The 57,671-nt window shown below is 35.7% G+C and carries 58 protein-coding genes and 1 pseudogene (2 of these 59 cut by a window edge); 43 read left to right on the forward strand and 16 right to left on the reverse strand.

All coding sequences use genetic code 11. The features are described from left to right. The 3 genes from MOO47_RS07020 to MOO47_RS07030 all read right to left on the reverse strand — a co-directional run. Window positions 1-469, reverse strand: partial view of a DUF5067 domain-containing protein gene (locus MOO47_RS07020; protein ID WP_249512742.1) — the 5' portion only. 467 nt of this gene lie to the left of the window's left edge; the window shows 469 of its 936 coding nt (coding positions 1-469); it begins with the start codon at window positions 467-469; its stop codon lies beyond the left edge, outside the window. Between the two features lie 72 nt (window positions 470-541). Beyond that, window positions 542-1,174 carry a DUF948 domain-containing protein gene (locus tag MOO47_RS07025; RefSeq protein ID WP_249512743.1) on the reverse strand — a complete coding sequence of 211 codons (633 nt, stop codon included), beginning with the start codon at window positions 1,172-1,174 and terminating at the stop codon, window positions 542-544. 54 nt (window positions 1,175-1,228) lie between these two features. After that, entirely contained in the window at window positions 1,229-1,903 is a 675-nt protein-coding gene (locus MOO47_RS07030; RefSeq protein WP_249512744.1) for a helix-turn-helix domain-containing protein, read from the reverse strand. A gap of 143 nt (window positions 1,904-2,046) precedes the next feature. Here MOO47_RS07030 and MOO47_RS07035 point away from each other — a divergent pair, with 143 nt between their 5' ends. After that, on the forward strand, window positions 2,047-2,373 hold the full coding sequence (locus MOO47_RS07035; RefSeq protein WP_249513564.1) for a helix-turn-helix transcriptional regulator: 327 nt from the start codon (window positions 2,047-2,049) through the stop codon (window positions 2,371-2,373). Here MOO47_RS07035 and MOO47_RS07040 read toward each other — a convergent pair. Next, the gene (locus MOO47_RS07040; protein ID WP_249512745.1) at window positions 2,370-3,071 is read right to left on the reverse strand and encodes a hypothetical protein; all 702 of its coding nucleotides are present in this window, start codon (window positions 3,069-3,071) and stop codon (window positions 2,370-2,372) included. The two genes, MOO47_RS07035 and MOO47_RS07040, sit on opposite strands and share 4 nt — an antisense overlap. 170 nt (window positions 3,072-3,241) lie before the next feature. On the opposite strand from MOO47_RS07040, the gene MOO47_RS07045 reads away from it, so the two are divergent. Beyond that, window positions 3,242-4,642, forward strand: coding sequence for an MFS transporter (locus MOO47_RS07045; RefSeq protein WP_249512746.1), 1,401 nt, complete (start codon window positions 3,242-3,244; stop codon window positions 4,640-4,642). A gap of 50 nt (window positions 4,643-4,692) precedes the next feature. Here MOO47_RS07045 and MOO47_RS07050 read toward each other — a convergent pair whose 3' ends face one another. Beyond that, window positions 4,693-5,109, reverse strand: coding sequence for a MerR family transcriptional regulator (locus tag MOO47_RS07050; protein WP_249513565.1), 417 nt, complete (start codon window positions 5,107-5,109; stop codon window positions 4,693-4,695). A gap of 118 nt (window positions 5,110-5,227) precedes the next feature. Here MOO47_RS07050 and MOO47_RS07055 point away from each other — a divergent pair, with 118 nt between their 5' ends. Together MOO47_RS07055 and MOO47_RS07060 are read left to right on the forward strand one after the other, a co-directional pair. Continuing rightward, entirely contained in the window at window positions 5,228-6,073 is an 846-nt protein-coding gene (locus MOO47_RS07055) for an aldo/keto reductase (protein ID WP_249513566.1), read from the forward strand. 375 nt (window positions 6,074-6,448) lie between these two features. Continuing rightward, window positions 6,449-6,922 carry an S-ribosylhomocysteine lyase gene (locus MOO47_RS07060; protein ID WP_249512747.1) on the forward strand — a complete coding sequence of 158 codons (474 nt, stop codon included), beginning with the start codon at window positions 6,449-6,451 and terminating at the stop codon, window positions 6,920-6,922. 81 nt (window positions 6,923-7,003) lie between these two features. Here MOO47_RS07060 and MOO47_RS07065 read toward each other — a convergent pair whose 3' ends face one another. After that, on the reverse strand, window positions 7,004-7,669 hold the full coding sequence (locus MOO47_RS07065; protein WP_249512748.1) for a helix-turn-helix domain-containing protein: 666 nt from the start codon (window positions 7,667-7,669) through the stop codon (window positions 7,004-7,006). 99 nt (window positions 7,670-7,768) lie between these two features. Between MOO47_RS07065 and MOO47_RS07070 the strand changes: the two genes are divergently transcribed. Beyond that, window positions 7,769-8,047: an XRE family transcriptional regulator gene (locus MOO47_RS07070; RefSeq protein WP_249512749.1), complete on the forward strand. Its 279-nt coding sequence runs from the start codon at window positions 7,769-7,771 to the stop codon at window positions 8,045-8,047. A gap of 44 nt (window positions 8,048-8,091) precedes the next feature. Here the strand turns inward: MOO47_RS07070 and MOO47_RS07075 are convergent, their stop codons facing one another. Together MOO47_RS07075 and MOO47_RS07080 are read right to left on the reverse strand one after the other, a co-directional pair. Continuing rightward, window positions 8,092-8,283 (reverse strand): PspC domain-containing protein, encoded by a 192-nt coding sequence (locus tag MOO47_RS07075; protein ID WP_249512750.1) that lies wholly within the window; start codon window positions 8,281-8,283, stop codon window positions 8,092-8,094. A 135-nt stretch (window positions 8,284-8,418) separates the two neighbouring features. Next, entirely contained in the window at window positions 8,419-8,889 is a 471-nt protein-coding gene (locus MOO47_RS07080) for a YbaK/EbsC family protein (RefSeq protein WP_249512751.1), read from the reverse strand. 78 nt (window positions 8,890-8,967) lie between these two features. Between MOO47_RS07080 and MOO47_RS07085 the strand changes: the two genes are divergently transcribed. The 7 genes from MOO47_RS07085 to MOO47_RS07115 all read left to right on the forward strand — a co-directional run bounded on the left by MOO47_RS07085 (window position 8,968) and on the right by MOO47_RS07115 (window position 14,438). Next, the gene (locus MOO47_RS07085; protein ID WP_249512752.1) at window positions 8,968-9,132 is read left to right on the forward strand and encodes a hypothetical protein; all 165 of its coding nucleotides are present in this window, start codon (window positions 8,968-8,970) and stop codon (window positions 9,130-9,132) included. A gap of 4 nt (window positions 9,133-9,136) precedes the next feature. Further along, window positions 9,137-10,000 carry a 50S ribosomal protein L11 methyltransferase gene (locus MOO47_RS07090; protein WP_249512753.1) on the forward strand — a complete coding sequence of 288 codons (864 nt, stop codon included), beginning with the start codon at window positions 9,137-9,139 and terminating at the stop codon, window positions 9,998-10,000. A gap of 4 nt (window positions 10,001-10,004) precedes the next feature. Beyond that, a complete protein-coding gene (locus MOO47_RS07095) occupies window positions 10,005-10,748 on the forward strand; it encodes a 16S rRNA (uracil(1498)-N(3))-methyltransferase (protein WP_249512754.1) in 744 nt (247 codons plus the stop codon). Window positions 10,749-10,883: 135 nt separating this feature from the next. Further along, window positions 10,884-11,105 carry a hypothetical protein gene (locus MOO47_RS07100; RefSeq protein ID WP_249512755.1) on the forward strand — a complete coding sequence of 74 codons (222 nt, stop codon included), beginning with the start codon at window positions 10,884-10,886 and terminating at the stop codon, window positions 11,103-11,105. Between the two features lie 34 nt (window positions 11,106-11,139). Further along, entirely contained in the window at window positions 11,140-13,353 is a 2,214-nt protein-coding gene (locus MOO47_RS07105) for a RelA/SpoT family protein (RefSeq protein WP_249513567.1), read from the forward strand. A gap of 7 nt (window positions 13,354-13,360) precedes the next feature. Next, window positions 13,361-13,798 (forward strand): D-aminoacyl-tRNA deacylase, encoded by a 438-nt coding sequence (gene dtd / locus MOO47_RS07110; protein WP_249512756.1) that lies wholly within the window; start codon window positions 13,361-13,363, stop codon window positions 13,796-13,798. A 7-nt stretch (window positions 13,799-13,805) separates the two neighbouring features. Beyond that, the gene (locus MOO47_RS07115; protein ID WP_249512757.1) at window positions 13,806-14,438 is read left to right on the forward strand and encodes an HAD-IA family hydrolase; all 633 of its coding nucleotides are present in this window, start codon (window positions 13,806-13,808) and stop codon (window positions 14,436-14,438) included. Window positions 14,439-14,463: 25 nt separating this feature from the next. Here MOO47_RS07115 and MOO47_RS07120 read toward each other — a convergent pair whose 3' ends face one another. Further along, complete coding sequence (locus MOO47_RS07120; RefSeq protein WP_249512758.1) at window positions 14,464-15,789, reverse strand: N-acetylmuramoyl-L-alanine amidase; 1,326 nt, start codon at window positions 15,787-15,789, stop codon at window positions 14,464-14,466. Window positions 15,790-16,143: 354 nt separating this feature from the next. Between MOO47_RS07120 and hisS the strand changes: the two genes are divergently transcribed. From hisS to MOO47_RS07145, 5 genes are all read left to right on the forward strand, one after another. Beyond that, complete coding sequence (hisS, locus tag MOO47_RS07125) at window positions 16,144-17,424, forward strand: histidine--tRNA ligase (RefSeq protein WP_249512759.1); 1,281 nt, start codon at window positions 16,144-16,146, stop codon at window positions 17,422-17,424. Window positions 17,425-17,432: 8 nt separating this feature from the next. Then, complete coding sequence (aspS, locus tag MOO47_RS07130) at window positions 17,433-19,190, forward strand: aspartate--tRNA ligase (protein WP_249512760.1); 1,758 nt, start codon at window positions 17,433-17,435, stop codon at window positions 19,188-19,190. Window positions 19,191-19,249: 59 nt separating this feature from the next. Continuing rightward, complete coding sequence (gene msrB / locus MOO47_RS07135; RefSeq protein ID WP_249512761.1) at window positions 19,250-19,675, forward strand: peptide-methionine (R)-S-oxide reductase MsrB; 426 nt, start codon at window positions 19,250-19,252, stop codon at window positions 19,673-19,675. Between the two features lie 72 nt (window positions 19,676-19,747). Continuing rightward, window positions 19,748-20,626 carry a YitT family protein gene (locus tag MOO47_RS07140; RefSeq protein WP_249512762.1) on the forward strand — a complete coding sequence of 293 codons (879 nt, stop codon included), beginning with the start codon at window positions 19,748-19,750 and terminating at the stop codon, window positions 20,624-20,626. 15 nt (window positions 20,627-20,641) lie between these two features. Then, a complete protein-coding gene (locus MOO47_RS07145) occupies window positions 20,642-21,544 on the forward strand; it encodes a deoxyribonuclease IV (RefSeq protein ID WP_249512763.1) in 903 nt (300 codons plus the stop codon). On the opposite strand, the gene MOO47_RS07150 is transcribed toward MOO47_RS07145, so the two are convergent. Then, the gene (locus MOO47_RS07150) at window positions 21,545-22,351 is read right to left on the reverse strand and encodes a pyruvate, water dikinase regulatory protein (protein WP_249512764.1); all 807 of its coding nucleotides are present in this window, start codon (window positions 22,349-22,351) and stop codon (window positions 21,545-21,547) included. Window positions 22,352-22,511: 160 nt separating this feature from the next. Here MOO47_RS07150 and rpsU point away from each other — a divergent pair, with 160 nt between their 5' ends. The 15 genes and pseudogenes from rpsU (at window position 22,512) to MOO47_RS07225 (ending at window position 36,030) form a co-directional block, all read left to right on the forward strand. After that, window positions 22,512-22,700 (forward strand): 30S ribosomal protein S21, encoded by a 189-nt coding sequence (gene rpsU, locus MOO47_RS07155; protein WP_249512765.1) that lies wholly within the window; start codon window positions 22,512-22,514, stop codon window positions 22,698-22,700. Window positions 22,701-22,717: 17 nt separating this feature from the next. Beyond that, window positions 22,718-23,167 (forward strand): GatB/YqeY domain-containing protein, encoded by a 450-nt coding sequence (locus MOO47_RS07160; RefSeq protein WP_249512766.1) that lies wholly within the window; start codon window positions 22,718-22,720, stop codon window positions 23,165-23,167. Window positions 23,168-23,250: 83 nt separating this feature from the next. Beyond that, on the forward strand, window positions 23,251-24,213 hold the full coding sequence (locus MOO47_RS07165; protein ID WP_249512767.1) for a PhoH family protein: 963 nt from the start codon (window positions 23,251-23,253) through the stop codon (window positions 24,211-24,213). Continuing rightward, the gene (ybeY, locus tag MOO47_RS07170; RefSeq protein WP_249512768.1) at window positions 24,210-24,674 is read left to right on the forward strand and encodes an rRNA maturation RNase YbeY; all 465 of its coding nucleotides are present in this window, start codon (window positions 24,210-24,212) and stop codon (window positions 24,672-24,674) included. The genes MOO47_RS07165 and ybeY overlap by 4 nt, the downstream gene beginning before the upstream one ends. Window positions 24,675-24,683: 9 nt before the next feature. Beyond that, complete coding sequence (locus MOO47_RS07175) at window positions 24,684-25,097, forward strand: cytidine deaminase (protein ID WP_249513568.1); 414 nt, start codon at window positions 24,684-24,686, stop codon at window positions 25,095-25,097. Continuing rightward, the gene (gene era / locus MOO47_RS07180; protein WP_249512769.1) at window positions 25,081-25,986 is read left to right on the forward strand and encodes a GTPase Era; all 906 of its coding nucleotides are present in this window, start codon (window positions 25,081-25,083) and stop codon (window positions 25,984-25,986) included. The genes MOO47_RS07175 and era overlap by 17 nt, the downstream gene beginning before the upstream one ends. After that, window positions 25,987-26,745 (forward strand): DNA repair protein RecO, encoded by a 759-nt coding sequence (gene recO / locus MOO47_RS07185; RefSeq protein WP_249512770.1) that lies wholly within the window; start codon window positions 25,987-25,989, stop codon window positions 26,743-26,745. Between the two features lie 246 nt (window positions 26,746-26,991). Continuing rightward, window positions 26,992-27,888, forward strand: coding sequence for a glycine--tRNA ligase subunit alpha (gene glyQ, locus MOO47_RS07190; RefSeq protein ID WP_396022069.1), 897 nt, complete (start codon window positions 26,992-26,994; stop codon window positions 27,886-27,888). After that, entirely contained in the window at window positions 27,881-29,956 is a 2,076-nt protein-coding gene (gene glyS, locus MOO47_RS07195) for a glycine--tRNA ligase subunit beta (protein ID WP_249512772.1), read from the forward strand. The genes glyQ and glyS overlap by 8 nt, the downstream gene beginning before the upstream one ends. Before the next feature lie 101 nt (window positions 29,957-30,057). After that, on the forward strand, window positions 30,058-31,896 hold the full coding sequence (gene dnaG / locus MOO47_RS07200; protein ID WP_249512773.1) for a DNA primase: 1,839 nt from the start codon (window positions 30,058-30,060) through the stop codon (window positions 31,894-31,896). Window positions 31,897-31,928: 32 nt separating this feature from the next. Further along, window positions 31,929-33,056: an RNA polymerase sigma factor RpoD gene (rpoD, locus tag MOO47_RS07205; RefSeq protein ID WP_249512774.1), complete on the forward strand. Its 1,128-nt coding sequence runs from the start codon at window positions 31,929-31,931 to the stop codon at window positions 33,054-33,056. A 53-nt stretch (window positions 33,057-33,109) separates the two neighbouring features. Beyond that, window positions 33,110-33,793 carry a tRNA (adenine(22)-N(1))-methyltransferase gene (locus tag MOO47_RS07210; RefSeq protein WP_249512775.1) on the forward strand — a complete coding sequence of 228 codons (684 nt, stop codon included), beginning with the start codon at window positions 33,110-33,112 and terminating at the stop codon, window positions 33,791-33,793. Beyond that, entirely contained in the window at window positions 33,793-34,590 is a 798-nt protein-coding gene (locus tag MOO47_RS07215) for a Nif3-like dinuclear metal center hexameric protein (RefSeq protein ID WP_317617089.1), read from the forward strand. Before MOO47_RS07210 ends, MOO47_RS07215 begins: the two co-directional genes overlap by 1 nt. A 10-nt stretch (window positions 34,591-34,600) precedes the next feature. After that, a complete protein-coding gene (gene pepT, locus MOO47_RS07220; protein WP_249512776.1) occupies window positions 34,601-35,839 on the forward strand; it encodes a peptidase T in 1,239 nt (412 codons plus the stop codon). Between the two features lie 2 nt (window positions 35,840-35,841). After that, window positions 35,842-36,030: pseudogene (locus tag MOO47_RS07225) on the forward strand (2-hydroxymuconate tautomerase). Between the two features lie 99 nt (window positions 36,031-36,129). Here MOO47_RS07225 and MOO47_RS07230 read toward each other — a convergent pair. After that, a complete protein-coding gene (locus MOO47_RS07230; RefSeq protein ID WP_249512778.1) occupies window positions 36,130-36,312 on the reverse strand; it encodes an LBP_cg2779 family protein in 183 nt (60 codons plus the stop codon). A 15-nt stretch (window positions 36,313-36,327) separates the two neighbouring features. Continuing rightward, a complete protein-coding gene (gene lepB, locus MOO47_RS07235; protein ID WP_249512779.1) occupies window positions 36,328-36,984 on the reverse strand; it encodes a signal peptidase I in 657 nt (218 codons plus the stop codon). A gap of 171 nt (window positions 36,985-37,155) precedes the next feature. On the opposite strand from lepB, the gene MOO47_RS07240 reads away from it, so the two are divergent. From MOO47_RS07240 to MOO47_RS07250, 3 genes are read left to right on the forward strand one after another with little or no spacing between them, the layout of a single operon-like run. Further along, window positions 37,156-37,932, forward strand: coding sequence for a hypothetical protein (locus MOO47_RS07240; protein WP_249512780.1), 777 nt, complete (start codon window positions 37,156-37,158; stop codon window positions 37,930-37,932). Window positions 37,933-37,935: 3 nt separating this feature from the next. Continuing rightward, window positions 37,936-38,889, forward strand: coding sequence for a hypothetical protein (locus tag MOO47_RS07245; RefSeq protein ID WP_249512781.1), 954 nt, complete (start codon window positions 37,936-37,938; stop codon window positions 38,887-38,889). 2 nt (window positions 38,890-38,891) lie between these two features. Continuing rightward, window positions 38,892-40,241: an RsmB/NOP family class I SAM-dependent RNA methyltransferase gene (locus MOO47_RS07250; protein ID WP_249512782.1), complete on the forward strand. Its 1,350-nt coding sequence runs from the start codon at window positions 38,892-38,894 to the stop codon at window positions 40,239-40,241. A 17-nt stretch (window positions 40,242-40,258) separates the two neighbouring features. Here the strand turns inward: MOO47_RS07250 and fni are convergent, their stop codons facing one another. Genes fni through mvk form a run of 4 tightly spaced genes read right to left on the reverse strand, consistent with a single transcriptional unit; the run spans window position 40,259 to window position 44,366 of the window. Continuing rightward, entirely contained in the window at window positions 40,259-41,320 is a 1,062-nt protein-coding gene (fni, locus tag MOO47_RS07255; protein ID WP_249512783.1) for a type 2 isopentenyl-diphosphate Delta-isomerase, read from the reverse strand. Window positions 41,321-41,332: 12 nt separating this feature from the next. Beyond that, window positions 41,333-42,409: a phosphomevalonate kinase gene (locus tag MOO47_RS07260; protein ID WP_249513570.1), complete on the reverse strand. Its 1,077-nt coding sequence runs from the start codon at window positions 42,407-42,409 to the stop codon at window positions 41,333-41,335. Between the two features lie 55 nt (window positions 42,410-42,464). Further along, window positions 42,465-43,427 (reverse strand): diphosphomevalonate decarboxylase, encoded by a 963-nt coding sequence (mvaD, locus tag MOO47_RS07265; RefSeq protein WP_249512784.1) that lies wholly within the window; start codon window positions 43,425-43,427, stop codon window positions 42,465-42,467. 9 nt (window positions 43,428-43,436) lie between these two features. After that, window positions 43,437-44,366, reverse strand: a complete 930-nt coding sequence (mvk, locus tag MOO47_RS07270; protein WP_249512785.1) for a mevalonate kinase — start codon at window positions 44,364-44,366, stop codon at window positions 43,437-43,439. Window positions 44,367-44,446: 80 nt separating this feature from the next. Here mvk and MOO47_RS07275 point away from each other — a divergent pair, with 80 nt between their 5' ends. From MOO47_RS07275 to MOO47_RS07310, 8 genes are all read left to right on the forward strand, one after another. Beyond that, on the forward strand, window positions 44,447-47,923 hold the full coding sequence (locus tag MOO47_RS07275; protein ID WP_249512786.1) for a PD-(D/E)XK nuclease family protein: 3,477 nt from the start codon (window positions 44,447-44,449) through the stop codon (window positions 47,921-47,923). After that, entirely contained in the window at window positions 47,916-51,581 is a 3,666-nt protein-coding gene (gene addA, locus MOO47_RS07280; protein WP_249512787.1) for a helicase-exonuclease AddAB subunit AddA, read from the forward strand. Before MOO47_RS07275 ends, addA begins: the two co-directional genes overlap by 8 nt. Before the next feature lie 4 nt (window positions 51,582-51,585). Then, the gene (locus tag MOO47_RS07285; RefSeq protein ID WP_249512788.1) at window positions 51,586-54,366 is read left to right on the forward strand and encodes a helicase C-terminal domain-containing protein; all 2,781 of its coding nucleotides are present in this window, start codon (window positions 51,586-51,588) and stop codon (window positions 54,364-54,366) included. Between the two features lie 53 nt (window positions 54,367-54,419). Next, the gene (locus MOO47_RS07290; RefSeq protein ID WP_249512789.1) at window positions 54,420-54,908 is read left to right on the forward strand and encodes a hypothetical protein; all 489 of its coding nucleotides are present in this window, start codon (window positions 54,420-54,422) and stop codon (window positions 54,906-54,908) included. 31 nt (window positions 54,909-54,939) lie between these two features. After that, window positions 54,940-56,235: an asparagine--tRNA ligase gene (gene asnS, locus MOO47_RS07295; RefSeq protein ID WP_249512790.1), complete on the forward strand. Its 1,296-nt coding sequence runs from the start codon at window positions 54,940-54,942 to the stop codon at window positions 56,233-56,235. Between the two features lie 78 nt (window positions 56,236-56,313). Next, complete coding sequence (locus MOO47_RS07300; protein WP_249512791.1) at window positions 56,314-56,937, forward strand: DnaD domain-containing protein; 624 nt, start codon at window positions 56,314-56,316, stop codon at window positions 56,935-56,937. After that, complete coding sequence (locus MOO47_RS07305) at window positions 56,937-57,587, forward strand: endonuclease III domain-containing protein (protein ID WP_249512792.1); 651 nt, start codon at window positions 56,937-56,939, stop codon at window positions 57,585-57,587. The genes MOO47_RS07300 and MOO47_RS07305 overlap by 1 nt, the downstream gene beginning before the upstream one ends. Further along, on the forward strand, window positions 57,574-57,671 hold the 5' portion of the coding sequence (locus tag MOO47_RS07310) for a GAF domain-containing protein (protein WP_249512793.1). 352 nt of this gene lie beyond the right edge of the window; 98 of the gene's 450 nt are visible here — the first part of the coding sequence; the start codon lies at window positions 57,574-57,576; its stop codon lies off the right edge, out of view. Before MOO47_RS07305 ends, MOO47_RS07310 begins: the two co-directional genes overlap by 14 nt.

Here is a 57,671-nt window from a genome sequence, read left to right on the forward strand (position 1 = left end):
TTGCATCAAGATTTTTAACAGAATTGTCAAATTTATCATATCTATGCGACTTTTTGCTTATTTTTAATGATTCTCTCGCTTTAAATTCCTTGTTTATCCAGCTTGATTCCTCATTAACAAAATTGTTAAAATGGTCACTTTCAATATCTTTTGCAAATTTGTTAGATGCTTGAGCCATAGCAACTAATTTTTGGGACTGGTTTTTATTAATTGAATTGTCTTTAACGTGTTTGATCATTTTGTCGTTAAACTTAATAATTTTGGAAGCCTGTGGCTTCATCAAATTTTGATCAGCTTGAATACTATCAGAATATTTGTCAAACAAAACAGCAGTCATATCCATTTCTTTGAACAGATAGTTGGTTAATTCTGGCTTGCTAACTTGGGTATCTTGGCTACTATTGCTACAACCAAACAGTAGCAATGTACTAAAAAATCCGATTGACGTGATTTTTAATTTTGTATTCACAATAACTTCCCCCAAAAAATTCAGCTTTTATAGTCATCAGGTTTTGGACTAATTATTAATCAAGCTTTCTTTTTATCTGTAATAAGTCGCGTCTCTCAAATCATCCATTGATGAATCAACAGATTGTCCAAAGTTATCTATTTTTTTGGAAAAACTGTTATAACTGCCAGATGGATTAACTACTGTATTGCGAAAATTTCTCACCTTTTTAAATGAGGAATTATAAATTTCAAAATTATACTTTCCGGTATTATTTTTTTGAAGTTTTGTTCGTTCGGCAGATAGTTGCTCAAATTGCTTATCTATTTTTTTGAAATCTGAAGAATAGGTAGATTCAATATCGTCTATGCTATCTGCAGGATCATAATCATCACCAGATGATAAGTAAATATCATCGTTCCATGAGTTTGTTTCCTCATCACTGATTGATTTAAGTTTGTCGGACAATTGATAATATTTTAAATTGTATTGAATCCTTTTCTCAACAAACACATTATTTTTATGATTGTAATCCACATAAATACCAACGAAAATAACTAGCAAAATGGCTGTGACTATAGCAGAAATGCTACTGCCTATTTTTCCAACACTGCTACTTGTTTTTTTGCTTCTTTTAAAACCAACTAACCATACAATCGCGAAGCCTATTAAAACGATAAATGCTAGTGCTGCAAGGATTCCCGATATTACCATTGCTATTCTCATCTTAATTCCCCCAAAAAATTCAGCTTTTATAGTCGTCGGATTTTGGACTGATTATTAATTGAATTTTCTTTTTATTTCCACCAGCTTTCCGGCTATTTCTATGTTAATATCAGAACTTTGCGAAAAAATGCGCGGTGGATATTCCGGGTTGGACGCTGTAAGTACGATTGAATCGTTATTTTTTGTAACGTGTTTTAACGTTCCCTCCTCACCATCGACGATAACAGCACATATATCACCGTTGTTAAAAAAACTTGTTTGCTTTATTAGAGCTAAATCACCCTCATAAATACCATCACCAATCATTGATTTTCCACTAACTTTTAGCCAATAATAGTTAAAAGTTCTGTCAATATCAGACGGTGTTACAGAGGCATATCCATCAAAATCCAATTGAGCTATACCATTTGGCCCGGCTTTAATACTTCCAACAATCGGTATTGCCACAAGACTGTCAAAATCTAAATACGTCTTTTCATCTGGAATATATCCAGCAATTTTAAGTATTTCATTTTCAGATATTCTTAGCCCTTTTGCGAACCTTGTTAGGGTTTCTCGTTTTGGTATGTTTCTTTCGCCGTTTTCCACTAGAGACCAGTAGGACGGGGAGATAGCCCCCAAACCGTTAAAGGCTGATTGTTGGGAAGCTTGTCTTAAAGAGAACCCTTTGTCCTTACGTATTTGTTTTAATTTTATTCCAAATTCTTTTGCGCTTATATTTTTATCCATTTTGACCAGCCTTTACGCCCAGTATATCAGCAACCGGTAATTTATTTAACTTTTTGTTTAACTTTTTTGTAAAAAATGTTTACAAAAGTTAAACATGATGCTATAGTATATTTATCAGCTAGAAAGGAGGATATAAATTGGGAATGGTTGTAAAAAGTACTGCTGACATAAAAAAAAGATTAGCAGAAAATGGATTTGTTCAGAAAGATTTAGCAAAAAGAGTTGATATAACTAGTCCATATCTATCTTCTATCGTTAACAAAAAAAGGGGAGTAGGTATAGGAACGGCTGTTAGAATATCCTATGCTTTAAATGCTGATTTACTTGATATTTTTTTACCACTTATTTTTATAGAAATTTGCTGCTTGAATAATAGGCGATCAATTTCCAAGTTTATACGTCACAATAGTGCCAGTTACGTAAAGTTTAATCTTCTTGTCTCGGAGTATTCATGGCCACTTGTAATTTAAGCAACGACTTTAGCATGTAGACCAAAAATAACAGCAATCATAATTGCTAATTCGTAATCGGTACATAATGTGCCTTGTCTGAATGACCAAAGTTTGTCATCCACTGGCGGCCAAGCTCGACCGGTTCGTTTAATGAAAAATTTTTTAGTAATCGCTAGTTGTTTTGGATCCGGCCAAATATACATTAGCCACTCAAAAGGTGTTATTTTTTGTTTATCCAGCACAGTGAAAGTTTGAATGCGCTGTTGTACCATATCCGGCAATTGACTGTTGGGACACAATAATTGATGGTCGCTAGTCATTTGCCAATTAGTAACTGATTGCCATAAGCGTTGCTGTTCGGCGGATTGCGGTTTAAAATCAGGTCCTCTTTGTTGTAGAAAGTAATCAATGACTGCCACCATGACCATTTGTTCATAAAGTTGTTGCTCAGAACTACTTTTGAACTGCCGAATAACTGGATCAATTGGCAACCAAGGGTGTTGACACTTCTTTTCAAAACTCTTTTGGATATCATTAATTTGTTCTTGTTCAGGAAAGATATATGTCATCAATGTGAACGGTTGTAAGTTAAATTTAGTGAAATATTGCTTTCTCGCTTGTAAGACATCAGGAAATCCTTGAGTAGGTGTCTGAATATGCCCTGCTTCATCTAAGAACCAGCCGTAGATTGCCTTGTGTAGTTGTGTTGAATTCATTAAAAAATCTCCCTACTTTTAATAGTCTTTAACTACTGAAGATTTTATAATTTTTGAACATATTTGCCAAATTTTTTCTGGTAATTTGACTTAATTTTAATGTAGAAACAACACTTCCAACTTAGTGTTAGAATAAAAAGGTATCTAATTACTGAAGTGAGGTTTTATCAATGCAACAAAGAGTTCCTTGGTCAACGAAACTGGCGATTCTATCAGCTGGTTTGTTATCTTTCGTGGGTATTTTAGTCGAAACTTCAATGAATGTCACTTTCCCGAATTTGATGAGAGAATTTCATGTTAATTTAGCAACCATCCAATGGGTAACGACAGGATATTTACTATTAGTAACGTTAGTTATGAGTACAACTTCTTATTTGATTAAACGTTTTACTGCGCGAAAATTATTTATTACAGCAACATTGATGTGCTTGATTGGCACCTTGGTTTGTGCCAGTGCACATAATTTTGTGTTACTAATGATCGGTCGCTTACTAGAAGCAGTGGCTACTGGTTTATCAACACCGACTTTATTTCATATTATTATGTCCAAAGTTCCGACAAATAAAATGGGAACTTACACGGGCTTTGCAACAATGGTGACCTCTTTTGCACCTGCTTTAGGACCAACTTATGGCGGGATTGTGAATAACTACGTTTCTTGGCGGTGGATTTTTATCGGAGTATTGCCGTTGATCGTGCTGATTATGATTACGGGTGGTTTAACAATTAATGTTAAAGTACAATCTATGCAACAAAAATTTGATTGGCTTGGTTTGCTGAGTTTAGCACCAACGCTGATTATTTTAGTTATGAGCTTTGATCAGGCAGGAGCACACGGTTTTTGGAGCTGGGAGTTTGGTTTGTTTTTAGTGATCACCTTGATTTGTGCAGGGTTGTTTAGTTGGCATTTAAAAGTTGGCAAAAATCAATTGCTTAATTTTAAAATTTTACAAAATCCTATTATTGCTAATCGGGCGGTTAACTTTTTTATTTTGCAATTTATGAATATTGGGATTTCGTTTGTGATTCCAATTTTATCTGAACAGGTTTTAGGCACTAATTCAATGGTTGCCGGCTTAATTTTGTTGCCTGGTTCTTTGTTAGGGGCACTGGTTGCACCAATTGCTGGTAATTTATATGATCATTATGACGCTTTTGTACCATTGTCAATTTCAAATTGTTCTTTGATTATTGGTAGTTTATTGTTTGCAATTTGGACGCATCAGTTAAATCTAATTTTAATTGTTTTCTTTTATTGTTTCATGCGTGGTGGCTTTAACTTAGGTTACGGCAATACAATGTCAGATGCTAGCAAATATGTAGACGTGATGACCAAGCCGGATGTTAATTCACTATTTAATACTTTGCAACAATATGCTGGATCTTTAGGGACCGGCATTTTGTCAGCAATTATTTCGACAAAACAATTAGTAGCGCCAACAGGACAGTTTAAACTCTTTACAACAAAAGGCTGTCAGTTAGATTTTTGGCTCTTAGTTTTGTTGTCGCTGATTGCGTTAATGACAACATTAATTAGTCAACATTACCGCAAAAAACAAGCATTTAATTAAAAAATAATCTAATTTTTAAAGTTAATTGGACTTTATAAATTAGATCATTTTTATTTGGTTTTATTGGGACAAACTTTGATATTAGGCCAAGTATCAGGATTAAGAACGTCGGCTGAATCACTATTTAACTCAGCTTCGTATAATTGCTTTTTACGTTCTAAAAATCGAATTCGATTTTGAGCATCTTTTAACTGTTGTTGAGCGTGTTGATATTGCACTTCTATTAATTGATAACGTTCAGGAATGGTCTTTTTGCCTTGCAAGCATAAATCTACATAGTGTTTAACATTTTCAATGCTCATACCAGTTAAGCGCAAGTTATGGCAACCTTGCAACCAATTCAGAGCACTTTGATCAAAAATTCGATGATTGTTTTTGTCACGTTGCACGCTTGGAACTAAGCCTTGATCAGTATAATAACGAATCGTGTGTTCGCTCATATTTAATTGTGTGGCAGCTTCTTTCACAGTCAACAAAATAAGAATCTCCCCTAAAAAATTAGTTTTAAAGCTCGACTTCGAGTAACCCGAAGGAACTAGACTAAGTATACATTGAGGATATATGGAGGTAAAGATAATGTCAGAAATAGCAACTATGACGTTAAATAACGGCGTCAAGATGCCCCAGGAGGGTTTTGGAGTTTTTCAAATTGATGATTTAGCAACTTGTAAACTAGCAGTTCAAGATGCTTTAGATGTTGGTTATCGTTTAATAGATACCGCACAAGGTTATTTTAATGAAGAAGCGGTGGGCGCAGGGATTGCAGCTAGTGCAGTTGATCGTCAAGATATCTTTTTAACAACGAAAGTGTGGATATCTAATTACGGTTATGAAAAAACTACAAAATCTATTGAAGAATCGTTGAAAAAATTACAGACGGATTACTTAGACTTGGTTTTAATCCACCAACCATTTAGTGATTATTATGGTGCTTATCAAGTTTTAGAAGATTTATATGATGAGGGTAAAATCCGAGCAATTGGCGTTTCAAACTTTTTACCGGATCGCTTTGTGGATTTAGCTGAATTTACGCGCATTACTCCAGCAGTTAATCAGTTAGAAACGCATGTTTTTTTCCAGCAGCAAGAAGATCGCAAATATCTGGATCAATATCAGACCCAAATAGAGTCTTGGGGACCCTTGGCGCAAGGAAAAAATGGTTTATTTACACAACCGGTACTAACACAGATCGGTGCTAAGCACGCTAAAACGGCATCCCAAGTGGCTTTACGTTATTTGACCCAACAAGGCGTGATAATTATTCCAAAATCTGTTCATAAAAAAAGAATGCAAGAAAATTTTGATATTTGGGATTTTACTCTAACAAATGATGAATTAGTACAAATTAAGCAGTTGGATACACATAAATCCGAAGTAATTGACTATCGTGATCCAGAAAGCGTCCGTTTGTTTGCAAATTACGTAAAATAGGATAAGAAAGTTTGGCTATTGCCAGACTTTTTTTATTTTGTACATAATGAATGTGACTAACTAATAGAATAGAGTAATTGGCGTGAGCGTAATTATGTTTTGCGGTTCAGTCTTACCTATAATCTAGGAAGTAGGGTTATTTCTTGTATTTTTATCAATGCATTAAGTTAGTGGTATACTTGTCGTCAAAACTTTGTGTGCATTTTCAGTTTCGAATAAAGTTAATTTTTTATGCTTAAAAATGCCACCCTTTAATTCTGGACAAAAATTGATCTAAATTACAGGTTTTTTTATAAATAAATCTATCAATTAAATATTTTAAAAAAGCTGATGAGCGAAGTATAATAATATTATCTGTTGAAAAGAGGTTATTTTATGGCAAAAGTAGAAAGCTTTACTTTAGATCATACTAAAGTAAAAGCACCATATGTGCGTTTGATTAGTGAGGAACAAGGTAAGAATGGTGATGTAATCAGCAATTATGATCTTAGATTAGTTCAGCCAAACGAAAATGCAATACCTACAGCGGGATTACACACAATTGAGCATTTATTAGCGGGATTATTGCGTGACCGCTTGGATGGCGTCATTGACTGTTCACCATTTGGTTGTAGAACCGGTTTCCATTTAATTACTTGGGGTCAACATTCCACAACCGAAATCGGCCAAGCTTTGAAGTCATCATTAAAGGCAATTGCTGATGACATAACTTGGGATGATGTTCAAGGAACTGATATTTATAGTTGTGGTAATTATCGTGATCACTCACTGTTTTCTGCTAAAGAATGGTGTCGCAACATTTTAGATGCTGGAATTAGTGACCATCCTTTTGAACGACACGTTATTTGAAATTTAAGGCAATAAAAATTCTATATAAAACAGATGTGAATGGTTAATAAATTTCGACTCACATATGCTTTAATAGAATTTTTACATACTAGTGATGTTAACAACCACTTTACCGATTATTCGCAGATTATTAACTTCGTTATAGTGATAGCTTAACGGCAAAAACTGGGCATCACTGGAATCTGGACTAAAGGTTACAGTCTGTTGTTTAACATTATTCATAAATCGTTTCACAGCCAAGTCGTTTTCATCTTGAAAGACCACAATATCACCATTATGCAAATCTGAAAAGTTATTAACTCGCAAAATAGCTATTAATGAACCATTTTCCAATACATTATTCATGGATTCACCGTTAACTCGTGTGAAAAAAATATTGGGGTTATCAGAATATTTACCTAAAATTTCTTTAGGCAATTGTAACCGCTTGGTGTCTTCTGTGGTAAAGGGATCGACCGACTCAGGGAAACCTGCAGAGATGCCAGTGGCAAAGTAATTGTATGACATCGTGGGCGTAATAGTTTTGACATCGGTATTGTATTGACAGATGTCAAATAAATCTTGCGGAGTAACTCCTAAAGCGCGGGCGTAGATTCGAATATCCATTTCTGTCAGTGAACGATTTTGATTTTCGTGATTAGAGATAGTATTCTGGTTGAACCCAGTTAATTTACTGAGATTGACCTGCTTGAGTCCCTTTTGAATTCGCAACTTACGAATCACGGGTCCGAGAATGTTTCTATTCATTTCATCACCTTCTGAGATGAATATATCACGTAAATAAATAAATTTCAACCTTTGTTAAAATCATATTGACAAAATACATCTCTACATGAGATATTATATATGAATAGGGGGCAATTTGAATTGGAAAACGTTGATAAAAGTATTTTGAAAAAAGAAATGCTACGTCCCAAAACTAATTTACGGCAAGAACGGCTAATTCGCGAATACAGTACCAGTTATATGGCTAAACTAATTGGTTTAAGCAATCGCCGTCAATATGAGCAAAAAGAACGAGGTCGAGCGCCATTTCACGATTATGAGATGATGATCATCTCGCAAAAATTTCTGATGTCAATCAACTATTTATTTTTTGACGATATGGAACCCTTAGATTCATAATAAACAAAAAAGTCTCACCTGACTAGTAAGATTTGTTAGCATGATTAATTGTATGGATTTTTCATCAAAAGTAATAAGACAAAATAAGCAAGTATAAAGATAACATGGAAACAGATGGTAGCTAAAACCCAAATTATCCTTAAGACATTAGCATTCCAATCGAAGTAATCAGCTAAACCGCCTAGAACACCACCAAAAACGCGATTAGTTGCTGAACGATAAATATTAATATGCATCTAACCACTCCTATTTTTTTACTAGTTTATCATTTTTATAACAAAAGAACATTTATTTTACTTAATTGTTGTATAATTAATATCCTTGGCAGGGGCACAATTGACGTCTAACTTTTAAATTAAAGTTAGGCGTTTTTATTCGGGATTATTGATGGCAAAACTACCAAATTGTCCATCAACCAATTGCGCCACAGTAATAGCATCAATTTCCACGGAATGACCTATTTTACCAGCAGAGACAATGATGTTTTGGTCAATAAGTGCTTGCTTATCAAAATAAATGGGATAATTGTGTTGCTCGCGAATACCAATTGGGCTATTAGCACCATGTTCAAATCCGGATGTAGCTTGCAAATTTTTAAGAGGTACCATAGCCACTTTTTTATTGCCAGAAATTTTGGCTAACATTTTATAACTTAAGTGTTTGCTTAGTGGCAAAACGCCAACTAATGGACCAGTATTATTACCTGTTAAAACCAATGTTTTGTAAACACGTTCTTTATCAATTTTGTTTTTTGTAAAGGGTGTGAAAGATTGATATGAGATGTTTTGCTTGTCCAGGATTTTTTCCACAAGTGTTTTAGCTAATTTTTTCTTTTTTGACATAATATAATGATATTCTCCTCTGCTACTCTTTATCTATAATATAATAGATTACATAATAATTTTTAATTGAGGTTATTGATGTTTAAAATCAACAGGAAAAAGAAAATTGATTTACATGAACAAGATTTTGCTAAAATAGCTGCGCGGGTCCGGCAAGATGATCAACAAATGCAATTAGTGCAAAAACGTTTTGCACCGTTAAGTAAGAACGGTAGCCAGAATAAAAATAAAAAGGAAAGATAATATTATGACAGAAAAACGTTGGAGTCAGCTACAAATTATTACGGCGCCCCAAAATTTTGAGATTATTACCAATGCTTTGATTATTCAAGAAATCAATGGCATTGAAAATCTACCACAAGATACTGGATTGGCTATTTATTTGCCGGAAAAAAGTTTAACAGCAGCTTGGTTTGACCAACTAACCCAACTTTTAACAGAGTGGGGATTATCTTCCAATCAATATAATTTTAAAGTTACCACTGATGTTGATATGCATTGGGGTTCTAGTTGGCAGCCTTACTATCAAGTAGTTCCTATAACACATTTTATGGCTATTGTTCCTTCTTGGCAACGCGACCAAGTTAAATCAAACTACGATATTTTGATTAATCCTGAGGAGTCGTTTGGCACAGGTGAACATCCGACTACTAAGTTGTGTTTGCAGGCGCTGGAACAAATTGTTGATCGGCAACAAAAAATGATTGATGTAGGTACAGGAACCGGTGTTTTGGCGATTGCGGGCTATAAATTAGGCATTCCTAAAATTTATGGTTACGACTTAGAAGAATCTGCAGTTCAAGTGGCTCGAGCTAATTTTGCTTTAAATAGTTCTAATACAACAGCTTTTGTCGTTCAGCAGAATTCCTTGTTAGATGGGATTGATCAAAAAGCTGATTTAATCGTCGCTAATATGTTAATTAAACCGATCAAGGCTTTAATTCCCCAATTGGCAACTCACTTAATAGCTAAAGGGCAAGTGATTATTTCTGGTATTTTGCCAACGCAAGTAGCACAAGTTAGTGCTTTACTTTTAAAACAACAAATTAAAGTGCAACAAACTACTTGTACTGCTGACTGGGCTTGTTTAATTGCCCAAAAAGAGGTGTAAATCAATGCAACAGCTTTTTGTTAAACAGTCTTTAGCTGATCAGCAGCAATTGACTTTACAAGATGAAACTTATCAGCATTTGATTAAGGTTTTGCACATGCGAGTTAATGATCACTTTCAGATAGTGGATGCTAATCAAATGACTTTTATAGCACAAATTATGCAAATTAATTCAACTAGTTTTACAGCCCAATTAACTGAGCAAGTCAGTTTAAGTACGGAATTACCAGTAAAAGTCAGCATTGCTTGTGCCTTATCCAAAAAGGATAAAATTGAAATGATTGCTCAAAAGGCGACAGAATTGGGTGTTAGTGAATTAATCTTTTTTGAATCGCGCTACTCTATTATGAAATGGAAAAAAGAGCAACAAGTCAAAAAAGTGGCGCGTTTACAGCAAATTGTAACCGCTGCTGCACAACAATCTAAGCGGTTATATGTTCCAAAAGTAAAATACTATAATAATTTTGCAGATTTATTAAATTATGAAGCCGATTATCGGCTGGTCGCTTATGAAGAATCAGCTAAAAACGGCGAAAGTGCCCAATTAAAGCAAGTTTTTCGTAAAATTCAACATCAACAATCAATTTTATGTTTATTCGGTCCAGAAGGTGGTTTTCATGTTGAAGAAATTGCCCAATTAGTGCAGAATAGCTATATTAAGTGTGCCCTAGGTCCACGAATTTTAAGAGCTGAAACAGCACCTTTGTACTTTTTGAGTGCGCTCTCTTACCAAATCGAATTAAATTAAGGAATATTAACTTTGAAAAATATTATTAAAACATGTTGGAATTCAAACTATTGTAAAATTATTTTAGCTACCTTATTTTCCACTCTGACTTTACCATTAATTTTCAATGCATTGTCAATCGCCACTATTTGGCGTGTGGGAATCTTATTTTTATTAGTCAATTTGATCGTATCAGCTATTTTTGGAACGTGGATTAAGCATACCAAACAACCTAAATGGACTTTCCTAATTTTACCATTATCCTTTTTGTTGTTAATTTTAGTGCGCTATCCGAAACATATCTACGTTTACTTATTTCTGCTTTTATATCTGTTAGTGGAATATTTAGCTTTCTTGTTAGCAGATAGCAAGAAATAACTAGCTAAACTTTTTAGGGAAGAGGGTGCGCATTATTTCTAAGGAGAAAGTTTATACAGCACAAGAAGTTTTTGATTTATGTGCAACTTATATGAACCAACGACACGTTGATTACATCAAAAAAGCGTATGAAATGGCAGCTTATGTTCAGCATGATCAAAAACGAGCTTCTGGAGAAGCTTATATTGTTCATCCGACACAAGTAGCAGCTATTTTAGCGCAACTAAAGATGGATCCAGATACTGTATCGGCGGGCTTTTTACATGACGTGGTGGAAGATACCAAGGTTACTTCGGCTGATGTACGAGAACTATTTGGTGATGATGTCGCTAATATTGTGGAAGGTGTTACTAAAATTTCCAAATACAAATACGACTCACATCAACAATTACTAGCTGCTAATCATCGTAAAATGTTATTAGCTACAGCTAAAGATATGCGCGTAATCATGGTTAAATTAGCTGATCGCTTGCATAATATGCGTACGTTGAATTTTTTGCGTCCAGAAAAACAGCGGCGAATTGCTAATGAAACTTTAGAAATTTATGCCCCATTAGCTGATCGTTTGGGGATTAGTACTATTAAGTGGGAGCTGGAAGACTTATCTTTACGTTATTTAAATCCTCAACAATATTATCGTATTGTACATTTAATGAATTCTAAACGCACTCAGCGTGAGACGTATGTCAAAAATGCGATTGCACAAGTACGTGAAAATATTGCTCAACTAAATTTGGATTATGACATTAGTGGACGTGCTAAGCATATTTATTCCATCTATAAGAAAATGCAAGATAAGCATAAAAAATTTGCTGAGCTTTATGATTTGATCGCTATTCGAATTATGGTGCGTTCAGTTCGGGATTGTTACAGCGTTTTGGGCAATATTCATGCCAAATGGAAGCCAATGCCCGGACGATTTAAAGATTATATTGCAGTGCCTAAAGTCAATGGATACCAATCTTTGCATACGACGGTCATTGGACCTCAGGGGCGCCCTCTAGAAGTGCAAATCCGTACTTATGAAATGCATGAAATTGCTGAATATGGGGTAGCAGCGCACTGGGCTTATAAAGAAGGACACCAAAGCAAAGTTAGTTTAGACAACAATGATCATCAAATTGATGTTTTCCGTGAAATTATGGAAATTCAGGAAGACTCAGTTAATGATGCTGATTTTATGCAAAGTGTTAAAGGCGATATTTTCAGTGATCGTGTCTATGTTTTCACTCCACGAGGCGAAGTATTTGAATTGCCAAAAGGTTCAGTACCATTAGATTTTGCTTATCAAATCCATACGGAAGTTGGCAACCACACTACGGGTGTGAAAGTCAATGGCAAAATGGTGCCACTGGATTATAAATTGCGTAATGGCGACATTGTTGAACTATTAACGCAATCTAATGCTACTCCAAGTCGTGATTGGGATAGTTTAGTTTATACTTCCCGGGCACGTAATAAGATTCGGCGCTATTTCAAAAGTGTCGATCGTAAGCATAACATTGAGACAGGACGAGCAAAATTAGAACGTGAATTATTAGATCGCAATTTGGCACCAAAACATTATTTGAATAAAAAAGTTCTGCAAATAGCTTTAGATCGCTATAATTTTACCACTGAAGATGAATTGATGGCAGCAGTCGGTTATGGAGAACTTTCACCCATTGGAATAGTCAATCGCTTGACCGATGCTGAGCGAAAAAAAACTGAGCAGCGGCAACAAATGGAACTGGAGCAACAAATAATGACGGAAAATACTTCGCCAACTGATAGTTCTGTAGAATTAGAGCAATCTAAAGAAACTGATGATCGTGAAATTCGGATTCAAGGTATCGATAATTTGCTTATTCATATGGGCAAATGTTGTACACCCATTCCGGGGGATCCAATTGTTGGATATATAACTAAAGGGCGTGGTGTTACCATTCATCGTAAAAATTGCCCTAACATTGATAATGAGGAAATTAGTCGCTTAATTGAAGCTAATTGGGGTAATGTGCACAATCATCAGTATATCGTGAAGTTAGAAATTTTTGGTTATAATCGCAATGGTCTTTTAACAGATGTTTTGCAACTGGTCAATAAGCATACTGACTTATTGTCAGGGGTCAATGGGCGTATTGATCAAGATCGGATGGCACATATTTCTTTGTCGGTGCGGGTACGTAATTTAAACCATTTGAAAGATATTATGACGAAAATAAATAATATTCCAGATGTTTATGATATCCAGCGTGTAATTAATTGAGGTTCTTATGAAAGTTTTATTGCAACGAGTTCAACAAGCACAAGTCATGATTGACGACAGCATATATTCGCAAATTGGTGTTGGTCTTTTGTTGTTTGTAGGTTTTGGTCAAAATGATGGTATTTCACAAATTGATTATTTAGTGCATAAAATAGTCAATAGTCGTATTTTTACTGATGATACAGGCAAGTTGAATAAATCTGTTCAAGACATTAACGGTGAGATTTTATCAGTTTCCCAATTTACACTATATGCTGATACGAAAAAGGGCAACCGTCCTAGTTTTACGAAAGCTCTAGCACCTGGTCGAGCAACTATTTTGTATGATGACTTTAATCAAAAATTAAAAAACACAGGCTTAAGGGTTCAAACCGGTATTTTTGGTGCCGATATGCAAATTGGGTTAGTCAATGATGGACCATTAACTTTAATGTTGGAGAGGTAGTTATCGCGTGGTTTTGAAAAATGCAATTTGGGATTATGATGGAACTTTAGCGGACACTTATGCTGGTATTTTAAAAAGCTTAATATCTACTTTAAATCACTTTGGACAAGTTAATCTGCAAGAAGAAGCTTTATATCGAGAAATTAAATTGTTTTCAGTGACGCAAGTTTTGCAACATTGTGCTAAAAAGCAACAGATTGATTTTTTACAGGTGCAAGATTTTTATCGTCGATTGGATCATCAGGCGCAAGAAAATGTGGTTCTATATCCGCAAGCAATCCAAGTTTTGCAAGCTGTTGTGTCAAGTGGGGGCAGTAATTATTTATTAACACATCGCGATGAGCAAGCCAAACAATTATTACAAAAACAAGGTATTGCGCCACTGTTTAAACGAGTAATTACTGCAGCTGATGAATTTGCTCGCAAACCAGATCCTGCGGCAATTAATTATTTAGTGTTGAAAGATAATTTGAATTTAGCACAAACGGCGATGATTGGTGATCGTTCCTTAGATATTTTGGCGGGGAAAAATGCCCAAGTCCAAACAATTTATTTTGATGTTGATCATTTGCATGACAGTGCACAAGCAGACTTTGTGGTCGAACAGTTAAAGCAAATTGAGTTGTTATTCAACAAATAAAAAACTTCGCTTCGAGCGAAGTTTTTTATTTGAAGTATTCTACTAGACCTTTAAAAATACTATCAGCTAGCTGCTCTTGATATTGTGAGCTACTGATTTTTTTGAAGTCATGTTTGCTACTCAAATAGCCACCTTCAATCAAAATAGCTGGTTGTTCATTTTCACGTGTCACTTCATAATTACCAAAATGTGTTCCGCGGTTAGGTAAGCTAATTTGAGTGAGCTTTTGATTGATACAATCAGCTAGCCGTTTATCTTTATCAGGATAATAATAATAAGTGGTGGTTCCTGAAGCTTGTTTATTATTGCTAGAATCAAAGTGCAAGCTAATGAAAGCATCGGCGTTGAGTTTATTGGCTGTTCGCGCGCGAGTGGCTAAACGGGTATCACTATCGCTGTCACGTGTCATTACTACATTAGCCCCAGCTTGTTGTAATTTTTGCTGTAATAATTGTGCTGTTTTGAGAGTATAAGTTTTTTCATATTTTTTATTGGCACTTATTGCCCCTGTATCACGCCCACCGTGCCCTGGATCAATTACAATAGTGGCTTCAGAAAGTTGCGTAGCGGCTGTCTTGATAGCATGCTCAGTATCAGAAATAGAAACCATGCCACTGTCAATGTAACCTTCTAGACCAGAATTTAGCCGAATTTTGTAAAATTTACCGCTCTTACCTAAATAAGGCAGTGTTGTTTGATCGGTAACATGTGCGATAACTTTACCGGAATCATTAGGTAAGCGGAGAATTTTTGTGTTATTTTGCAAAGTTGTGACCGATTTAATGTCTACTTCAGTTTGTTTAGCGTTATCTTTTTGATTCTTAATATTACCAGGGACTTTATCCGTAATAATCATTTCAGAGTTAGGAATCCAACCAACCGTATTATTGTATAAAATTTGACTCCAGTCATTTTGTGAATAGACAATATTGACTTTTTGTGATTGAGATAATGTACCTAAGACTTCTGAATCTTGTTCGGGATATTTTTGAACGTTTGTATTCGGGGCTTTGATTACACCGACTGAATTACTGTTAGTATTGGCATCATCGTTATCAATTAGCCAACTTGCCACCCAACCAATTTTATCTTGTGCTAGCCGGACTTGGTACCACTGATCTTTTTCACTGAGAATAGTCAGTGTTTCCCCGCGCTTGATTTGAGTCATGGTATCGTATGATAATCCTGGACCCATGCGCACATTCAAAAAATTAGCTTGCACAGTTACTTTATTAGCTTGTGCTGCTGTGTAAGTGGCACCTGCTGAAATCAACAAGAGGATTGAAATAGCCAATACCTTCCAATAACTATGATTAGTGTGGTGCAAAAAAATGTTAAGCCATTTATTCATTTTGAACATCCTACGTCTAATGTTATTTATATATTATAATAATGCTGCTAAAATAGCTATTATATTTTGTTTTTGGACTTGACATTTAGCTTGATGATGGTAGCTTAATACTCAGCATCAAGTTAGCTATTTGAATTAATCCGATTCACAGAGAGAATAAGTAGCTGAAATTATTCATCGGATGAAGTGACGGTAATTTTGTTGGGATACAACCCCGTTTGACAGGCGATAACTGGAGCAATATTTCAAGGTGGTACCGTGTCAAAAGCATCCTTACAATAAGTGAGGATGCTTTTTAGTTGTGATATTATAATAAATTGATTAGTCGATTGATAAATTAGGGAGGTATTTAAGGTGCGCTATCAAAAACCTAAGGGTACATTGGATATTTTGCCGGGTGAATCACAAAAATGGCAATATGTAGAAAATGTAGCTCAGCAAATTTTTAGTAAATATCAATATCAAGAAATCAGAACACCAATTTTTGAACAGTATGAGGTGTTTGCACGTTCGTCTGGAGATACATCTGATATTGTTTCCAAAGAAATGTATGACTTTGAGGATAAAGGTGGGCGACGCTTAGCTTTGCGTCCAGAAGGTACGGCTGGTGTAGTTCGTTCTTATGTGGAAAATAAATTGTTTGGTCCTGAGCATAATAATCCATATAAAGTCTGGTACCATGGTCCCATGTTTCGCTACGAACGCCCTCAATCTGGCCGACAACGTCAGTTTCATCAAATTGGTGTGGAAGCTTTAGGCAGTGATGCGCCCGAAATGGATGTGGAAACGATCAGTATGGCACTGAATTTTTTGAATGAACTGGGCTTAAAAGATTATAAAGTTGTATTAAACACTTTAGGCGACGTTCAAACAAGAAAAAATTATCATCAAGCTTTACTAGATTATCTGACACCATTGAAAGAACAATTAAGTGCTGATTCCCAAATTCGCTTAATGAAAAATCCTTTGCGGATCTTGGATAGTAAAGAAGCACAAGATCAAAAATTAGTCGCTGATGCCCCGTCAATCTTGGATTACTTAACTGACGCAGCAAAAAAGCATTTTCAAGTGGTGACTAACTTATTGGATCAAATTGGTGTTGCCTATGAGATTGATGCTAATATGGTACGTGGTTTGGATTATTACAATCATACAATTTTTGAAATTATGGTTACTAGTCCAGCTTTTGATAATCGCGAAATGACTGTTATTGCTGGGGGACGTTACAACGGTTTAGTGGCTCAGCTAGGTGGACCAGATATTTCTGGGGTTGGTTTTGGTCTAGGATTGGAACGTTTGATGTTATTGCTAGAACAAGCTAACAACAATTTACCCGAATTTTTGGGACCTGATATTTATTTGGTTGATGTCAACGATGCTGATTCTGCTGCAGTGTCCAAGTTATTGACACAATTGCGGCAAGCAGGCATTTCAGCAGAGCGAGATTACTTGCATAAGAAAGTTAAAGGGCAGTTTAAACAAGCTAACCGCCTGCATGCTAAATTTACCCTCACGATTGGCGACGAAGAGTTAGCTACTAAAAAAGCGCAATTAAAACGCATGGCTGATGGTAGTGAATTTACGGTGGATTTAACAGATTTAAGTGGCATTTTGCAGCAAATTAAGAAAGGATGAATCATTTTATGCAGCGAACAAATTATTGTGGTTTAATCAACGAAAAATATCTGGGTCAAACAGTTACTTTAGCTGGCTGGGTGCAAAAAAAACGTAATTTAGGTAATTTGATTTTTGTGGATTTACGCGATCGTGCAGGTATTGTGCAATTAGTCTTTAACAAAGATAAGAGTGAGCCAGTTTTTGCAGTGGCCGAAAAACTGCATTCTGAATATGTTATTAGTGTAGTAGGTCAAGTGGTGGCACGCGATCAACAAGCTATCAATGATAAAATGAAAACTGGGCGCATCGAGGTTGAAGTTAATCAAATTAATTTATTAAATCAAGCCAAAACTTTGCCATTTAGTATTGTTGATGATGTGGATACGTCTGAAGAAACTAAATTAAAATATCGATATTTAGATTTACGTCGTCCTGAAATGCAACAAGCATTAAAAATTCGTTCCAAAATAACAATGGCTGCACATAACTATTTTGATGAACATGATTTTATTAATATCGAAACGCCTGACTTAGGTAAATCTACACCTGAAGGTGCGCGTGATTATTTAGTGCCTTCACGTGTCTATCCAGGCAGTTTCTACGCTTTACCGCAATCACCGCAACTGTTTAAGCAGTTATTAATGGGTGCTGGATTTGATCGTTATTATCAAATTGCGCGTTGCTTTAGAGACGAAGACTTACGTGGTGATCGGCAACCAGAATTTACACAAATTGATATGGAAACTAGTTTTTTAAGTGCAGAACAAATTCAAGAATTAACTGAAGGCTTGATTGCTAAGGTTATGCACGATGTTAAAGGTATTGATGTAAAATTACCATTCCCACGTTTGACTTGGAATGAAGCCATGGAACGCTTTGGCTCAGATAAACCTGATACTCGTTTTGGCATGGAGTTACAGGATTTAAGCGATCTTTTTAAAGATTCTAGTTTTAAAGTATTTCAAAATGTTTTAGCTACTGGCGGACAGGTCAAAGCTATTGTCGTCAAGAATGTGGCCGATCAGTATTCCCGCAAAAAAATTGAAGAACAACAAGAATATATCAAGCGTTTTGGTGCCAAAGGATTAGCTTGGCTCAAAGTAAATGGCAGTGAATTAACAGGGCCTGTGGCTAAATTTGTTGCTGAGCAAACTGAGAAATTATTCGAAAACTTACAACTAGCTGATAATGATTTAGTCTTATTTGTAGCAGATAGTAAAAAAGTTTGTGCCAGTGCATTAGGTTATTTACGCAAACATTTTGCACAAGAATTAAAATTATACGACGAAGACCAATTTAACTTCTTGTGGGTTGTTGATTGGCCCTTATTTGAATATGATGAAGGTGATAAACGTTGGACAGCAGCGCATCATCCCTTTACGATGCCTAATGAAGCAGACATTGATTTGTTGGATACTAATCCGCATCAAGCGCATGCGCAAAGTTATGATATTGTTTTGAATGGTTATGAATTAGGTGGCGGTTCGATTCGTATTCATAAGCGAGAAATTCAAGAAAAAATGTTGGAAGTTTTAGGCTTTAGTCCCCAAAAAGCGCAAGAACAATTTGGTTTCTTATTAACAGCGCTGGACTCAGGCTTTCCACCACACGGTGGTTTGGCGATTGGTTTAGATCGTTTTGCAATGCTATTAGCCCACCGTGACAATATTCGTGATGTTATTGCATTTCCTAAGAATGCTAAAGCTTCTGAGCCAATGATGCAAGCTCCTGCTTCGGTAGCAACTGCCCAATTAGATGAACTGGACATCCAATTAAAAAAATAGCATATTAGATGCTAAACGCCCCTAGCTTAATTTATACTAACGCCAGGAGGCGTTTTTTTATGTATGAAAAACAAAAAGCTGATTTAGATCGATTGCAGTATGCTGTAACACAGGAAAATCAAACCGAAAGACCTTTTGATAATAAGTATGACAACTTTTTTGAACCCGGTATTTATGTTGATGTGGTTAGCGGTGAACCATTATTTTCTTCAGCCAATAAATATAATTCTGGTTGTGGCTGGCCAGCTTTCACTAAGCCTATTGTTCCTGTCCAGCAAAAACGTGATTCCAGTCATGGTATGGAGCGCGTGGAAGTGCGCAGTAAAAAAGCTGATTCGCATTTAGGACATGTTTTTAATGATGGTCCTAAAGATCAAGGTGGTTTACGCTATTGTATTAATTCAGCTGCTTTGCGGTTTGTTCCTTTAGAAAAAATGAAGCAAGAAGGATATGGTGATTATTTGAATCAAGTAGAAAAGCCCTAGAATAGGGCTTTTATTAATTTTTTATTATGTTAAAGTATTGGTGACATCATAAAAAAGGTAGTAATTATAATTGTGGAAGAATTAGAAAAAGTTATACAACGTCATCAAAACTTTACCAAGTTATCTGTAGCTTTGATTTATGCAGTTTGTGTTTCTATAGCCGTTAATATTTTTTGGACGCCGGGGCATATTTATGGCTCAGGAATTACTGGTTTGGCGCAATTATTGGCTACTTTATGTAATCGGTGGTTACCCTTAACCATTACGATACCGCTTTTTTATGCATTATTTAATTTACCATTGCTGGTTTTAGCTTGGAAGAAAATTGGTCGCAATTTCACTATTTTTACAGTAGCTGCGGTAATCTTATCGACAGTTCTCATGCGAATTTTACCGAATGTGCAAGTTAAGTTTGATCCTATTATTTGTGCCATTTTTGGTGGGGTTTTCAATGGTGTAGGTACCGGCTTAGCTTTGCGCAATGAATTATCGACAGGTGGACTGGATATTTTAGGTATCGTTTTACGCAAAAAGACGGGTAAAAGTGTTGGTACGATTAATATCGCTTTTAATTTAATTATCGTGATTGGTGCGGGATTCTTGTTTGGTTGGGTACATGCTCTCTATACTGTTTTGGGAATTTTTGTTAATGGGCGCATTATTGATGCTTTATATACGCGCAATCAAAAATTACAGGTGATTATCGTGACTTCACATCCAGATCGCGTTATTAAAGTTTTGCAAAATGAGATGCGGCGTGGAATCACGATCGTGCATGATGTGGAGGGTGCTTATCGGCATACACCGCGTACAATGCTTTTTACAGTGATTTCACAATATGAATTGCCTGATTTTAGAACGTCAATGAGTAACTCTGACCCTTATGCTTTTGTTAGTATCACTGAAGCTAAAATGATAGTAGGACGTTTTTATCAAGAACATATTTATTAATTTTGAGGTGAGAGAATGTTATTAGGTGCGCATGTCAGTATGAGTGGTAAAAAAATGTTGCTAGGAGCGGCGCAAGAAGCTTACAGTTACGGAGCTAATACGATGATGATCTTTACAGGAGCTCCCCAAAATACGCGACGTAAAGATCCGACACAGATGAATATTCCTGCGGGCCAAGAGTACATGAAAGAACATCATATTGCACCACTAATTGGTCATGCTCCTTACATCATCAATTTAGGTAATGTAGCTAAAAAAGAAAAATATGAATTTGCTATTGAATTTATGCAAGCAGAAGTTAAGCGTTGCGATGCTTTAGGTATTGAAGCTTTAAGTTTTCATCCGGGTTCACATGTTGGATTGGGTGTGGATGCCGCTTTGCGTTCCATTGCACATGGTTTGGAAGAAATTTTAAAGATTAATCCGAAAGTTTCCATCGCCTTAGAAACAATGGCTGGTAAGGGTACTGAAGTCGGTACTACTTTTGAGCAATTGGCGAAAATCATTGAATTGACACCACATAACGCAGGATTATCTATAACTTTTGACACCTGCCATACCAGTGATGCTGGCTATGATATTAAAAATGATTTTGATGGTGTTTTGGCGGAATTTGATCACATTATTGGATTGGATCGCTTAAGTGTCATACATTTGAATGATTCTAAAAATCCGCAAGGATCTCATAAAGATCGGCATGCGGATATCGGTTTTGGTACGATTGGTTTTAATACACTCAACTATATTTGTCATCACCCACAATTAACGCAGATTCCTAAAATTATGGAAACACCGTACGTGACAGTTCAAGAAGATCCTAAGAAGACTGTGCCGGTCTTTAAAGAAGAAATTACAATGCTCAAGCAGCAGGAGTTTGATCCTCAGCTGATTGCTAAAGTGCAAGAAGCTAATCAATGATTAATTAGCAGGTAAATGTAGTTTATTTTCGATTACTGCTGCTATTTCTTCAATCGACTTGTTGGCAACGTTTAATACTAAGCACCCCAATTTATCGTATAGATCACTGGCGGCTTGTAATTCTTGCCTGATTTTATCAATGTTGGAATAATTATTTTCGGTAGTTAAACCGTATGCGCGCATTCGTTCTTCACGAATTTTGCGGAGTACTTCTTCATCATTAGTGAGACCCACGATATGTTGCGCATCAATTTGCCAAATTTCAGGCGGCAATTGGACACCGGGAACTAACGGCCAATTCATTGCTTTGATGCCTTCATTGGCTAAGAAAAAGGATAATGGTGTTTTAGATGTACGAGAGATGCCTAGTAAAATGACGTCGGCTTCTAAAATGCCATGAGGATTCTTACCATCATCATTGGCAGCGGCAAAATCAATTGCTTCAATGCGCTTGAAATAACGTGCAGTTAACTGTCTTGAAGAGCCAATTACATGGGTAGCTTTTTTTTTGGTGAATGTTTCAATATCTTTAACGTATGGATTAAGTACATCAAATAATAAAATACTTGTATCACTGGCATAATCTTGCATAGCATCGTCTAGCGTTTTATTATTTAAGGTATAAAAGATAATGGCACTTTCACTTTGGGCGCTTTGCATAATTTTGTGAATTTCATTAGTATCTTGCACAAACGAAAATCTTTTTTGAATAGTTTGAATATCCGAAAATTGGGCTAACATAGACCGTGCAAAATTATTAGCTGTTTCACCAGAAGAATCGGAAATTGCATAAATAATCTGCTTCATAAGTACTAATCACAACCTTTTTTCTTTTAAATTATCATTTTTAAATAAAAAAAGCTATTTAAACTGACGAATATTGTTTCAACTTGGAAAATGTTTTGTTATACTAATTAAGAACTGTTTCAACGAGCAGTTACGTAAGTAAGCGGAAGGAGGGATATCAATGGCTAAGACGGTTGTTCGTGAGAACGAGTCTCTTGATGATGCTCTTCGTCGGTTTAAACGTTCTGTCTCTAAGAGTGGTACTCTTCAAGAATATCGCAAGCGTGAATTCTATGAAAAACCAAGTGTTAAGCGGAAGTTAAAATCTGAAGCTGCGCGTAAACGTAACAAGAAGAGAAGAAGACGTTAGGATTTGAGGTAATTATTATGTCCCTCACTGATCAATTAATGACCGATATGAAGGTTGCAATGAAAAGTCATGACAAGACTTCCTTGTCAGTTATCAGATTGTTAAAGTCGGCTTTGATGAACAAAAAAATTGAAGTTGGTCATGATTTGACTACTGATGAAGAGAATCAAGTTGTTGTTTCTCAAATGAAACAACAAAAAGATTCCTTGGCTGATTTTGAAAAAGGTGGTCGTGCTGATTTGGTAGCTGCTACTAAAGAGCAAATGACTGTGTTAGAGCAGTACATGCCCCAGCAATTATCAGAGTCAGAACTACAACAAATTGTTCAGAAGATCGCAACGGATATCGGAGCAGAATCAAAAACTGATTTTGGAAAGCTGATGAAAGCAGTAATGGCTGAAGTACATGGTCAGGCTGATGGTTCATTAGTTAGTAAAGTTGTCAAAGATTCATTGCAAGAAGGTTAAAGTAATCATTACTTTAACCTTTTTCTTTATCCAGTTTTTGTACTAAAATGACAGTTATAAAATAATAATCGGGGTAGAATTATTTGAGTGAACAACTAACTAAATCTTTTCAATTAGAAAACAATGATGATGCTGTTATTTTTGGCATTAATGATGCTAATTTAGATTTATTAGCCGAAAAATTTCAAATTTTGATTCATCCTTTTGGTAATCAAATTGATTTAAAAGGAGCGCCTGATAAAATCAATTTGGTGAATAATATTTTGCGTATTTTGCTAAAATTGCATCACTCTGGTATTCAAATTGGTCAAGCTGATGTGATTAGCGCAATTCAGATGGCTCAAGCTGGCAAATTGGACTATTTTAGTGATTTATATAATGAAATTTTAGTGCGTGATGCTAATGGTAAGCCGATTAGAGTACGTAATTTAGGTCAGCGCAATTACGCGAAGGCCATTTTAAAAAATGATATTACTTTTGGGATTGGTCCTGCAGGAACGGGCAAAACATATTTAGCTGTAGTGATGGCCGTGGCAGCGCTAAAAAAGGGCCAAGTTAAAAAATTGATTTTGACTCGTCCTGCAGTGGAAGCAGGGGAAAACTTAGGTTTTTTGCCAGGAGACCTGAAAGAAAAAGTTGATCCTTATTTGCGTCCTATTTATGATGCTTTATATGCTATTTTAGGCACGGAACACACGAATCGATTACTGGAGCGTGGAGTTATTGAAATTGCGCCTCTAGCTTATATGCGTGGTCGTACCTTGGATGAAGCATTTGTATTGCTGGATGAGGCTCAAAATACAACTCAAGAACAAATGAAAATGTTTTTGACTCGTTTAGGTTTTGGTTCCAAAATGGTAGTTAATGGTGATCCTACTCAAATAGATTTACCACGTCATTCTCATAGTGGGTTGTTACAAGTTAATGGGTTGCTACGTAATTTACCACATATTGGATTTATTGATTTTGATGCTAGTGATGTTGTAAGGCATCCAGTGGTAGCTGAAATTATCGCTGCCTATGATAAAAATAGGAGTAAAGAATGAATTTAGAAATCTATGATGATAATCAATTAGTTGACGATAAGCACCAGCAATTAGCACGTGAATTATTTGATTATGGTGCAAAACAAATTGATTTACCAGCCGATACCGAGGCTTCAATTACTTTTAGTACTTTGGATGAAATTCACAAGATTAACTTGAAGTATCGTCAAATGGATCGTCCAACAGACGTTATTAGTTTTGCAATTGAAGATGCCGATGATACTTCAGTTTTAGAGATGGAACTTGGAATTCCCCGCAACATTGGTGATTTATTTATCTGTCCCGAAATTGTGCAAAAACAAGCAGTAGAATATGGACATAGTTTGGAGCGCGAATTTGGTTATACTGTTATCCATGGATTATTACATTTGTCAGGTTACGATCATATTCAAGATGATGAAGCTGAAGTTATGTTTAGTTTGCAAGAGAAAATATTAGATAATTTTGGTTTACAACGATAAGAGGTTATGATGAAAAATACTGATGAATTGCTAGCTATTGCTACTAAAGTACTGGATAATGCCTATGCACCTTATTCACATTTCTCGGTTGGTGCCGCATTACTTACTACAAAAGGAGAAGTTTTTACAGGTTGCAATATAGAAAATTCTTCCTACGGGTTAACTAATTGTGCCGAAAGAACAGCTCTTTTTAAAGCTATTTCGGATGGTGAACGTGACTTTTCAACGTTACTGGTTACTGGCAACACTGATGGTCCCATTTCACCTTGCGGTGCTTGTCGACAAGTGATTAGTGAATTGTGTGATCCTAAAATGCCCGTGTTTTTGAGCAATCAAAAGGGACAAATAGCAGAGGCAACAGTTGAGCAGTTATTACCAGGAGCTTTTGTTGGAGAGGATTTGAATCATGACGGAAACTTTTAAATCGGGTTTTGTAGCAATTATTGGTGAACCTAATGTGGGCAAATCAACATTTATGAATCGAGTTTTGGGTAGCGAAGTATCTATTATGTCACCTAAAGCACAGACAACACGTAATAAAATTCAAGGGATTTATACAACTGATCAAGAACAAATTATTTTCTTGGATACCCCTGGAGTGCATGATCCCAAAAATAATTTAGATAAATATATGGATAAAGCTGCGTACTCAGCTTTAAATGAGGTTGATCTAGTTTTATTTATGATTAGTGCAGTTGCTAAAACTAGTACTGTAACACAAGATTTGATAGCGCAATTAAAAGAATTAAAAGTACCTGTTTTTTTAGTGATTAATAAGATTGATGTGATCCATCCGGACCGTTTGCTACCTTTAATTGAGCAATATAATCAACTGGCAGATTTTGCTGAGATCTTTCCCATTTCGGCTACTCAAGGCAATAATGTTTCAGAATTAATGACAGCTATTGCTCATAATTTACCTGCGGGTCCTCAATATTATCCGGAAGATCAATTAAGTGATCATCCAGAATATTTTGTAGTAGCCGAGATTATTCGTGAAAAATTACTCGAATTAACACATCAAGAAATTCCCCACACAATTGCAGTAATCGTGGAACAAATGAATCAACGTGTTAATGGGAAATTGCAAGTTGAAGCTAATATTTATGTGGAACGTGACAGTCAAAAAGCGATTGTAATTGGCAGTAAGGGTTCCATGCTCAAACAAGTGGGAATTCGCTCACGTAAAAAAATTGAAGACTTATTAGGTGAGAAAATCAATCTGCATTTATGGGTTAAAGTGCAAAAAAATTGGCGTTCTGATCCGTTATTTTTGTCTCGTGCGGGTTATTCAATTAAGGATTTAAAATAAATGTCACTGCAGCGTAATCAACAATTTGAAGGACTTGTATTGCGTTCACAAAGTTACCGGGATAATGATCAAATGGTTTGGTTAATGACAGCTGATTTTGGGATTAAGACTTTTTTGATCAGAGGTGTAAAAAAGCAAACGTCTAAAAAACGCTATTTAGGTTTACCCTTTTCATATGGCACTTATCAAGGAACGATTAATTCTCAAGGCTTTTCTTATTTGATTGACGGTACGACGCAACAATTAGAGCAAGTTAGCCAAGATATTCAGTTGAATGCTTATATTACCTATATCAATGATTTGATTTTGCGAGCTTTTGGTTCGCAAATCATTACGACACAATGGTTTCAACAAATTGTGCAGGCAGAAAAATTGATTGATCAAGGCTTAGATCCTGAAATCATTACCAATATTATGGAAATTCAGTTTCTGCAGCCCTTTGGCGTTACCCCTAACTTGCAAAATTGTGTAATTTGTGGTGAAAAGACCGGTTTATTTGATTATTCATTAGTTTTGAGCGGTATTTTATGCCAAAAGCATTGGTCACAAGATGAACATCGCTTGCATTTACAGCCTAAAGTTATTTCTTATTTACGTTGGTTTAAGCAAGTAGATTTATTTCAAGTGGGTGGTATCAAAGTACCATCTAAAACTAAATTGCAATTACGTAAAACTATAGATCTAATTTATAATGATAGTGTTAGTGTCTATCCAAAAAGTAAGAAATTTATTGATCAAATGTATCAATGGCAAGTCTAGTGGTTGACACTGCAAGCTGAGGTGCTACTATATAAATATAGCGAATGTGGATAGTGTAAGCACATTGAAGATGGCGATTAAATATTTTGATAGTAATTTAAAGAGCAGGCTAGTCCTGAAGTAGGGTGGAACCGCGATTAATTTCGTCCCTATGCAATTTTTATGTTGCATAGGGGTTTTTTCGTGCTTAGAAAGAACTATTAAAGTGAGGTAATTAGTTTGAAGCAAAAATTGAATGTTCAAAACATGATTTTGACTTTACAGCAATTTTGGAGTGAAAAGGGTTGTATGTTAATGCAGGCTTATGATACCGAAAAAGGTGCTGGTACGATGAGTCCGTATACTTTTTTGCGGGCAATTGGTCCTGAACCTTGGAATGCGGCATACGTTGAGCCGTCACGGCGACCAGCTGACGGACGTTACGGTGATAATCCTAATCGTTTATATCAGCATCACCAATTTCAAGTTGTTATGAAACCAGCTCCACTAGATATTCAACAATATTATTTAGACAGTTTAAAGGCCTTAGGTATTGAACCTTTGGAACATGATATTCGTTTTGTTGAAGATAACTGGGAAAACCCCTCAATGGGTTGTGCTGGTGTTGGTTGGGAAGTTTGGCTAGATGGTATGGAAGTTTCACAATTTACTTATTTTCAACAAGTTGGTGGGTTGAGTGTTGATCCAGTGACTAGTGAAATTACGTATGGTGTTGAGCGACTGGCTTCTTACATTCAAGATGTTGATTCAGTTTTTGACTTGGAGTGGGGTAACGGAGTTCATTATGGTGATATTTTTAAGGAACCAGAATATGAACATTCTAAGTATGCTTTTGAAGAAAGTGACCAAGCTATGTTATTAGCATCTTTTGACAAGTATGAAGCTGAAGCACAAAGGTTGATTTCATTGGGTTTAGTTCATCCAGCATATGATTATATTTTGAAATGTAGTCATACTTTTAATTTGCTAGATGCTAGAGGAGCGGTTTCTGTGACTGAAAGAGCAGGTTATATGCATCGAATTCGTTCTATGGCTCACCAAATCGCGCAAGCTTTTGTGCAAGAAAGACAAAAGCTAGGTTTTCCGTTGTTGGATGAAGCAAGTCGCACAAAAATATTGAAGGAGCGGAAAGATAATGACTAAGGATTTTCTATTAGAATTAGGATTAGAAGAAATGCCTGCTCATGTGGTCACAGATTCGCAAAATCAGCTGACTCAAAGGGTCACTGACTATTTAGCTGAAAATAAATTAACTCATGGTCAAGTAGAATGTTTCTCCACCCCTCGTCGTTTAGCATTATTAATCCATGATGTTGCTGATAAACAAATAGATGAAGATGTGGAAGTCAAAGGTCCTGCCCAAAAAATCGCTCAAGATGAAGCCGGTGAATGGACAAAAGCGGCTCGGGGTTTTGTGCGCGGGCAAGGTTTAACAACACAAGATATTTTTTTCAAAGAAATCAATGGCGTTGCTTATGTCCATGTAAAAAAACATATTGCTGGTAAAAGTGCCACTGATATTTTAGCTGGATTGAAAAAACCAATTACAGCGATGACTTTTCCGACACGGATGAAGTGGAATAAATTTAGTTTTGAATATATCAGACCATTGCATTGGATTGTGGCTCTACTAGACAATAAAGTGATTGATCTGCAGATATTGAATGTTAAGTCCAGTAACCAAACTTTTGGTCATCGTTTTTTGGGTACGGAGATTACTTTAGGGCAAGCTGGTGATTATGAGGCAGCGTTAAATAATGATTTTGTGATTGCCTCATGTAGCAAAAGAAAACAAGTCATTCGCCAACAAATTGCCGGTTTAGCTACACAAAATAACTGGGTCGTTGATGTTGATGAAGACTTGTTAGAAGAAGTGACAAATTTAGTTGAGTATCCGACAGCTTTTGCGGGTCAATTTGCGGATAAATATTTACAAATTCCAGAAGAAGTTTTAATCACATCCATGAAAGATAATCAGCGTTATTTTTATGTACGTGATCAGACCGGCAAATTATTACCTTATTTCATTGGCGTGCGTAATGGCAATCATGAACATTTACAAAATGTAATTGCCGGTAATGAAAAAGTTTTGGTAGCTCGTTTAGAAGATGCAGCATTCTTTTTTGCTGAAGATCAAAAACATGATATTGATTATTATGTGGCGAAATTAAAAAATGTAGCTTTTCACGATAAAATTGGTTCGATGGCTGAAAAAATGCAACGTACACAAGTAATTGCACAAATTTTAGCTGCTAAATTCACTAATGATACGACTACGCAACAAGCAATTTCTCGTGCGGCAGGTATTTATAAGTTTGATTTAGTTACAGAAATGGTTGGCGAGTTTGCAGAATTACAAGGTGTGATGGGTGCTAAATATGCCAGCATTTTTGGTGAAAAAGATGTCGTGGCAACAGGAATTGGTGAACAATATTTGCCGACTTCAGCAGAAGGTCAGTTACCGCAATCACTTGTTGGTAAAATTTTATCATTGGCTGACAAGCTGGAAAGCATCATGAGCTTTTTTGCAGTAGGTCTTATTCCTAATGGCTCCAATGATCCATATGGTCTTCGGCGTCAGGCAACGGGAATTGTCAGAATTTTGCAGGACAATCAGTGGCATGTTGATTTGCAGTTATTACAAGATGAAATTTGCACTGCTTATGACAATAGTTTCGAAAATGTCACATTAGACTATCACAAGCATCAAATTGATGTAAATGAATTTATCGTGGATCGAGTGCGGCAAATTTTGAGTCAACAGCAAGTTAATCATGATATTATTGCTGCCGTAACAGCAACAACGGTGTTAGATCCATTGCGTATGTTCCAGATGGCTGCCGTGCTACAGCAAAAACAAACAACAGATGAGTATAAAGCTGATTTAGAAGCTTTGACGCGTGTTTTGCGAATTACAACTAAACAAGCTCCCGTTGTTAGCGTCAATGTAGATAATTCATTGTTTCAAGATCCTTCTGAGGAACAACTAGCTCAAGCTGTTCAACAAGTGGCTAGTGATTTTTATGATCAAGATGTTGCACAACAGTATGAAGCGATTACTAGTTTGAGAGTACCGATTACTGAATATTTTGCGAAAAATATGATTTTGGATAAGCAAGAAGACATTAGAAATAATCGCCTAGCGCAGTTACAACAAATTACAGATTTAGTTCAACAGTTAGGTGATTTTAATCAACTATTAGTTAAATAATAGCTGATTGATTAGTTATTTTGCATTTTGCGCAGAATGCCAGTAAAATTGACTAGCAAGGTTAGACTGGTTCAGATGATGAATTTAATGAGGTGCAATTATTGGCAAAAGCGATTCCAGAGGCTTTTATTGAACAAGTACGACAAAAAACTAATATTGTTGATATTATCGAGCCTTACGTGCAGCTGAAAAAAGCGGGGCGCAATCTCTTTGGTCTTTGTCCCTTTCATGAAGAGCGAACTCCCAGTTTTTCAGTTTCAGAAGAAAAGCAGATTTTTCATTGCTTTAGTTGCGGTCGTGGTGGCAATGTTTATAAATTTATTATGGAAATCGAAAGTTTAACTTTTCCAGAAGCTGTAATTAAAGTTGCGAGTTCAATTGGGATGGATTTTCCTGTTGAATATCAAGCAGTCAATTCTAATAAAAATAATTCTCAAGCAACACAACTGAAAAATGATTATCAAACAGTGACTGAATTATACAATCATATTTTGTTGAAAACGGTCGTTGGTGAAAAAGCTTTAAAATATTTGCAAAAACGTCACGTTAGTGCTGAAACCATCGCTCATTTTCAAATTGGATATGCTCCAGCGGCCAATGATACAGTAGTACAATTTCTGCAGACTTCTAATAGATCAGGACAAGAGATTATTTCTTCGGGTTTATTCGCTGAAAATGATCAAGGTGAAATCTTTGATCGTTTTCGTGATCGTTTAATGTTTCCGGTTACTGACCAAAGTGGTAATGTGGTGGCTTTTTCTGGACGGGTTTTACAAACTGATGATCAAGTAGCGATGGCTAAGTATTTGAATAGTCCAGAAACGCCAATTTTTAATAAAAGTAAAACTTTGTTTAATTTGGCGGCTGCCAAAAAAGATATTCGCCAACAAGGTGAAGTAATTTTGTTCGAAGGATTCATGGATGTGATTAGTGCTTATCAAGCTGGTGTTTTGAATGGAGTAGCTTCCATGGGCACTAGTTTGACAGATGAGCAGTTGTATTTGTTGAATCGGATTACACAGCGTATTGTGATTTGTTATGATGGTGATCAACCAGGCATTAAAGCAGCTCAGCGTGCTTTGAAATTATTAAAGAATAAAAATTTTGAAGTAGCTATCGTAGTAATTCCTGATGGGCAAGATCCAGATGAATTTATTAAAGCTCAAGGTAGTGCTGCTTTTGTAAAATTAGTACGGCAAAAAACCTTATCGCCGACAGCATTTATGATTGAATATTTAAGCCGTCAATTTGATTTAACTAATGATGCTGCTAAAGTGGACTTTTTAAATTCCGCTTTAGAATATATTGGCGCCAATGATTCTCCAGTAGAACAGGAATTATATGTTAAGCAATTAGCGCAGCGTCTAAATATTTCGGTAACAGCTATTCAACAAGAGTTGCAAGATAAGGTGCGTTCGCAAAAAATTTTACAGCCAGCAGCTGATTTTGGTAGCGCTAAATCCCAACAATCAGTGGCGCTTGATCATGAGATAACTTATTCGCAATTGAGCAGTACGGAAAAGTCTGAGCGTAATTTGTTAAATATTGTCTTTCATTTTCCGGAAGTCATTAGTATTTTGGATGAGCATGCGGGGTTTAATTTTGCACATAGACCCTATCAGGAGATTTTTGATCATTGGGTACGTTATACTTTAATTGAGTCGCACCCGCTAATAGCGCAATTTTTGGATTTAATTCCGGATGATTTACGTAATTTGGTGATTTCCATTGAAATGTTGCCGCGTCCAGCAACATATACGTCAGAAGAAATTAATGATTATATTGCTAATATTATGTTGGATCAAAAATACCAGAAATTGAAGCAATATCAATCTCAAATTAAGCAGGCTGCGCAAATTGGCGATGATCAAAAAGAATTACAATTAACAATGGAATTGATTAAGTTACGACGTGAATTGGATCAATCAAAGACTGGTTAAGTGATTAGTTTTGAATAAATGGAGGCTTTTTAATGGCTGAAGACAAAAAGAAAAAAAGTGTTATTAAGTCTAGTAAAGAATTAGAACGCGCAACGCAAGATTTAATTAAAGAGCATAAGAAAGATAAAAAAGTTGTAGAAACGGAATTAGAAAGTAATATTTTGAAGCCTTTTGCTTTAAAAGGTGAATCTATTGATGAATTAATTGACCATCTGCAAGACAAGGGGATCAGTGTTGTTGACACTAAAGGTGATCCTAGTAAATTGGCTTTGCGCAGTCAAAAAGAAGTCAATCATAAAGAATTAAATGATATGTCTGCACCTACAGGTGTCAAAATGAACGATCCTGTACGAATGTATTTGAAAGAAATTGGTCGTGTTCCGTTATTAAATGCCCAAGAAGAAGTTGATTTGGCACAACGAATTGAAAAAAATGACGAAGAAGCTAAACAGCAATTAGCTGAAGCAAACTTACGTTTAGTAGTATCAATTGCTAAGCGCTATGTTGGTCGGGGCATGCACTTTTTGGATTTAATCCAAGAAGGTAACATGGGTCTGATGAAGGCTGTTGAAAAATTTGATTATCGCAAGGGATTTAAATTCTCCACTTATGCCACTTGGTGGATCAGACAAGCGATTACCCGTGCGATTGCCGATCAAGCAAGGACTATTAGAATTCCCGTCCACATGGTCGAAACAATCAATAAATTAATTCGGATCCAACGACAATTATTGCAAGACTTAGGGCGAGAACCAACACCGGAAGAAATTGGTGCGGAAATGGATGTCTTAACTCCTAAAGTTCGCGATATTTTAAAAATTGCACAAGAACCGGTTTCTCTAGAAACACCCATTGGTGAGGAAGATGATTCACATTTAGGTGATTTCATTGAAGATGATGAAGCTACTAGCCCAGAAGATCATGCTTCGTATGAATTATTGAAAGAACAACTAGAAAGTGTCTTGGATACTTTAACTGATCGTGAAGAAAACGTATTACGCTTACGATTTGGTTTAGATGATGGTCGAACACGAACTTTGGAAGAAGTGGGTCGGGTATTTGGCGTCACTCGTGAGCGAATTCGGCAAATTGAGGCTAAAGCGTTGCGCAAATTACGCCATCCGTCTAGGTCTAAGCAACTAAGAGATTTTTTGGACTAAAACCGCCAGTGCGGTTTTTTTCTTACATAAATAAAATATGAGGACAGTTTATAGTGATTAAATTATCAAGACGATTACAAGCAATTGCTGATCTGGTTACTGGAGTTGATTCTATGATTGATGTGGGATCAGATCATGCCTTTGTGCCAATTTATTTAGTGCAACAACAAAAAGTTCAAACTGCAATTGCTAGTGAAGTTAGCAGCGGTCCTTTGAATATTTCTAAAAAAGATATTCATCAAGAACATTTAGATTCGCAAATCAAAACTCGCTTGGGTGATGGTCTAACTGCTTTAAAAACAGATGATCAAGTTGACTTAGCGGTGGTTGCTGGAATGGGAGGGCAATTGATTACTGATATCTTAAAAAAAGGTCAAGTGCAGCTACAAACTATTGATCAGCTGGTTTTGGAACCTAATAATGATGAAGCTTGTGTGCGAAAGTGGTTAACTACGCATCAATATCAAATTACGCAAGAAAAGATTATTTTGGAAGGTAAACATATTTATGAAATTATTGCTGCTAAACGTGGGAGAAATGAACAGTTAACAAATGAACAATTGATTTTTGGGCCAAAATTAATGCTGGAAAAAAATGCTGTCTTTATGCAAAAATGGCAGTGGCAACTAACTAGAAATCAGCAGATGTTACAGCAATTACAACAAGCCAAAATATTAGATCAAACAAAAATTGCAGCTGTTAATGAGCGGATTAAATTAATTGAGGGGATTTTATAATGCAAATTATTGGTCAGCAGTTGGTAGACAAAATTGAGCACTGGGCACCATTGGCACATAAAATGCCACATGATCCTACCGGAATGCAGTTGGGGGATTTGAGGCGACCGGTTAAGCATGTGTTAACGACTCTAGATGTTCGACCAGAAGTAGTGCAAGAAGCTATCAATCAACAAGTTGATTTTATTTTTGCCCACCATCCGTTAGTCTTTAGACCAGCACGTAATTTGGATTTAGCCAATCCACAAAATAAAATGTATGCAGATTTATTAAAACATAATATCACTGTTTATGCGGCGCATACTAATATAGACAAGGCTAATCCGGGTATGAATGACTGGTTAGCGCAAGCTTTAAATTTGCGTGATATTAAGTCTTTTGCATATGACCAAAACGGAGTTGCTTTGGGGCGTTTAGGTACTTTAACTAAGCCTATTTCCGTGCTAAAATTAGCCCAAAGTATAAAGCGTCAGTTTGCATTGACTGGTTTACGCTTGATTAGTAATCAACAACAAGCCATTGTAGAAAAAATAGGTATTATTGGCGGTGATGCTGGCAAATTTTATCCAGCTGCTTTAAAAGCCCAAGTTGATGTATTTATCACTGGTGACGTTTATTACCATACTGCCCATGATATGTTGGCGGCAGGTTTATCTGTTATTGATCCAGGACATCATATTGAAGCAATTTTTAAGCAGCAAGCGCAAGCCATAATTGAGCACTGGGCGAAGGCTAATGGTTGGGAATTGACCGTAATTAGTTCACAATGCAACACTGATCCGTTCACTTACATCTAGGAGGAAATTCATGCAATACGCAACTTTAGTACCCCGTTTTTTAAAATATGTGCGCCAGAATACTCGTTCGGATGAGGAGTCGGATGCGATCCCAACTACGGAACGTCAAATAGCTTTTTTGCGTAATTTAGAAACAGAGCTACGAGAACTTGGATTAAGTGATGTGCATTATAATCAACATAATAGTTATTTAACTGCGACTTTGCCGACGAATATGCAACAAGATGTTCCAGTGGTCGGCTTTTTGGCACATGTAGATACGGCTGATTTTAACTCAGAGAATATTAATCCACAAATCGTAGAAAATTATGATGGTCAAAGTAATATTGCGTTGGATGCAGACAAAAAATATGTCTTAGATCCAAGTGTTTTTCCTAATTTATGCAATTATCAAGGACACACTTTAATTACTACTGATGGCACGACTTTATTAGGTGGTGACGATAAAGCCGGGGTTAGTGAGATTATTACAGCGATGCAATATTTGTTGGAACATCCTGAAATCAAGCACGGTACAATTAGAATTGGTTTCAGTCCTGATGAGGAAACTGGTAAAGGCGCACGTAATTTTGATGTACCAGCTTTTGCTGCAGACTTTGCATACACGGTTGATGGTGGGGCACAAGGTCAGTTGGAATATGAGACTTTTAATGCTGCTGCGGCTAAAATTACGATAACCGGTAAAAATGTCCATCCCAGCACAGCTAAAGATATTATGATTAATGCTAATTTGGTAGCTGTTGAGTTGCAAAATAAATTGCCTAGTGAACAAGTTCCTGAAAAAACAACAGGACGCGATGGCTTCTTTTTATTGACCGATTTTAATGGAACGATTGATAAGGCACAATTAGCTTATATCATACGTGATTTTGAACGATCTGGTTTGGAAAGTAGAAAACAGTTATTGCAAACAATTGTTGATCAGTTGAATGCTAAATATGGTGCACAAACTGTCCAACTAGAGATGTACGATCAGTATTATAATATGTTTGAAGTGATTAAAGATCATATGGAGGTTGTCAAACTAGCTCGAAAAGCAATGCAAAATTTGGGTATTACAATTGATGAGACGCCAATTCGTGGTGGCACAGATGGTTCTACCATTTCCTTTATGGGTTTACCCACGCCTAATTTGTTTGCCGGTCCTGAGAATATGCACGGACGTTTTGAATATGTTTCCGTGCAAGTAATGGAAAAAGCTGTCGATGTAATTTTAGAAATTGTTAAATTAAATAGTCAAGGAGCATAAGTATGCCATTAGTTCATATTGAGTTATTGGAAGGACGTTCACCAGAGCAATTAAAGTAAATGGTACTAGATGTCACAGAAGCCATTTGTCAAAATACTGACGCTTCTAAAGAGCATGTGCACGTGGTGCTAGATGAGATGAAAGCCAATCATTATGCTGTTGGTGGTGTTTTAAAAAGTGATACGGAATAAAAATTTTCCAGGCACTCGATGGGGTGCTTTTTTATTTAATTTTAGTTTATGTAAAATAAAAAATACACGATACCGCTGACTACGGGATCATGTATTTTTTTAACGGTGTTCACTAATATAGCGAATAATTCTTTTTTCTTCGTCTGGTGTGTAGCTTATTTTGCCAGTCTTGATAGCATGTATTTTTTCTACAGGAAAATGACTTTCAAAAGCAAATTGAGCATCATTTTTGTTAGTCTTTTTTTGATATTGAATAATCAATTCGGATAAACTGTAATTCATAGCGCCTCACTCCTATTAGTTAAAAATTTGTAGATGATTTAATGGCCAATAGCGTAATTTGACAACACCAACAACTTTGTCTCGCTTTATAAAACCAATATAGCGACTGTCTTTAGAAACACTACGATGATCACCCATCACAAAATAGGAATCCTTAGGTACAGCATTAGTTTTCTGGAGATTTTGCAGTTGTTTTTTGGAGTAAATGTCCTTGTAGTAACTGGTTTTAGCCAAAGAACTAATAGAAAAATCGCCAGTATCAGCATAACGAGTGCCATATACGCCGTTACTGCCATTATCAACTAACTTAAAACCAGCTTTTAAATAGGGTTGATTTAATTTCTTGTTGTTAACATAAATTTTGTTATTCTGTGCTTTAACAGTTTGCCCTGGTGTGGCAATAATACGTTTAATATAATATTGCCCTGGCTCATCCGGTGCATCTACAATAACAACATCACCAGTATTCAATTTAGCGTTGCGCACACCAATGACTCGATCACCATCTTCAAAAGTTGGTTGCATAGAAGTTCCTGAAACTCGTGCGTTATCTAAAACAAAATGATTTACTAAAGACAAAATACCAAATAACACCGCTGCTAAAATCAATGTTTGGACAATCCAAATTAGCCATCCCTTTAGACTATTGTCATCTTGATTGTTCTTACTCATCAGTTGCCACACTCCAATAAAAATCTTTTATATCTACTAGTATGATACACTTTTCTGCTAATCTTAGCTGAAAAAAATCAATTTTTACAATATAAGATTAAAAATGCTTCTATTTTAGCAGGTAATTTATGATAAACTTTTTAAAGTATATTGATCAGATAGGACTAAACAATGCAAATAATTACCTATTTAGGGCAATTGGATTATTATGAGCGCATATTGCCTCAAAATGATCCATTGCAGCAAACCTTACGGCAATTAAAAAAAGTAATTGAAGCATATACACAAAATAAGTTGCCTGCTTTTTGTTTACCGTCACTTTTAATTGATGAAAATGATCTACAACGCTTATTGTTAAATCCACTGTTTGCTAGTCATGACTCATGGCTTCAGCGTACCAAAATCGTCGATCAATTAGCACATTTTCTGTTAGATTTTCGCCAACTGATTCAACAGCAACTGGGAATTTGGTCATTATTAAATCAGCCGATGATGGATCAATGGGTGCAGCAATTTCCTCAACAAGCTTATTTAGAAATTATGGCAGGTAATGGTATGTTGAGTCAATCTTTAGTAGCACAAGGTCAAAAAGTAATTGCTACTGATGATTTTACTTGGTCTACGACTAGTTTGACTGGGCAAAAGACCTGGTTGCCCGTTAAACGCTATGATGCTTTAGCGGCAGTCCGACGTTTTTTTGCTGAGGTAGATGTTATTTTGCTTTCATGGAGTCCAGACCATGAACAGATTGATTGGCAAGTATTGCAGTACTTGCGTTCACTAGCTAATCCACCAGAATTATGGGTTTTGGGTGAATATCGCGGTATTACTAATAGTTCACAATTTTGGCAGCAAGCGCATTTATGTTTTGATTCGCGAATTGCACGAATTAATAAATATTATCCAACAATTGATTTAGTGAAAGATCATTTATTTGTAGTTAGGTGAAATATGAAAAAAACAATTATAATTAATATCTTGATTGCCTGTTTATTGGTAGTTGCTGGTAGTGTGGTAGCTAAAAATGATACTCGCAATTATCATACTCAAATGGATCGCGGCAATATCCAAGATGGTGCTTTGATCTTTCCTTCGCGATCAAAACAATCTATTCCACAAGCTTTACGTTCTTTAGAAAAAAAACACTTAAAAAATTATCAAATTTATTTTATTCAAAAGCGTAATCCGAATTTGAGTTATGTTTATATGTCACAGACGATTTCGCGATTGCCTATGGATTCAGGACGTTACTTCACTGAAAGTGACTTTCGATCAGCAATCCCATTTGCTATTTTGGGGCAATCTATTTATAAAAAGGCTTATAAACCGCAATCACAAGCTTACTACAAAGTTAATAATGATTATTATTCGGTTTTGGGTTCCACTGGCTTGAAAAGTACTAATAATTTAAATAAACATGTCTTTATTTCGGCCTCGCCACAGCAAAAAAATAAAACAAAACTAAAAAATTATCAAATAGTGGTGGATGGCGCTATTCTAAAGCATCCCCAAAAGTTACAAAAATTGCAAAAGGTTATTAAAGCTAAGCATTCTTATCGTTCTGCCAATCATATTAATAATATTCAACAAAACTGGTGGACACGCTGGGGAATAATGATTTTCTTTTTGTTGGCATTAGCCATAATAATAATCATATTAAATTTAGTTATGCAAGCTACTTTATTTAAAGAACAACCATTACTTCATGGACAATGGCGCAACTGGTTTAAGTCAATCACCTTACAAGCAGTTACTTTTGGGTTAGCGTTAATATTAATATCCAGTCAAATTCAAATTATTAGCTGGAAGTATTTTACGTTTTATTTATTGAGCGTCTATTTAGTCGTGCTCTTGGCTACTGCACTGCAGCTGCTTTTTAAAATAAGTCAATCAATTAAGGAGTAAATATGCAACTACCTACGGAATTTGTTGAGAAATATCAGACTTTAATGGGCGATAAAGCACCAGATTTTTTAGCTAGTTTTGATTTGCCAGCCACGCATGGTTTTCGCTTAAACCCACAAAAAGTGCAAGCTACTTTGATACAAGAATCTTTAGAGCGAGAAGTTCCTGGAGTTTCTCATGGTTATTATGGACAAATTGATGGTAAAGGTATTGATCATGTAGCAGGCTGGTTATACTCACAAGATCCTAGTGCGATGAATGTAGCGCAATTTGCTAACCCACAAGTTGGTGAGCGCGTTTTAGATTTGTGTGCAGCACCGGGAGGTAAAAGTACTCAGTTATTAGCCCTCATGCAAGATAAGGGTTTGTTAGTGGCTAATGAGATTGACACCAAAAGAGCACGTGTTTTATCCTCTAATTTAGAGCGTTGGGGTGCGAAAAATGCTGTCGTAACCAATAATTCACCTGAAGAATTAGCGCAATTTTTCGCTGGCTTTTTTGATCGAATTATAGTTGATGCACCATGTTCGGGCGAAGGTTTGTTTCGTAAAGATCCAAAGGCGATGACTTATTGGTCATCAGCCTATGTTCAAAAGTGCGCTCAACGTCAACGGGATATCTTACAAGAAGCAGTGAAAATGTTGCGACCAGGTGGTTATTTAATTTACTCTACTTGTACTTTTGCTCCCGAAGAAGATGAACAAAATATTGCGTGGCTTTTGCAAAATTATGATTTAAAAGTACAGTCAGTACCTAAAGATCCACAAATGGATTCTGGACAACCAAATTGGGGTGACGGTAATCTGGAGTTAGCTAAAGCAGTTCGTTTGTTTCCACAACATTATTATGGAGAGGGGCATTTTATTTGTGTGTTACAAAACCAAGCCACAAAGCAAATGAAATCGCCAAAATTAACCATTAATAGCAAGTTGTCACCTAGTTATTTTGCAAGCTGGCAAGAATTTCAAAAAAACACTTTTAATCAGTCAGTACAAATTGATACACATCTTTATGTTAACAAGCAGACTCTTTATCAAACAGCTTGGGATTTTGATACGCAAATGCATCCTAAAATTTTGCGTAATGGTTTGAAATTAGGTGAATTTAAAAAGCAGCGTTTTGAGCCAAATCATGCTCTAGTTATGGCTTTACACGCAGCCGATTTTAAACAAGTTATTGACTTAAGTGCCGAACAATATCAGCGTTTTATTCACGGGGAGGCGCTTTTGTTGCCGCAGCAAATTAATTTTAAGGGATTTGTGGCAGTTAGCTATCAGCATAAAATTTTCTCTTGGGGTAAATTAGTTCAACAGCAATTGAAAAATTTTTATCCTAAAGGTTTGAGACAGTAAAAAACGGCATTGATTTATTATTCAATGTCGTTTTTTTGTCGAATAAAATTATTTAATTTCATTGATAAACGGTAGTCAACTTGTGTTAAATCGGTTACTTTTTGGCAGCCTAGCAAGGTCATAATTTCTTTAATTTGGTGTTGCCAAGTTTTGAACGTAGTAATTGTATGTTCTAAACCAAAATGTTGTAATTCATGCAAAACGGGTGCTGCTAGGCCGACACTATGGGCCCCTAAAACAAGGCATTTAATAACATCTAAAGGTGAACGAACTCCACCAGAAGCAAAAATTAATGTGTCGGTTAAATTTGTTGGAACTATATCCAGTAAAGATTCTAGAGTTGTTAAACCCCAATCTTGCATAAAACTGTAATCAATATGATGATTACGTTCATTTTCAATTGCTTGAAAATTAGTACCACCTTTGCCAGAGATATCAAAAGCGGCTACAGGACCTAACTGTAAGATTTGTCGTACTGATGCCGCATTCATTCCAACACCGACTTCTTTAATAATTACTGGAACCTCAATGTTTTGTAGCAACTGAGCTAAGTTATCACACCAGCAAAAATCATCTTCACCTTCAGCCATTACTATCTCTTGAGCAGCATTAATGTGTACTTGGAGAGCGTTTGCTTGCACTAAATCAATACATTTTTGTGCTTGTTTAAAAGGAATCTTAGCAGATACATTAGCAATAACTAATCCTTGAGGATTATATTCGCGAACTACTTGGTATGATTCGCTGATTTCTTTATTATATGGATATTTTAGATAGTTGCTCATTGAACCTAATGCTATCGGGATATTAAGCTCTTGTGCCACAATGGCTAACTGTTGATTCAGCTTAGTTACCTGGGCATTACCACCGGTCATAGCATTGATGTAAAGAGGTGCGTCCATGTTTTGATGAAAGTTGAACCACTTAACGTCAGTCTTGACGTCTTTGAGCCGCATTTCAGGAATACTTGGCGCTAATAAGCGCATTTCAGCAAAATTGGTGCTAGCAGGATTATAAAATTTTTCGGCTAAAAAGAGATGTTCATTTTTGCGTTGTAAGTCTAAGGGCTGTTTAGGCATGGTTTACCTCAATTAAGATTTAGAAAAATAAACATTAAAGTTTAAAGGAATTATGTCATTTTGTTGCCAATCGGCTAGTAAATCATTTTGCTGGCTAGTGTTATTATCAGCTAGAGCAATACCGCAATCACCACCACCAGCACCAGAACTTTTGGCAGCAACATTATGCTTTTGCGCAATTTCACAAAGTTGTGCTAGTTTAGGTGTTTCAATAAGCACACCGCTAAATTGTGCTAATTTTTGTAAAAGTGCACGATTTTTTTTAATTTGTTGCGTAATTAATTGTGTAGAGCCAATTTTAAAGCCATGAACCATTTTTTGTAAACATTGTTTGGATGCAGTCAAAAAATCTTGGTAACTTTGTTGCTTATTGACATGAGCATGAGATATTTCGTCAACCAGTAAGGGGGTGGAAGCAGGGTTACCACTCCAGCCGATCAATAATTTTAAATTGGCTGGACAATTTAAGGATTCAATTTTTAGTTTGGGCCAAGTCATCTTAAGTACTTGCGTTAAGTTTTTTTCTTGAAGCATTTTCAAGAGCCACTCACGATCCGGTGATTGGTAAGCAATCCAACCGCCGTAAACACTGGCGGCAATGTCACCGAACGAACCATTATTTTGAACCATAAAATGAGAAATAGCAGCTAATTTAAAAATTTCTTCTTTTGATAAATTTAATTGATAAAATTTAGCTAAAGCAGTAACGGTTGCTACAGTTACCGCCGCTGAGGAACCCAAACCGAATTTTTTACCATCTGGGGAATCTAATTGACTATTGACTCGCAGATCAAACAAACATAAAGCTCGCTTTTTTTCCAGAGCTAATTGTTCAGTATATTTAATTGAGGATAAAATATATTCAAAGGGATTGTCACGATTATCAATCACTAATTGATGTCCTTGACGTTGCCAAACAATCGGTACTTCTTCATATTGTTTAGAATTGATTGTACCGTGCTTTTGCGCACGATTAATCGAAACGGTGACAAATTGATCCACAGCCACGACAATGGCTGGATATCCGGGTTCCACTACAGCATATTCTCCTGCAATGTATAATTTTCCCGGCGCTTTCGCAGTTATCAAAACACCCAACCCTTTCACTATTTAAGTTTTAACAAACAAACATTATAGCACAACTTTAATGAATTGCCGTACCGGGCTTAAGAATTGTTGTCTGAGCACTTGGATAATGCTGGCTAATCTGCTGTTGCACGACGGAAATATCATCAGTTGAAGAAATTATTTTGACGTTTGGACCAGCGTCAATAGTAGCATACGCCAATAATCCTTGCTGACGTAACCGGCGAATAAAGGCGAGTAAATCGGTGGTATCAGCCGAAAAATAAGAGAATGCAGGTCTAGCCGTCCAATTGAGCGCATGCATTGCTAAAGCGTTATTTTCAGCAATTTGACCGACCAATTTTAAATCTTTTTGATCTAATGCGTGAAGCATTTGTTGTAAATCTTGCTGTACAATTTGAGGCCAAGTAACAAAATAAGGTGAAGTTTGTACAGCATGTTCCATACCAGTTGTCGAAGTGGTTTTCTTAGTGTTAGTATCAAAAACAACACTTAGTAATCTGATCGGAATATCATTAGCATTATTGATAGGAGCGGCATAGGAGGTTTCATCATCATTTCCATGGTACCAACGAACAAACCCTCCAAAAATGGAACGTGCCGCAGATCCTGATCCTAGACGGGCTAAACGTGATAACTGGGTATTATCTAAATCTAAGTTTAACAATTTGTTTAAAGAACCGGCTAAAGCAGCAAATCCGGAAGCTGAAGATGCCAGTCCGGCTGCCGTGGGCACAAAATTATCAGTTTGCACGATGAAATGTTGCTCAACTTGATATTTTTGCCGAACTAAATCTAGATAATTTTTAGTACGCTGGGCAAATTTTGTTGAAGCAAGTTGTTTGTTTAAATAAATTTGATCGTGCGTGGCATCAGAAAAAGCAGTCGTAGTTGTTGTATAATAGCCATCTAATGTTAATGAAAGACTATCTGTATAAGGAAGTCGTAATTGTGCATCTTTTTTGCCCCAATATTTTATTAAAGCAATATTGGTGTGGGCAGTTGTGGTTGTATTTGTCATGATTATGTCCTAATTTTGATGTAAAGTTTGAATCCAAGTACGTACAGCGCCATTTTTCTTTGTTTGTTGCGCAATATTTTGGGCAGTGGCTAGATTATCACTTAATGAAATTAAACAACCGCCACGCCCGCTGCCGGTAATTTTGGTTCCTAAAGCTCCAGCCTGATTGGCGATTTTAATTAGTTGATCTAGCTGAGGCGTGCTAACTTGTAACATTTTTAAAATGTTTTGTGCACGCGTTAAAATATTTCCTAGAGTGGTTAATTGTTGATTACTGATACTCTTTTGTGCTTGAAAAGTTAGTTGACCTAGTTCTTCAAGCATCGGGTCAATGACTGCTGGCTGACTATTTTTTAAGATACGCAAGTCATGTACAGCTTCACCAGTATTACCGGTTACACCAGAATCAATAATTGTTAAATATCCGTGGATATTCATGTTGAAATTTTCCGTCAATTTATCTTTAATATAATAAATGGGCGATTTAGAATTGACAGTCACTGCGTCTACGCCACTAGGAGTTCCGTGGGTAATTTGTTCTGCGAAATTGGTGTACTGAATCAATTGTTGCGGAGTTAAAGTACTGTGAGCATAAGCAAACATGGCTTTGGTAATGGCAGCTGCAGTGGCAGCTGAAGAGCCCATTCCTCGTTCTAGTGGTAAATCGCTTTGGATATCTAATTGGACCGGCTTGCTGATCGGCAGATCTTTGCTTAGCAAAGCAATTAATAAAACAATTCCTTTGAATTTGTTAGGAGCGTTTTCTAAATCTCCTTGATAATAAGTAGAATTGATATAAGATTTTTGTTGTGAAGTTGCTTTTACTTGCACCTTTGTAGGTATATCCAATAAGGGAATAGTAATAGCTGGTTGACCATAGACTACTGCATGTTCACCAATTAAAATTATTTTTCCGTGAGCTTTTCCAGTTGCTATCATATAAAATCACCTTTCTAACAATGTTCTATTTTACACAAATAATATTTTTTGCGCATCTTTTGTAGTTAATGAGGTTAACAATGAATCTAAAATTAATTTTGGGTGCTTCTAAAACAGATAAAAAAGCATTATTAATGGATAATTTAAGAGCAAAAATGCAACAATATCCGCAAGATCATTTTATTTGGCTGGTACCTAACCATATCAAGTTTGAAAGTGAAGTAGAAATTTTAGCAAACTTAGATGACCAGGAAACTGTTTTTGCGACTAATCAAGTGCAGGTTTTTTCTTTTTCGCGGTTGGCGTGGTTTTTTTTGCGCAATGATCCGCTATATCAAAAGCCACAATTAACGCCAACTACTCAAGTTATGTTATTGTCCCATATCTTACAGCAGCTGGAACCTCAACTGCAGTTATATAAAGGCGAGGTACAGCGCATAGGATTTGTTAAAATGTTACAAACGCAAATTGATGTTTTGAATAAAAGTCAAATTTTACCAGAACGTTTGCGAGCAATGAATGAAGAATTAAAAGCAGTAAATGGGGATTTGCGCGCCAAGTTGCATGATCTAACCTTGATTTATGAACAATATGAGAGTTTTGTTAGTGCTAATTATAGTGATGATCTGCAATTATTTGCCTTATTGAATAATTTTTTACAGCATGATTCCAGGCAACAACATTTTCATTACTTTATTAGTGATTTTTCGCAATTTAATATGCAAGAAAGACAGTTGCTACAAACTATTTTGACTACTTCTGCAGATGTGGAGATTAGTGTGACTATTGATCGTGCTTATTCTGCCGGTCAAGAAAATAGTTTTTTTCATCGTTCACAAAGTTTAATAACTGATCTAACGACTTTTGCCAAGCAGCATGATATTCCAGTTGTGACGCAATTAGCGCAAAATTTACGTGTTACATCAGATCTAGCGGCCCTAGATGACTTTTGGATTGCTCAAAATACTCAACTTAAAGATAAAAAAACGCATCATTTAAATGATGCGAGTGCTATTCAAGTTTGGAATGCGCGAACGTCCCAGCAAGAAGTGATAGCTGTGACTACGTATATTCGACAATTAGTAGCTACGCAAGGATATCGTTATCGTGATTTTTTAGTACTAGTACCTAATTTGGCAGATTATCAGCAATTTTTAGATCCTTATTTTCAGATACAAGAAATTAGTTATTTTGTGGATCAACATTATTCTATGAAAGATCATCCTTTTAAAGATTTAGTAGACAATTTGTTTGCGATTGTACAAAATGACTTGGCTTATAATAATGTATTCCGGTTATTGCGTACAGAATTATTAGTTTTTGCTGATTGGACTGTGGAGCAATATCGCCAAGCTGTGGATTTGACCGAAAATTATGTCTTAGCTCATGGTATTTCTGCTAAGCAGTGGTTGCAAACAGCGGATTTTGCCGTAAATGAACAACATACTAAAGATGCAGTTTATGTACAGCAAATGGCACAAATTAATAGGATTAAAAAATTAGTAATGCAGCTTTATCAAGCTATGCATAAAATCCTGCAAACAGCATCGACTGTTAAGATGGCTTGTAGTTTGCTTTATGAATTATTAGATGAATTTTTGGTTTTTAGCAATTTAAAGCAATGGGAGCAACAAGCCATTGCAGCAGGCAATCTTGTATTAGGACAGCAACCTGAACAAGTGGTCAATATGTTTTCACAAATTTTAGATGAATATGTTGACTTATTTGGTGAACAACAATTTGGGGCAGAGACGTTTTTGACCGTATTAGATAGTGGCTTTGAAAATGCTTACTATTTAAATATTCCTTCAGTTTTGGATGCAGTACATGTTTCGCAATTGGATCAAGAGCAGACTAATAATCGCTTAGTAACTATTATTATGGGATCTGATGACCAAAATATGCCAAGGTTAAGCGACGTGCAAAATTTATTGTCGGATGATGATGTTAAAGCATTGAAGCCTTTGTTAAATGCAGATGAATCTTTACCAGAAACGCAACAGCAATTAAATAATAGTGCTCCTTTTTTACATGACTTGGCTTTTTTGTCAGGGACAAAAAGATTGATTTTTACGTATGCCAAAACGCGCGATTCCAAGGTAATGAATCTTTCACCATATGTGTCACTAATTAAGCAACATTTTGCTTTGCGTGAACAGATGTTAGACTTTACTGCTCCTGTTGAATTTGATGAAGTTTTGAAATTAGTAGGTAGCCCGTTATTAACAGCAGATCATTTATTGGCTGTTTATCGTGCATATAAAGATCAAAAACAAGCTGTACCTAAGGCATGGCAGGCTTTATCTGATATTTTGTTTGAGAATCAACAAGCAGAAAATATTTATTTATCGCGGATTTGGCAAGGTTTGTCTTATCAAAATATTGCTAAACCTTTATTGAAAGATATTGCTGCAGAACTTTATGGTTCCAAATTAACAGTTTCCATTTCACAGTTAGAAACTTTTTACCGAAATCCTTATGAATATTTTTTGCGATATGGTTTAGGACTACGCCCACGAGCAGAATTTAAAATCACTCCCGCTAGTCAAGGGACTTTATTTCATGATATTTTCGATCGCACCGTGAAGCAATTACAATTAGAACATTTATCTTGGCAAACGATTAGTGCCCAGCAGTTGGCAACTATTTCTGATAAGCTTATGCAACAGTTATTATCAGAGAAAATTTATCGTGTGTTTGCTGAAGGTGATCCTTTCCAGCGTTGGCAAATTCGCCAAATGGCACAACGGTCATTAGAAGTATTACGCTTGCAGGCTCAAAAAGCAGCTTTTTATCCTTTTCAAACAGAAGTTGTTTTTGGTCAAGTTGGCGCATTACACAATATTGCGCCACTTAATTATAAATTAGATGCTAAGCATGAAATTGTAGTACGGGGCCGGATTGATCGGATTGATTTATTGCAAAATGATCCTAATTATTATTTTGTGGTGGACTATAAGTCTAGCAAGCATGATTTTAAGTTTACTGATTTTTATTACGGTTTAAATATGCAAATGATCACTTATTTAGCTAGTTTGGAGAATGATCCATCATTATTTGATCAGTTGGTTAGTCCGGTAGGAGGATTTTATTTTCAGCTGCAAAATCCAATCATAAATTTGGAAGATTTAAAAGGTCAAACTGATACTGCTTTTGATTTGTTATTTAAAAAATATCAGTATAAGGGTTTGTTGATTGATGATGGTAACAGTACGCAAGCACTGGAACCAGACATTGACAAGCAAGCGTCTGTTATTTTTCAAATTAATAAGAATCATAAAATTAATTCGCAAAAACTTGTTACTATGGGGCAATTTGCACAGTTATTACAATTTAATGAGCATCTAATTAAGCAAGCTGCTAAAGCTATTTTTGCTGGTGAAAATCAGATCAAACCATTACGGCTCAGCAATCAGCAAACTACTTTGCAATATAGTGACTTTTTGCCAATTATGCAATTTGATGCGATGTTACCCGAAAATAATTATCTTTTACCTGAAAAGTTAAAGAAAAAAGATTTTTTCACTAAAATAACAGGAGATGCTGAAGATGAGTAAATTTAAGCCAACGCTGAGTCAACAACAAGCTTTGACAGCTGAGGGTAACGATATTTTGGTGTCGGCTTCTGCTGGTGCAGGTAAAACGACTATTTTAGTAGATCGTATTTTGCGCAAATTATTAGCTGGACAAGAAATTGATCAACTGTTAGTAGTGACTTTCACTGAAGCTGCTGCCCGTGAAATGAAACAACGTTTACAACAAAGAATTCAAGAGCAGTCTTTAGCTAGTGAAGACAATAATTTAAAGCAACATTTGAATAAGCAATTAGCGAAAATTCCTACAGCTTATATCAGTACACTGCATGCTTTTTGTTTACGCGTGATTCGTAAATTCTATTATTTAATTGATTTAGATCCGATGTTTCGTTTATTGAGTGATGATAATGAACGTTATTTATTGCAAGAACGTGCTTGGGATAAAGTTAAACAGCATTATTACAAAGCAAAGGATGAGCAATTTTTAGTTTTAGAGAATAATTTCACTAATAGTAAAGTTACAGCAGACACTCCTTTAGCTGAGTTAGTCTATCGGTTAGCTGATTTTGCTTTGACTAATCCTCAGCCGGAAGTTTGGTTAAGTCAATTACCTGATATGTATAAAGTTACTACCGAAGTTAGTCAAGCAAAGTTTTATCAAGATTCATTTTTGCCAATGTTGGAGCAGCAATTGCGTTATGTTAAATTGCAACTGAATGAGATGCAACAACAAATTGCAACTTTTGAAGAGCTGGTAAATTATCAGACAAGTGTCGATCAATTAGAGCAGCAAATTCAAGATTTATTGGTGCAATACAAGCATTGTTCCTGGGATGAATTACGTGCATTATTTAAGCAACTAACCAAAATTTCTGGTCGTGTTAAACCTAAAACAGCTGCTGAAATTGTGCAACCTTTAAAAGATTGCAAGGAAAATATCAGCAAAGTGATTCAAGATTGGCAATATAAATTTTTTGTGCTGGATAATAAGCAATGGGTGGCAATTTTACAGGATTCTGCGGCTTTAGTTACTAAATTGGTTGCGGTGGAACAACGTTTTTTGCATGTTTTTCGTCAAGAAAAGCAGCATCAACATTGTCTAGATTTTAATGATTTGGAACAATATACTTTACAAATTTTTCGTACCAAAAAAGATAACCAATTTTTAGCGCGTTCGTATTATCAACAACAATTTACAGAAATTTTAGTAGATGAATATCAAGATACTAATCCTCTACAAGAAGCTATTATTCAGCAATTTAAAAGCACACAACCAGGAAATTTATTTATGGTTGGTGATGTTAAGCAATCAATTTATGGGTTTCGGCAAGCGGCGCCTTTTTTATTTACTAACAAGTATCAAGCAATGCAAAAAGACCCTAATGCTGGACAACTGATTAATTTATCAGACAATTTTCGTTCTAGTACTAATGTTATCCAGACAGTCAATGAGATTTTTACACGAGTAATGGATCAAAGAATTGGCGATATTGACTACACTGGAGCCACTAAGTTAATAGCTAGCGTCGCTTTTAGTGAACAACTGGATACGCAAACTGAAATTTTGTTTTATCAAAATGACGACTCTGCTAAATCACAAATCAGTAATGAGCAAGCCCAAATTAGGCTAATTATTTTGCGTATTCAGCAATTAATAGCTAGTGATTATCAAGTTTACGATGCACATTTTAAGCAAATGCGTACTCTAAAGTATAGTGACATAGCTATTTTAACGCGTGTTAAAAACCTTAATAATGACTTAGTGGAGCAATTTAATAAAGCGCAAATACCTATTATAGTGCACGATACTGCTAATTATTTTCAAACAACGGAAATTCAAATTATGTTGTCAATGCTTAAAATCATCGATAATCCGCGTCAAGATATTCCTTTAGTAGCTGTTTTGCGGTCGTCAATGGTTGGATTAGATGAGAATGAACTAGCTTATTTACGGATTAATCATCGAACAGGTGATTATTACGATGCTTTAACAAGTTATTTAGCTAATAGTGAATATAACCAAAAAAATGAATTTGCACAACGCTTGACACACAAGGTAACTGATTTTGTTGCACAATTACAGGAATTTCGAAGTGCTGCTACAAAAATTTCAATTGCTGAGTTGATTTGGCAGATTTTTTTAAAAACGGGATTTTTATCTTATGTGCAAGGAATGCCTAATGGTAAGCAACGGGTGGCTAATTTGCATGCTTTATATCAGCGTGCTGAACAATTTGAACAAATGGAGTTTAAGGGTTTATTCCAATTTATTCGTTTTATTGATCATATTCAGGAAAACAATAAAGATCTAGCACAGCCTATTGTATATAATCCTCAGAGTAATGAAGTTAATGTGATGACGATTCATGGCAGTAAGGGATTGGAATTTCCATTGGTTTTTTTGCTTAATATTGATCATAATTTTAATAATGAAGATTTAAAAAAACCGTACTTGTTGGATACGCGTTCAGGTATTGGGATTAAATATTTAGATGATTATCGACGTATTTCTTATGAAACCTTGCCTTTGGCTGCTTTGAAAGCTACTAAAAAAAATCAAGTGTTGTCAGAAGAATTACGTTTATTATATGTAGCATTGACACGTGCCCAGCAAAAATTAATTTTAGTTGGTTCTTTAAAGCAGCCCTTACCAGAATCTTTTGATCAATGGCAATTAGCAACTGCTCAACAAGAAAAAACGGTTTTAGATATTGGTTTGCGAGCACATTTTCGCAGTTTTCAAGACGTTATGCAACCTATCATAAGTTTGAACGGACGATTACAAGAAACTAAAATCATTGCTACAAAGAATAGCCCGTTTGACTTTCTCGTACAGTCATTTAAAGGCGAAGAAATTCAATTAACGCCCCCAAATATTGTTGAAAGTTTTGCTAATTCCTCAATTGATTCACCGCTTTTCGTAAAGACTGCAAAGCAGATCTTAAATTTAGATTATCCATATCAAGAAGCTACTAAAACAACGGCTTATCAATCAGTTTCGGAAATTAAGCATTTGTTTTCGGATCCTGATGATCGTAATTTGCCACAGTTGCACTCTGATAATGAAAAAGGGCAACGTTATATTTTGCCTAATTTTAAACGGCCCAAATTTTTAACACAAGATAAAAAACAAGTTAGCGCAACGGATATAGGAAGCGCAACACATTTATTGTTACAAAAAATCACTTTAAAACATTGTCCAACAGTAACTGATTTTCAGCAATTGGCACAGGAATTAGTTAAAAGTGATATTTTGAGTCCAGTTGTGGCAGAGCAGATTAATTATGCTGATTTAGCGACTTTTTTCACGACTAATTTAGGACAAAATATTTTGCAACATCAAGATACTTTGCAACGTGAATGGACTTTTTCAATGCTATTACCAGCACAAAAAATCTTTCAAGCTAGCAATTATCATACTCAGGATCGAATTTTAGTACATGGTATTATTGATGGTCTGTTTATTGATCAGCAACAGCACATTACAATATTTGATTACAAAACCGATTATATTGACTTAAAAAAAGAGCAGGGTAAGCATTCCTTAGCGCAAGCTGTGCACAATTATTCTGGTCAATTAAAATTATATCAACAGGCAGCAGAACAAATTTTGCAGCATCCAGTACAGCAACAATTTTTGTGCATGCTTTCCGTTAACGAGGTAGTTAAGGTAAACTGATAACATGATGAAAGATAAAAAATATGTAGTTGTGGATCTAGAAACTACGGGTACTCAAAGAAATAAAAATGACCGAATTATACAATTTGCAGCAGTTGTAATAGTAGATCACAAAATCACGGAACAAATTTCTTTTTTGATCAATCCACGATGTGAGATTAATAACCATGTGAGCATGCTGACTGGGATTACAAACGATCAGCTGGTTGAACAACCGACCTTTGATTATTTTGCTGATGAAATTTGGCAACTATTGCAAGACAGTGTTTTTGTGGCACATAACGTTAATTTTGATCTACCATTTTTACAGTCGGAACTGATTGCGGCCGGTTATCCTATGTTAGATATTTCAGCTATTGATACTGTCGAATTGGCGCAAATATTATTGCCGTGTGAACCAAGTTTTAAATTAGCTGAACTCAGTTTGTCTCTTGGAATAATTCATGAAAAACCACATCAAGCCGACAGTGATGCTCTAGCAACAGCTAAATTATTCTTGTATTTACGCCAATGTATTTTACAATTACCGGCACCGACACTAAAAATGTTGCGACGTTTTAGCTCCCATTTATTGCGCCAAACAGGAGATTTTTTTGATTTGATAAGTCAACAAATTGATGAAACTGCATCATTGGCTAATGATTTGCTAACTTGTCATGGCATAGTTTTACACCAAACTGCACCAATACGAACCACAATTTTAACGACAAATAGTAAGTATCCCGCTACTAAAAAAGCTAAGCAACGTTTATTCGCTGACACTTTACAAATTCGGGAAGATCAAAGTCGCTTGATGAATTTTGTGCAACGAAAAATTACTCAAGCAACTTCTTTAGCTATGGTGGATGCGCCTACAGGCTCGGGCAAAACACTCGGCTATTTGTTACCATTATCTTATTTGCTGGATAATGGCAAGAAGGCAGTTGTTGCTACCTCTACTAAATTATTACAACAGCAAATTATGCAAAAAGAAATCCCACTCATTGAAAAATTACGGCATAAAAAATATAATGTCACGCTTTTATCAAGTCCGCATGACTATATTGATTTAAATAAATTTTACCAACTACTGTGGGTTCCCGAGCATAATCGACAAAATTATCTATTAAAAATGCGATTATTGGTTTGGTTAACACAGACGAAAACTGGTGATTTACGTGAATTGAATTTAACAAAATATGAAAATGATTTGTTTAATTTATTACGCAGTACCCAGTACACGCAAGGAGGATTATTTGCTACAGTTAATTTTTGGCCACGTCAGCTGAAAGCTGCTCGTAATGCGGATTTAATTATTACGAATCATGCTTTTTTATTGCATAATTTGACTAATGGTTTATGGTCTAATAACGCCAGTCTGATTTTGGATGAGGCTAGCTCGCTATTACAACAGACTTTAAAGTCACATGTCACTTTTGATGTGAGTCATTTAAAGAATGCTCTGAAGAAAATTAGTGATTTACTATACCAAAATCGAATTGTTTTACGATCTTTTTTTAAGGGAAATCAAATTGGTTCTTGGACGCATCAAAACTTAGCTGATTTTCAAGCAAATTTTGAACAATTACAGAGTAATTTAACTTATCTAACAACTGATTTAGTTAGTAATTATATTAAGCAGTTGGCACCTTTGGATCAGCGCAACAGTACAATTAATCTGACGTTAATGCCACCACAAATTAAGAAAAAAACTAGATTAACTTTAAAAAAAACGCTACAAGAAATTCGTAATTTATTAGCACAGCTAGCACCCTTATTCACGTGGTATCAACAAATACAAGATAATTCGTTGCTAGAAATTGATAGCTTATTGCTACAAATAAGAAACGAATATATATTGATCTTACGACAAGAGCAAAATTTGATGCAATTACTTTGGGATCTGGATAACGAGCAGCATAATTTGTGCTGGTTATTAACAATGAATAATTATCATAATTGGGATAGCTTGCAGTTGAGTAGCCAGTTGTTAGATCAAAAGAATATTTTAGATCTCTTAACAGGACAATTTACTACTTGTATCTTAATTGGTGCTGCGTTGCAGTATCAGCATAGTTTGCACAATTTTTGTTTGCAACTAGGAATTACTCAACCTTTGCCACGGACAGATCGTTTGGTTTTGCCGGCACCAGAAAATTTAGAGCAAAAATTGCAAATATATTTGCCACAAAATGCTTTGGATCCACAAAAAGATTACGACTACAGTCAACATTTAGCACAACAAATATATCAATTGACTAAAGATCATGATTATCAGACTTTAGTTTTATTCAATTCTTTGCAAACGCTGCAAGCAGTTTATGAACAGTTACAATTGACCGATTTAGCTGCGCAACGCGAAATTTTGGCACAAAATATTTCCGGATCTAATGCACGTCTAAAAAAGCGTTTTGCGGTTAATGACCATTCTATGCTATTAGCGGTCAATGGTTTTGGAGAAGGTGTAAATTTGGCACCTCAAAAATTGAAATTGGTAATCATTACTCGTTTACCATTTGAAGCACCTGAAAATCCCTTTGTTCGTGCTAAAAATCAGTATTGGAAACGTTTGGGTAAAGATCCGTTTAAAGTGGAAAGTTTGCCTACTGTAGTTCGACGTCTTAAACAACAAGTTGGTCGTCTAATTCGTGGACCAAAAGATCAGGGAGCGATTGTTTTTTTAGATCCAAGGATTGTTCATTCTAACTATGGTCCACAAATTTATCAAGAATTGAATTTACCACCGTTGCGCCAGCCAGCTACATTGTCTGAAATTATCCAAGAATTAAAGGTATTATTGAAATGAAATTTTTGCTAAAATGTTAACCGGTAACCTTTTAATATAAGCGTGGTGATAAGATGAAACGACAGCATCGGTGGCAAAAATCAGTTATTTTGGCAGTGTTTTTGGCAGTTATAGTTGTAATGAGTGGTATTTATTATTTTTCAACTAATGTGCATAGTTCTGCACGAGCACAAGCTTTGAAAATGGCTCAGACTAAGGGTGGCATTCAAAATGCTGATTTTTACTCGGAATTTGATCGTAGTAAGCGGTACTTTGCTGTTGGTGGCCAAGATCAAAAGCATCCCAGCGAGTATAAATATGTGATTATTGATGGTCAAAGTGGGCATTTAAAAAAAATCAATGGTCAAAAAAATCAGCCTGATAAAGCTGAAAAAATTGTTTTACATCACCAAAAGCCTCAAAAAATAACACGTGTGGCGCTAGGTTATTATCACACTAAACCTGTTTGGGAAGTTACTTATAAGAAGCATAATAAGACTTTGGGTTATTGTATGCTCAACTTTAAGAATACTAAAATTATTCAAGTTATTGATAATTTATAAAATTTAAACAGAATTTATAGGAGGAAGATCTGTGCAAACAATTACTATTGCAGATGCCAAAAACCATATTGATGAAGAAGTCAAAATAGGTGTTTGGCTTACTGATAAACGTTCATCTGGTAAAATCGCCTTTTTACAATTACGTGACGGAACGGCTTTTTTTCAAGGAGTGGTTGTAAAAAATGTTGTTAGTCCGGAAACTTTTGAATTAGCTAAGAAATTACGACAAGAAGCTAGTTTTTATGTGACAGGTACTATCCATCAAGACGATCGTTCTCATTTTGGTTACGAAATTGAGATTTCTGACATTGAGTTAATCGGTGATAGTGAAGATTTCCCCATTACACCTAAAGAGCATGGAATTGAATTTTTATTGGATCATCGACATTTATGGCTACGGTCACGGCGTCCATTTGCTATTATGAAAATTAGAAATGAAATTATTGATGCCACTTATCGCTTTTTTAGACAAGAAGGTTTCATCAAAATGGATCCGCCTATCTTAACTGGTACAGCACCAGAAGGGACTACTGAACTGTTTGAAACAGACTATTTCGATAATCCTGCTTATTTATCGCAAAGTGGTCAGCTGTATATGGAAGCTGGTGCTTTGGCATATGGCAAAGTATTTTCTTTTGGTCCAACTTTTCGGGCTGAAAAGTCTAAGACGCGGCGTCATTTAACGGAATTTTGGATGATTGAACCTGAAATGGCTTTTATGCATCAAGAAGAAAGTTTGCAAATTCAAGAACGTTATGTAGCTTATTTAGTGCAAGCAGTTTTAGATAATTGTCGTTATGAATTACAATTGTTGGATCGTGATCCTGCTATTTTAGAGCGCTATACTAAATTGCCATATCCGCGTATTTCTTATGATGAAGCTATTAAAATGTGTCAAGCTGGTGGTTTTGATATTCAATGGGGGGATGATTTTGGTTCACCAGAAGAGACTTATATTTCAGATCAATTTGAACAACCAGTTTTTGTCTTAAATTATCCAAAAACTATCAAGCCATTTTATATGAAAGAAGCGCAAGATCGTGATGATGTCTATATTTGTGCTGATTTATTAGCTCCAGAAGGTTATGGAGAAATTATTGGTGGTTCTGAGCGAGCTATTGATTATGAGCAAATGAAAGCCAAGATGCAATCTCAGGGAATGAATTTAGAAGATTATGATTGGTATTTAGATTTGCGTAAATATGGTTCAGTGCCACATGCTGGTTTTGGCATGGGCTTAGAGCGTGCTATTACGTGGATTTGTCATTTAGATCATTTGCGAGAAGCTATTCCATTTCCACGGATGATTAATCGTTTGCGTCCTTAAAATGTTTTGACTGTTGTTAATGACTGTTAGTCTTAGCGACGGTTTTTTTGTTTTAAAAAAAAAGAAAGAAGAAATAAGATGTCTGCCATACAAGAATTAATCAATGCTGGCAATACAACAATCAATAATTTGCTTCTAGTAAATATTGGACGTTTGAAAATGACTGGTGACGAATTTTTATTGTGGACCAATATTAGGATGTACCAAGAAAAAGGCATACAATTTCCAGCAACCAAAGATCTTGCTGATAATACTGGTTTAACTGCTGATCAAATTTATCAAGTGTTGCAAAGCCTTTTAAATAAGCAATTTATAAAAATAAATTCAGCCGCGGATCAAAAGCAAGTTTACCAAGATTGTTATGACTTAACGCCTTTATATCAGCAATTATTAGGTCAACCCATAGCTAGTCAGGAAACTTTGGCATCTACAAATTCTACCAACCAATTACAAATATTGTTCCAAAAAATTGAAGTAGAATTTGGTCGACCACTTTCGCCAATTGAACGGCAAACTATTCAAGAGTGGCTTACGCAAGATCATTACGATCCAGAATTGATTACTTTGGCTTTGCGGGAAGCAGTTTTGAACCAGGTTTATTCTTTGAAATACATGGATCGTATTTTGTTAAACTGGGAAAAGCATAATATTAAAACAGTAGCACAATTGCAGCAGCAAAAAGATCGCTTTGGTGATTACTAATGTTATTAAATGATGCACAAATTATGCAAGCAATGTTGATGATTATTGATATGTTTCCCGAAGCTCAACCTAGTTTGTTTGCTGATTCTGATTTTCAATATTTAATCGCTGTGATGTTAAGTGCGCAAACAACTGATCGAGCTGTTAATCAAGTGACACCAAAATTATTTGCAGTCTATCCAACACCACAAAAATTAGCACAAGCCACAATAGAACAAGTTGAGCATTTAATTAAATCTTTGGGTCTTTATCATAATAAAGCACGTAATTTAATCAAATGTTCTAATCAGTTATTGACTAATTTTGCAGGACAAGTGCCAGCTACAAAACAGCAATTAGTTACGTTGGCAGGCGTGGGAACTAAAACTGCCAATGTGGTTTTGGGTGATCGCTTTGGTGTGCCATCTTTCGCGGTAGATACACACGTTAGTAAAATTAGTAAACGATTGCATTTTGTGGATGAAAAAGCGACCGTTGAACAAATTGAAAAAAGTGTGACCAAAGCGTTGGATCCTAAATATTGGGTTATTGGACACCATGCGTTGATTGATTTAGGGCGTAAATATAATTTTAAAAATGCCACACAAATTGCGAATTTACCAGTTGTGCGACAATGTGATCAATGGAGTGGTCTAAATGAAAAAAAATGATAATTATGAGCTGTTACTACAGCAAGCACAAAGTTTGTTTTCCGGTGAATATGATTTGATTGCTAATTGTAGCAATTTAGTGGC

It is taken from the genome of Bombilactobacillus thymidiniphilus (assembly GCF_023380245.1).
Classification (GTDB): domain Bacteria; phylum Bacillota; class Bacilli; order Lactobacillales; family Lactobacillaceae; genus Bombilactobacillus; species Bombilactobacillus thymidiniphilus.

What these genes read in the sequence shown, in the direction of transcription:
- MOO47_RS07025 (WP_249512743.1), bottom strand. Translation starts at nt 1,174, where the DNA reads ATGAGAATAGCAATGGTAATATCGGGAATCCTTGCAGCACTAGCATTT.
- MOO47_RS07030 (WP_249512744.1), bottom strand. Translation starts at nt 1,903, where the DNA reads ATGGATAAAAATATAAGCGCAAAAGAATTTGGAATAAAATTAAAACAA.
- MOO47_RS07035 (WP_249513564.1), top strand. Translation starts at nt 2,047, where the DNA reads ATGGTTGTAAAAAGTACTGCTGACATAAAAAAAAGATTAGCAGAAAAT.
- MOO47_RS07040 (WP_249512745.1), bottom strand. Translation starts at nt 3,071, where the DNA reads ATGAATTCAACACAACTACACAAGGCAATCTACGGCTGGTTCTTAGAT.
- MOO47_RS07045 (WP_249512746.1), top strand. Translation starts at nt 3,242, where the DNA reads ATGCAACAAAGAGTTCCTTGGTCAACGAAACTGGCGATTCTATCAGCT.
- MOO47_RS07060 (WP_249512747.1), top strand. Translation starts at nt 6,449, where the DNA reads ATGGCAAAAGTAGAAAGCTTTACTTTAGATCATACTAAAGTAAAAGCA.
- MOO47_RS07065 (WP_249512748.1), bottom strand. Translation starts at nt 7,669, where the DNA reads ATGAATAGAAACATTCTCGGACCCGTGATTCGTAAGTTGCGAATTCAA.
- MOO47_RS07070 (WP_249512749.1), top strand. Translation starts at nt 7,769, where the DNA reads ATGAATAGGGGGCAATTTGAATTGGAAAACGTTGATAAAAGTATTTTG.
- MOO47_RS07075 (WP_249512750.1), bottom strand. Translation starts at nt 8,283, where the DNA reads ATGCATATTAATATTTATCGTTCAGCAACTAATCGCGTTTTTGGTGGT.
- MOO47_RS07080 (WP_249512751.1), bottom strand. Translation starts at nt 8,889, where the DNA reads ATGTCAAAAAAGAAAAAATTAGCTAAAACACTTGTGGAAAAAATCCTG.
- MOO47_RS07085 (WP_249512752.1), top strand. Translation starts at nt 8,968, where the DNA reads ATGTTTAAAATCAACAGGAAAAAGAAAATTGATTTACATGAACAAGAT.
- MOO47_RS07090 (WP_249512753.1), top strand. Translation starts at nt 9,137, where the DNA reads ATGACAGAAAAACGTTGGAGTCAGCTACAAATTATTACGGCGCCCCAA.
- MOO47_RS07095 (WP_249512754.1), top strand. Translation starts at nt 10,005, where the DNA reads ATGCAACAGCTTTTTGTTAAACAGTCTTTAGCTGATCAGCAGCAATTG.
- dtd (WP_249512756.1), top strand. Translation starts at nt 13,361, where the DNA reads ATGAAAGTTTTATTGCAACGAGTTCAACAAGCACAAGTCATGATTGAC.
- MOO47_RS07120 (WP_249512758.1), bottom strand. Translation starts at nt 15,789, where the DNA reads ATGAATAAATGGCTTAACATTTTTTTGCACCACACTAATCATAGTTAT.
- aspS (WP_249512760.1), top strand. Translation starts at nt 17,433, where the DNA reads ATGCAGCGAACAAATTATTGTGGTTTAATCAACGAAAAATATCTGGGT.
- msrB (WP_249512761.1), top strand. Translation starts at nt 19,250, where the DNA reads ATGTATGAAAAACAAAAAGCTGATTTAGATCGATTGCAGTATGCTGTA.
- MOO47_RS07145 (WP_249512763.1), top strand. Translation starts at nt 20,642, where the DNA reads ATGTTATTAGGTGCGCATGTCAGTATGAGTGGTAAAAAAATGTTGCTA.
- MOO47_RS07150 (WP_249512764.1), bottom strand. Translation starts at nt 22,351, where the DNA reads ATGAAGCAGATTATTTATGCAATTTCCGATTCTTCTGGTGAAACAGCT.
- rpsU (WP_249512765.1), top strand. Translation starts at nt 22,512, where the DNA reads ATGGCTAAGACGGTTGTTCGTGAGAACGAGTCTCTTGATGATGCTCTT.
- MOO47_RS07160 (WP_249512766.1), top strand. Translation starts at nt 22,718, where the DNA reads ATGTCCCTCACTGATCAATTAATGACCGATATGAAGGTTGCAATGAAA.
- ybeY (WP_249512768.1), top strand. Translation starts at nt 24,210, where the DNA reads ATGAATTTAGAAATCTATGATGATAATCAATTAGTTGACGATAAGCAC.
- MOO47_RS07175 (WP_249513568.1), top strand. Translation starts at nt 24,684, where the DNA reads ATGAAAAATACTGATGAATTGCTAGCTATTGCTACTAAAGTACTGGAT.
- era (WP_249512769.1), top strand. Translation starts at nt 25,081, where the DNA reads ATGACGGAAACTTTTAAATCGGGTTTTGTAGCAATTATTGGTGAACCT.
- recO (WP_249512770.1), top strand. Translation starts at nt 25,987, where the DNA reads ATGTCACTGCAGCGTAATCAACAATTTGAAGGACTTGTATTGCGTTCA.
- glyQ (WP_396022069.1), top strand. Translation starts at nt 26,992, where the DNA reads ATGATTTTGACTTTACAGCAATTTTGGAGTGAAAAGGGTTGTATGTTA.
- glyS (WP_249512772.1), top strand. Translation starts at nt 27,881, where the DNA reads ATGACTAAGGATTTTCTATTAGAATTAGGATTAGAAGAAATGCCTGCT.
- rpoD (WP_249512774.1), top strand. Translation starts at nt 31,929, where the DNA reads ATGGCTGAAGACAAAAAGAAAAAAAGTGTTATTAAGTCTAGTAAAGAA.
- MOO47_RS07215 (WP_317617089.1), top strand. Translation starts at nt 33,793, where the DNA reads ATGCAAATTATTGGTCAGCAGTTGGTAGACAAAATTGAGCACTGGGCA.
- pepT (WP_249512776.1), top strand. Translation starts at nt 34,601, where the DNA reads ATGCAATACGCAACTTTAGTACCCCGTTTTTTAAAATATGTGCGCCAG.
- MOO47_RS07230 (WP_249512778.1), bottom strand. Translation starts at nt 36,312, where the DNA reads ATGAATTACAGTTTATCCGAATTGATTATTCAATATCAAAAAAAGACT.
- lepB (WP_249512779.1), bottom strand. Translation starts at nt 36,984, where the DNA reads ATGAGTAAGAACAATCAAGATGACAATAGTCTAAAGGGATGGCTAATT.
- MOO47_RS07240 (WP_249512780.1), top strand. Translation starts at nt 37,156, where the DNA reads ATGCAAATAATTACCTATTTAGGGCAATTGGATTATTATGAGCGCATA.
- MOO47_RS07245 (WP_249512781.1), top strand. Translation starts at nt 37,936, where the DNA reads ATGAAAAAAACAATTATAATTAATATCTTGATTGCCTGTTTATTGGTA.
- MOO47_RS07250 (WP_249512782.1), top strand. Translation starts at nt 38,892, where the DNA reads ATGCAACTACCTACGGAATTTGTTGAGAAATATCAGACTTTAATGGGC.
- fni (WP_249512783.1), bottom strand. Translation starts at nt 41,320, where the DNA reads ATGCCTAAACAGCCCTTAGACTTACAACGCAAAAATGAACATCTCTTT.
- mvaD (WP_249512784.1), bottom strand. Translation starts at nt 43,427, where the DNA reads ATGACAAATACAACCACAACTGCCCACACCAATATTGCTTTAATAAAA.
- mvk (WP_249512785.1), bottom strand. Translation starts at nt 44,366, where the DNA reads ATGATAGCAACTGGAAAAGCTCACGGAAAAATAATTTTAATTGGTGAA.
- MOO47_RS07275 (WP_249512786.1), top strand. Translation starts at nt 44,447, where the DNA reads ATGAATCTAAAATTAATTTTGGGTGCTTCTAAAACAGATAAAAAAGCA.
- addA (WP_249512787.1), top strand. Translation starts at nt 47,916, where the DNA reads ATGAGTAAATTTAAGCCAACGCTGAGTCAACAACAAGCTTTGACAGCT.
- MOO47_RS07285 (WP_249512788.1), top strand. Translation starts at nt 51,586, where the DNA reads ATGATGAAAGATAAAAAATATGTAGTTGTGGATCTAGAAACTACGGGT.
- MOO47_RS07290 (WP_249512789.1), top strand. Translation starts at nt 54,420, where the DNA reads ATGAAACGACAGCATCGGTGGCAAAAATCAGTTATTTTGGCAGTGTTT.
- MOO47_RS07300 (WP_249512791.1), top strand. Translation starts at nt 56,314, where the DNA reads ATGTCTGCCATACAAGAATTAATCAATGCTGGCAATACAACAATCAAT.
- MOO47_RS07305 (WP_249512792.1), top strand. Translation starts at nt 56,937, where the DNA reads ATGTTATTAAATGATGCACAAATTATGCAAGCAATGTTGATGATTATT.